Genomic DNA, 57671 nt, shown 5'->3' on the forward strand with positions numbered 1-57671 from the left:
GATCGTTCCCACGCACCGCGTGGTAATGCAGCCCGGGACGCTCCGCGTCCCAATAGCGGACGCAGAGCGTCCATTGAGGCATTCCCACGCGGACGGTTCGACGCCTCGACGTGGGAACGATCATTGACGGTTGATCAGCTTTCGGCGATCAACCAGTCCATCTGCCACCCACCCTGGGTCTGCCCAAGTTTCCTGGACAGCCACGGCAGCAGCTCACGCAATTCTTCCTCCAGCCCCCACGGCGGATTGGCAATCGCCAGTCCGGAGCCGTTCAGGCTGTTCGGCGTATCCAGTGGATGCACCAGCAACTCGACCCGCAGCAGCTTCGGCGCACCGGTGCCGGCCAGATCCTGATAGAAACGACGCAGTGCGCGCTGATCCTTCACCGGATACCAGATCGCCGCGACGGTCTGGCGCATCCGGCCGATGGCCTCTTTCATCGACGCCGCACAACGCTGCATTTCATCGAGCTGTTCGAACGGCGGATCAATCAGCATCACCGCGCGTTTCTCCTGCACCGGCAACATCGCCCGGGCGACATGCCAGCCCTCGCCCAGATGCACTTTGACCCGACGATCACCGGCCATGTTGTCCTTGAGCAGGACGCCGTCTTCGGGGTGCTTCTCGTTGAGCATCACCCGATCCTGGGAACGAGTCAGACGCCGCGCCAGCTCCGGCGAGCCCGGGTAATAACGCAACTGGCCATCCGGGTTCATCTCGTGCAGCACCTTCATATAGTCGGCGGTCAGCGCCGGCAGATCCGGCTGATCCCACAACCGCGCGATGCCTTCCAGGTACTCGCCGGTACGGTTGGCCTGATCGCCCTGCAGGTCATACAGACCGATGCCGGCGTGGCTGTCGAGATAGGCAAACGGCTGCTCCTTGCGCGACATCAGGGCGATGAGGCGGGTCAAGGTCAGGTGTTTGAACACATCGGCGTGATTGCCGGCATGGAAGGCGTGACGATAATTCATGGCTGCTCCTGCGAGGGCCGTGAAGTTTACCTTTTACCGGGCGGCAAGTCAGGGGCTCGCAGCTGAGTGGCGTGCCGCTGCACTAATGATCGTTCCCACGCTCTGCGTGGGAATGCAGCCCGTGACGCTCCGCGTCCATGGGGTATCAGCCCCAATTGCGGTGGACGCCTGGAACGCGGTGCATCCCTGGAGGCATTCCCACGTAGACGGTTTGACGCCTCGACGTGGGAACGATCGAGTCAGGACGGTATGGCGTGTAGGCGTTTGCCAATCACATCCAAGACATCACAGCCGTCACGCAGCGGAATTACGCAGAGTTGGGCGAAGTCGCTGAGGATGACCGAGTCGCACTCGACCGAGCCGCGCATGCACATGTTTTCCAGGACCTGAATCACGGCGCGGATGCGGTAGTTGGCGGCGTCCATCAGGATGTCGAGCGGGGCGTGGGTGTCGATGAACAGGGTGGGCATGTCGTTGCAGTTGCTGGTCAGCGCCATGAGGCGGTTGTCGGGGTGGGGGATGAAGGGTTCGTAGGGTGGATCTGGATGAAGCGTGCTCATTGTTTAATCCTCTGGTAGTGAAAGAGGCGCACACCGTTTCCCTCCTACAGGATTGGGTGGCAGCCATGCGCGGGGTAGGAGGACTGAGACCAGAGCACTCAGCCACGCCGAAGCGTGCCCGCGCATAACCGCCGCAAAAGATCTTACGGTCGAGCGAAGACTGCCGCAAATCGGGCAACGACGCTTATGCACTGCTCTGAAATCAGGGCTCCTACGCCCTGTCTCCACACTTGCGGAGACAACCAAAGACTATCCCCGCACCACCTCGCCCACCAGTTCACGCAAACCGCCGCAACTCGCAGGAAACGTCCGAAGCCTTTGCCCGGAAATTTCACTCTGACTCGTCCCGCAAGTAGTCCAGCAATGCCGAAGCCGACGATTCGTCCGACGCTGAAACCGCAAAAAACCTGACAACCTTGCAGCGCAAGACATCGGCGGGAAGCGCCTCGAACAACGCCGGTTGTTCCTCGCTCAACCACTGCAAGGCATTGTTGATTCGGGCATCACTACCGAATTGCGCCAGCAGCTTTTCCGGCACCGACCACCAGGGAAACTCCCGACCCGAGACCCGCGCCCTGCCCCCGATCTCGACGGCCTGACCGTTGATCAAGCCTCGCGTGAGAACCGGCAGCAATTGCCCGGCATCCACCTCGGACGACTCAAGGATCGGCAACAAAAACCGCCCATCCCAAAAGCGGAAGAACACCGCTTTCCCGTCCGGCATCAGCACCTGGGTCAAACTGCGAAAGTGCTCGACCACCGCCTCAAGCCCCGCCGAAGAAACCGCCAGCCAACTCCAGTCGCGAGACTCCGTGGTCGCCACCCAATCCAGAAACTCACTGCCCGCGTCGACGATTCCCACGTAGGGCATCACCGCATCCCACTCGGTATAGATCGTATCCGCCCAAACAGGGCTAGGTGCCGACGCAAACTTCGAGCGTTGCCAAACTTTGAACGGCTCGGCGATGCTCGCATTGCAGAAGATGGCGAAGAGTTGTTCAGCACTGTCAAGGGGGTGGGTTTGAAGCCAATTTCTAACAGAATCGTCTCTCATAAACCTATAACTGCCAGTCATTCAATTTCATTCAATCCACCCCATAAAGTTCGTAACCAATAAAAAAACAACCATCACTACGAAACTTCCAAATGCCGATAAATACACAAAGCGAATCAAACGCAACAAACCCTTCGGAAAATTCAGTAAGTCACTCCCATCCAAAGCCCCCCCCTTGATTGCCCGGGATGGCAGGAGCAGGTACGAGCCTATGCACGCCAACATGAAATAAGCACCCAAAACCCCACCACTCAGAGGCTTACGCACTGACACGCCTTGCGAATTACTGAGAAAACGAAAAATCGCCTCCTTTCTGAATAGAGCCAGATAGACCTGACCGACAACAGATATGAAAGCAAGACCAAAGAACACTCCGCCAAAAGTCAAAACGAACCAGATTTCATCAGCCTTCGTCATGTGCCGACTCCCTCATAAATGACCTCACCAACCTTTTCACCCAAAATCTCGCCACCCACTCCCCCTCCAAAAGTTCCAGCCCCGACCAGAACCAATGAGCAAAGCACCCCACCTGTTCCTGCAGTACCCAGGCCAATGCCAACGCATACAAGAGAGCCCGCGATACCACCACCGAGGCTTCCCCCAAATGCACCGGCAAATTTCGCCGTCTCGGTGAACTTCACTTTCCTGCAAGCTTCCTCCGTACCTAGCCGGCAAGTCTCCCTGACCTTTAACCCCGAAGCCGTCGCCCCCAGACCAACCCCAACCCAACCACCTAACTTGATCACCTTGCTGGCCTTACTTACGCCTTGAATATGCGTTGCGTATCCGGGAATCTCACCCGCAATACCAGCCTTGCTCCAATGGTGAACGAGACTCCGGCTGGAAATACCCAACGTTTTTTTCAGGTTTGGATGATCGGGCAAACCAGCCGTTTTACGCACTAGCGGGCTAAGACTGCCATCCAGCTGCGCCATCAACTTTTTGCGCTTGGAAAAGAAATCAGCGCCCTGAAGCTTTCCGTGTTTATCAAAGGTTTGCTTATGCAGTATCTCCAGCTCTGCCAGCGTCTTGCCAAGATTGTCCAGATGATTACTGAACATCGCCGAGCCGATCCCCACGGCCGTCGAACCCTGAGATAAAAACGACTGAATCTCACCGTGATGTCGAACCATAAACTCAGCCTCCGCATCACTCATTGGCGTCAGCGCCGCATCAACCTTCTGCGCCGCCTCCATCAACAACGCTTCTTCGCGCGTGCACTGCGTATTACGTGGATCACTCAGGACAATAAGTTGACCGGGTTTTGCGTATTGCGTGAGTTGTGGATTAAGACTGCGGAATTTATCCAGCACGGCAGGATCCGGCTGCGGGAACAACGTTGATTCAAGCGCTGCCCGAGACATTCCCTGTTCAACAATATGAAAGCCCGGCTCAACGCCGGAAGGCGTCGGCCGGGCCGAGGGCTTTGGGGAGTCGGTCAAGCTACTCGGGGGCAGAGTCGGAGTTGGGCACACACCGTCCTTGCAGCGCTCGCATTCTTCACAGAAGGGCGCATCACCTTTCAGGCTCATGATTTGCGCAGCAGTCAGAATCGCAGCCGGGGCCGCCACCAGTTTCTCCGGCAACCCCGGCACTGTCGGCGCCGCACTCATCGCCGCCATCGGCGCACCACCGACAACGATCGGTACGCTGCTGAAGATCCCGCCGGGGCCGATGTTGATCCACTGCCCGCCCGCCTGAATCGTCGCGCTCGCGCCGCCGTCGATCACCACTTGCTGACCGGCGCTGACGTGGAATTGAGCACTGGCGTTGATCGCCTGATTGCTCACGCGGATGTGCCGGTCGCCGGCCACCGTAAGGTGGTCGTCCTGCCTCACCTCGGTCTGGCGCTGGCCGTGGGTGATGCGCTGCTCATCGGCTTTCAGCTCGTGTTTGGCGAGGCCGGTGACGACAACGCTGCGCTGGTTATCCACCTGCACCTGTTGATCATTCAACACATGCTGCGTCCAGTTTCGCTGGGCCCGCAGGTAGATTTCCTCGGCGCCTTTGCGATCCTCGATGCGTAATTCGTTGTAGCCCCCGCCGCCGGGACTGCTCTGACTGCGGAAAATACTGCGGGTCTTGTCGGCCGGCAGATCCAGCGGCACCGGCGTCGCTGCGTTCGGCAGGCAACCCATGACCAGCGGTTTGTCGGCATCGGAATCGATGAACCCCACCAGCACTTCCATGCCGACCCGCGGTATCAGCACGCTGCCATAACGGTCGTGGGCCCAGCCGCTGGCGACCCGCAGCCAGCAGCTGGAATGCTCATTGAGCTCACCGTCGCGATCCCAGGCCAGTTGCACCTTGACCCGGCCATACTCGTCGCAATGGATTTCACTGTCTTTCGGGCCGGTGACCACGGCCGGTTGATAGCCGAGCATCCGTGGTTTTTCCGGGCCCATCGGCGGGCGGAAGAACACGTCCCACGGCGTGGCGAGAAAGGTATTACGGTAACCCTGGAATTCATCACCGTCGCTGGTGACCGATTCCTCCAGCACTTGCGGCTGTCGGCCATGGTGTTCGAGAGAGGTCAGCAGCCAGAGGTCGTTCAAATCCTGGCGCGGATGCTCGGTCAGTTGCAGGAAATGTCCACTGACCAAGGCAGATTGATCGCTGCGGCCCTCGGCCTGACGATAGTCGGCGACATGCCGCTCAAGGGTGCGCTGGGCCAGTTGCTTGCCGGTTTCGCGCTCGGTGAACTGGCCGGGAAAGTGGTAATCCTCCAGCACCGGGCGCTGCTCGCTTTCGGCGCGACTTTGCAGCGCCAGCCGGGGTTTGGTGAAGTCGTAATCACGCCGGGTGACCACGCTGGTGCGGGTTTCCACTCGAACGGTGAAGCGCTTGATCGCCGGCGCCGCCGCAGCCATGCCACTGCCCGGCAGGTACAGCGTCGGCTCGGCCAGACGCGGGAACACCGTTTGGTCATCGCCGAACACCAGCAGATGCCCGTCCGGGCTGTGCTGAAAATGGAAATGAATGCCGACTTCGGCACACAGCCGCTGGATGAACGCCAGATCGCTCTCGGCGTACTGCACGCAATACTCACGCGACGGGTAATCGCTGCCGAGGCGAAATTCGAAGGCATCGCGCAGGATCGCGTGATCCTTGAGGATCTGCGTAACGATCTGCGGCACGCTTTGGTGCTGGAAGATTCGCTGATTGATCCGGTGACCCAGATAGGCCAGACGCGGAACAAGACTGACGTGATAGCGGGTCAGACGCTTGCCGGAATCCCCCTGCCCGACCCGATAGATCTGACCGTGGATACCGGAACCGTCTTCATCAAAACTCAGAAAAGCCTGACAGTGCAGCAGGCTTTCCAGATCCAGGTCCGGCCGCTCACTGACCAGTTCCAGGTCAAAGCGGAAAGGTTGGCTGATGGCTTCCTTGCCCGTGAACTCAAGGACTTTGAGGTCAAACTGGGCGCCTTCGACGGTCAACGTGAAACGCGGTTGATTGGCAGGCGCGAACATCCGATGTCTCTCTGCAGATTGAGGGCGGGCGATTCTGCATGAGGGGCAAGGGGTGCAGGTTGGGTGACTGAAAAATCAGATTTTCCCTACTTGAAACTTCGATCTCCCCTTCAAGAATCAGCGCATTCGACTACAGACTCTGCCTTCAGAAAAATCGCAGGCAATAAAAAACGGCCCGCTTCCTGGCAGGAAGCGGGCCGTTTTCTTGTGAGCCTCAGCTCATTCCCATCACTTGTTCAGATGGAAATCCTTCTCGGCCGCTTCAAAGCGCTGAACCATGCCGGCGCTCGGCTGGCCCATCAGGCTGACCAGGTAGATCGCCAGGCTGGCGAAGATGAAGCCCGGGATGATTTCGTACAGACCCAGCAGCTCGAAATGCTTCCACACGATCACGGTGATCGCGCCGACCAGGATGCCGGCCAGAGCGCCGTCACGGGTCATCTTCTTCCAGATCACCGAGATCAGCACCACAGGACCGAACGCTGCACCGAAACCGGCCCAGGCGTAGGACACCAGACCCAGCACACGGTTGTCCGGGTTGGCGGCCATCGCGATGGCGATCAGTGCAACCAGCAACACCATGGCACGACCGACCCAGACCAGCTCAACCTGCGAAGCGTTCTTGCGCAGGAAAGCCTTGTAGAAGTCTTCGGTCAGGGCGCTCGAGCACACCAGCAACTGGCAGCTCAGGGTGCTCATCACGGCAGCCAGAATGGCCGACAGCAGTACACCGGCGATCCACGGGTTGAACAGCAGCTTCGCCAGTTCGATGAACACACGCTCGTGGTTCTCGGTCACTGGACCCGCGACTTCCGGGTGCGCCGAGAAGTAGGCGATACCGAAGAAGCCCACGGCCACGGTGCCGCCCAGGCACAGGATCATCCAGGTCATGGAGATGCGACGGGCGTTGGCGATCGATTTCACCGAATCAGCAGCCATGAAGCGCGCCAGGATGTGCGGCTGGCCGAAGTAGCCCAGACCCCAACCCATCAGCGAGATGATGCCGATGAAAGTGGTGCCTTTGAGCATGTCGAAGTTGCTCGGGTCCTGTGCTTCGATGGCCAGGAACGTGGTGTCGACGCCGCCGGTAGCCAGCAGCACGATGATCGGCGTCAGCAGCAGGGCGAAGATCATCAGGGTGGCTTGTACGGTATCGGTCCAGCTCACCGCGAGGAAACCGCCGACGAAGGTGTAGGCAATCGTCGCCGCAGCACCGGCCCACAACGCGGTCTCGTAGGACATACCGAAGGTGCTTTCGAACAGGCGGGCACCGGCCACGATGCCGGAAGCGCAATAAATGGTGAAGAACACCAGAATCACCACCGCCGAAATGACGCGCAGCAGACCGCTTTTGTCTTCGAAACGGCTGGAGAAGTAGTCCGGCAGGGTCAGCGCATCGCCGTTGTGCTCGGTTTGAACACGCAGACGGCCGGCGACGAACAGCCAGTTCAGGTAGGCACCGACGATCAAGCCGATGGCGATCCAGCTTTCGGACAGGCCGGACATGTAGATGGCGCCCGGCAGGCCCATCAGCAACCAGCCGCTCATGTCGGAAGCGCCGGCGGACAATGCCGTTACCACGCTGCCCAGGCTGCGGCCACCCAGAATGTAGTCAGAAAGGTTGTTGGTGGAGCGATAGGCCATGAAGCCGATCAGCACCATTGCTGCGATGTAGATCACGAACGTGATCAGGGTTGGATTGCTTGCGCTCATTACGTACGTGCCCTGGCTTTGTTTTTATGTAGCGGCGGCGGTTGCACCGTTTGCAGACTGATGCCTGACAGACGATTCGCACGGCCGCGCATTTATGACCAATGTTTCCCCAGGAAAGCCATTGGCCGGTGCGTCGGGTTTCCCCGGTTGCACCTTGGGCGCGAATCCTATGCAACAAAGCAAAACAGGTGCAACCAGTTTCTTGAGAATTAGTTGCACCCAGTCGGATTTATCCTACGGAAGTGGCTTTTTGCTCCCTTTTAACGCAGTGACAACGCTTTTCTATAAGCAAAAGCACCAAGCAAGAGCAGCACTTTCGTACCAGAAATTATTTCCTGACGAGCTGCAGAATATTCCGACAAAAAAGGGTTGCACCCGGTTGCACCTGTTTCGGCTCGCGGCTAATCTTGCCGCCAGCTGTTGTCGCGCAACTGCGGCACCTATGAGGATAAAAATATGGCTACCACCACCCTTGGGGTCAAACTTGACGACCCGACCCGCGAGCGCCTGAAGGCCGCCGCAACCTCGATTGATCGCACACCGCACTGGTTGATCAAGCAGGCAATTTTCAATTACCTGGAAAAACTCGAGGGTGGTGCAACCCTGACCGAGCTGAACGGTTTGTCCGCCAAGGACACCGACGACGCAGGTGAAGTCCACACCGATCACGCTCACCAATGCTTCCTCGAATTTGCTGAAAGCATCCTGCCGCAATCGGTGCTGCGCGCCTCGATCACCGCCGCTTACCGTCGCCCCGAGCCGGAAGTGGTGCCGATGCTGATCGAGCAGGCGCGCCTGCCGGCGCCGATGGCCGAAGCCACCAACAAACTCGCCGCGACCATCGCGGAAAAACTGCGTAACCAGAAGAGTGCCGGCGGTCGTGCAGGCATTGTTCAAGGCCTGCTGCAGGAATTTTCCCTGTCGTCCCAGGAAGGCGTGGCGCTGATGTGCCTGGCCGAAGCGCTGCTGCGGATCCCGGACAAAGGCACTCGCGATGCGCTGATCCGCGACAAGATCAGCACCGGCAACTGGCAGCCGCACTTGGGCAACAGCCCGTCGCTGTTCGTCAACGCTGCGACCTGGGGCCTGCTGCTGACCGGCAAACTGGTATCCACCCACAACGAAGCCGGCCTGACTTCGTCCCTGAGCCGCATCATCGGCAAGAGCGGCGAGCCGATGATCCGCAAGGGCGTCGACATGGCCATGCGCCTGATGGGCGAGCAGTTCGTCACCGGCGAAACCATCGCCGAGGCCCTGGCCAATGCGAGCAAGTTCGAAGCCAAGGGCTTCCGTTATTCCTACGACATGCTTGGTGAAGCGGCGCTGACCGAACACGACGCCCAGAAGTACCTGGCCTCGTACGAACAAGCCATTCACTCGATCGGCAAAGCGTCCCACGGCCGTGGGATTTATGAAGGCCCGGGCATCTCGATCAAACTGTCGGCCCTGCACCCGCGTTATAGCCGTGCCCAGTACGAGCGCGTGATGGACGAGCTGTACCCGCGCCTGCTGTCGCTGACACTGCTGGCCAAGCAATACGACATCGGCCTGAACATCGACGCCGAAGAAGCTGACCGCCTGGAGCTGTCGCTGGATCTGCTCGAGCGCCTGTGCTTCGAGCCGCAACTGACCGGCTGGAACGGCATCGGTTTCGTGATCCAGGCTTACCAGAAGCGCTGCCCGTACGTGATCGACTACGTGATCGACCTCGCTCGCCGCAGCCGTCATCGCCTGATGATCCGCCTGGTGAAAGGCGCGTACTGGGACAGCGAAATCAAGCGTGCCCAGGTCGAAGGCCTGGAAGGCTATCCGGTCTACACCCGCAAGGTGTACACCGACGTTTCCTACATCGCCTGCGCCCGTAAACTGCTGTCGGTGCCGGAAGTCATCTACCCGCAGTTCGCTACGCACAACGCCCACACCCTGTCGGCGATTTATCACATTGCCGGTCAGAACTATTACCCGGGCCAGTACGAATTCCAATGCCTGCACGGCATGGGCGAACCGTTGTACGAGCAGGTTGTAGGCAAAGTTTCCGAAGGCAAGCTGAACCGTCCGTGCCGCGTGTACGCTCCGGTCGGCACCCACGAAACCCTGCTGGCGTACCTCGTACGTCGTCTGCTGGAAAACGGCGCCAACACCTCGTTCGTCAACCGCATCGCCGACCAGTCGATTTCGATTCAGGAACTGGTGGCCGATCCAGTTGCGCAGATCGAGCAGATGGCAACCGTGGAAGGTGGTTTCGGCCTGCCGCACCCGCGCATTCCGCTGCCGCGTGACCTGTATGGTTCCGAGCGCGCCAACTCCGCCGGCATCGACATGGCCAACGAACATCGTCTGGCCTCACTGTCCTGCGCCCTGCTGGCCACTGCGCACAACAACTGGAAAGCCGCGCCGATGCTCGGTTGCGCCTCCAGCAACGAAGCGCCGGCACCGGTGCTGAACCCGTCCGATCTGCGTGACGTGGTCGGTCACGTGCAGGAAGCCACCGTCGAAGACGTCGACAACGCCATTCAATGCGCCCTCAACGCCGCACCGATCTGGCAGGCCACCCCGCCGGCCGAACGTGCCGCGATTCTGGAACGTGCCGCTGACCTGATGGAAGGCGAGATCCAGCCGCTGATGGGCCTGCTGGCCCGCGAAGCCGGCAAGACCTTCGCCAACGCCATCGCCGAAGTCCGCGAAGCGGTCGACTTCCTGCGTTATTACGCGGTGCAGGCACGCAACGATTTCAGCAACGACGCCCACCGCCCACTGGGCCCGGTGGTGTGCATCAGCCCGTGGAACTTCCCGCTGGCGATCTTCAGCGGTCAGGTTGCCGCCGCACTGGCCGCCGGTAACCCGGTGCTGGCCAAACCGGCCGAACAGACTCCGCTGGTCGCCGCACAAGCCGTGCGCCTGCTGCTCGAAGCCGGGATTCCGGAAGGCGTGCTGCAACTGCTGCCGGGTCGCGGTGAAACCGTCGGCGCCGGTCTGGTGGGCGATGAGCGCGTCAAAGGCGTGATGTTCACCGGCTCCACTGAAGTCGCCCGTCTGCTGCAACGCAACATCGCCGGTCGCCTCGACAACCAGGGCCGTCCAATCCCGCTGATCGCCGAAACCGGTGGCCAGAACGCGATGATCGTCGACTCTTCGGCACTGACCGAACAGGTGGTGATTGACGTGGTGTCGTCGGCCTTCGACAGCGCCGGTCAGCGTTGCTCGGCCCTGCGCGTCCTGTGCTTGCAGGAAGATTCCGCCGATCGCGTCATCGAAATGCTCAAAGGCGCGATGGCTGAAAGCCGTCTCGGCAACCCGGAGCGTCTGTCCGTGGACATCGGCCCGGTGATCGACGCCGAAGCCAAGGCCGGTATCGAGAAGCACATCCAGGGCATGCGCGACAAAGGTCGCAACGTGTACCAGGTGGCCATCGCCGACACCGAGGAAGTCAAACGCGGCACCTTCGTCATGCCGACCCTGATCGAGCTGGAAAGCTTCGACGAGCTGCAACGCGAGATCTTCGGCCCGGTGCTGCACGTGGTGCGCTACAAGCGTAAAGAGATCGACCAGTTGATCGCCCAGATCAACGCCTCCGGTTACGGCCTGACCCTCGGCGTGCACACCCGCATCGACGAGACCATCGCCAAGGTGATCGACAACGTCAACGCCGGTAACGTCTACGTCAACCGCAACATTGTGGGTGCGGTGGTCGGCGTCCAGCCGTTCGGTGGTGAAGGCTTGTCGGGTACGGGCCCGAAAGCCGGTGGCCCGCTGTACCTGTACCGTCTGCTGTCGACGCGTCCTACCGATGCCATCGAACAGTCCTTCGCTCGCGGTGATGCTGCCGTGGCGCCGGACGTTCGTCTGCGCGACGCCATGAGCAAACCGCTGACCGCCCTGAAAGGCTGGGCCGACAGCAACAAGTTCGCCGATCTGAGCACTCTGTGCGTGCAGTACGCAGCGCAGTCGCAAAGCGGTATCACTCGCGTACTGGCCGGCCCGACCGGCGAGAAGAACAGCTACGCGATCCTGCCGCGCGAGCACGTGCTGTGCCTGGCGGACATCGAAGGTGATCTGCTGACCCAACTCGCGGCGGTACTGGCTGTAGGCGGTTCGGCAGTCTGGCCGGAATTCGACACCAGCAAGGCATTGTTCGCACGCCTGCCGAAGGAAATTCAGGCGCGGATCAAACTGGTTTCCGACTGGAACAAGGACGACGTGGTGTTCGATGCGGTTCTGCATCACGGCCATTCCGACCAGTTGCGTGCGGTCTGCCAGCAGATTGCCAAGCGTCCCGGCGCCATCGTCGGGGTTCAGGGCCTGTCCCAGGGCGAGACCAACATTGCGCTGGAGCGTCTGGTGATCGAGCGCGCGTTGAGCGTCAACACCGCGGCAGCAGGCGGTAACGCCAGCCTGATGACCATCGGCTGACTCTCGCGAGATCGTTCCCACGCTCCGCGTGGGAATGCAGCCCGGGACGCTCCGCGTCCCATCGGTGTCAGACTTGAAGTTGGCAGCGCGGCTGGAACGCGGAGCGTCCCTTGAGGCATTCCCACGCAGAGCGTGGGAACGATCAGCACAGGAACATAGAAATGGGCGCCCTCACCGGCGCCCATTTTTTTGGCCTCTCCATCACCGTTATCAATCTTCCTGTTCAGCCTTTATTCGCACGCCTAGACTCGGCCCATTCCAAAAAAAGGTAGGCCGCCATGTCCGAGACGCTGCTCAGTTCCCGCAATCTGGCTTTCGAGCTGTACGAAGTCCTCGATGCCGAGGGCCTGACCCGGCGCGAGCGGTTTGCCGAGCACAATCGCGAAACCTTCGATGCCGCCATCGGCACGGCACGCAACATTGCCGAGAAGTACTTCGCGCCGCACAACCGCAAGGGCGACGAGAACGAACCGCGCTACGAGAACGGTCAGGCGATTCTTATTCCCGAGGTGAAACCGGCGGTGGATGCCTTCCTCGAGGCCGGATTCCTCAACGCGGCGCGCAGTTTCGACGCTGGCGGCATGCAACTTCCTACACTGTTGTCCCAGGCCTGCTTTGCCCACTTTCAATCGGCCAACGCGGCGTCGACTTCCTATCCGTTCCTGACCATGGGCGCGGCCAACCTGATCGAAAGCTTCGGCACCGAAGAGCAGAAACAGCGCTTCCTGCAACCGATGATCGACGGCCGCTTCTTCGGCACCATGGCCCTGACCGAGCCCCACGCCGGCTCGTCGCTGTCGGATATTCGTACCCGCGCCGAGCCTGCGTCCGACGGCACTTATCGCCTCAAGGGCAACAAGATCTTCATTTCCGGCGGCGATCACCCGCTCTCGGAAAACATCGTGCACATGGTGCTGGCCAAACTGCCGGACGCACCGGCCGGGGTGAAAGGCATTTCGCTGTTTATCGTGCCGAAGTTTCTGGTCAACGATGACGGCAGTCTGGGCAAACGTAATGACGTGTTGCTGGCCGGGCTGTTCCACAAGATGGGCTGGCGCGGCACCACGTCAACGGCGCTGAACTTCGGCGATAACGGCGAGTGCGTCGGCTATCTGGTGGGCAAGCCGCATCACGGTTTGAGCTACATGTTCCAGATGATGAACGAGGCGCGGATTGGCGTCGGCATGGGCGCGGTGATGCTTGGTTATGCCGGTTATCTGTACTCGCTGGAATACGCTCGCGAACGGCCACAAGGCCGTGTGCCTGACAGCAAGGATCCGACGACGGCGCCGGTGGCGATCATTCAGCACGCCGATGTCAGACGCATGCTGCTGACGCAGAAATCCTACGTCGAAGGTGCGTTCGATCTAGGCCTGTATGCGGCGCGACTGTTCGATGACACCACCACGCTTGAGACCGAAGCCGAGCGCAAACAGGCTCACGAGCTACTGGATTTGCTGACACCGATCGTCAAATCCTGGCCGTCCGAGTTCTGCCTGAAGGCTAACGAACTGGCGATCCAGATTCTCGGCGGCCACGGTTACACCCGCGAATACCCGGTGGAGCAGTACTACCGCGACAACCGTTTGAACCCGATCCACGAAGGCACCCACGGCATTCAGTCGCTGGACTTGCTGGGACGCAAACTGGCGCAGAACGGTGGCGCCGGGCTCAAGCAGTTGATTCGCCTGATTGCCGACACCGCCGAGCGCGCGGTGGCGTACGAATCGTTGACCGCACTGCGTGAGCCGCTGGAGAAACTGGTGGCGCGCCTACAGACGGTGACCATCGGTCTGCTGACCGATCTGGCACAGGGCAAGGTCAACAGCAGTCTGGCGAACTCGGCGTTGTACCTGAAGGTGTTCGGGCATGCAGTGATTGGCTGGCGCTGGCTGGAGCAGGCGATTCGCGCCGAGGAAGGGTTGGCCAAAGGGAATGCGGCGGATGCCGACTTCTATAAGGGCAAGTTGCAGGCGGCGCGTTATTTCCTGACGTGGGAAGTGCCGGGGTGCCAGCATGAACTGGCGTTGCTGGAGGCGCGGGATGATACGTGTCTGGCAATGCAGGATGCGTGGTTCTGACCTCTTAATGATCGTTCCCACGCTCTGCGTGGGAATGCAGCCCGGGACGCTCCGCGTCCCTTTGAGATCGTGACGCAGAGCGTCACAGGAGGCATTCCCACGCGGAGCATGGGAACGATCGGTGCCTCGACAGGGAACGATCAGTCAGCTCAACTTGAACCCACCCATCTGCCGCGCCAGATCATCCGCCAGCCGCTGCAACATCTGACAATCCTCACGACAGGCGCGGACCTCCCCCGCCGTCGCCCGGGCCAGATCGGAAATGCCCTGCACGTTGCGGTTGATCTCCTCGGTCACCGCCGACTGTTCCTCAGTCGCCGTCGCCACCTGATGGTTCATGTCGCTGATGCGCTCGACCTGCCCGGTAATCGCAGTCAAAGACGCCCCGGTACGCTGGCTCGATTCGACTCCGGTGCCCGTCGCGGCCTGCCCGGTGCGCATCGACGACACCGCATTCTCCGCCCCCTGCTTGAGGCTGCCGATCATCTGCTGAATTTCGTCGGTAGACGCCTGAGTCCGGCGCGCCAATGTCCGCACCTCGTCGGCCACCACTGCAAAACCACGCCCCATGTCCCCGGCCCGCGCCGCTTCAATCGCCGCGTTCAGCGCCAGCAGATTGGTCTGCTCGGACACCCCGCGAATCACCGCCAGCACCTGATCGATCGACGCCACCTGATGCGCCAACTCACCCACCGCGCCGGCCGCGACGCCAATTTCATCGGACATGCTTTCGATATGGCGAATCGAACCGCCGACCACTTCCCGCGCCTGCAGCGCTTCATCGCGGGCGGTTTGCGAGGCGAGCGCGGCGTTGCCGGCGTTCTGGGCGATCTCCTGCACGGTCAGGCCCATTTCGTGGACGGCAGTGGCGACCATGTCGGTCATTTCCTGCTGGCGACCGGAGCGTTCGGCGGTGTTATCCACAACCCTGGCCACCTGGCCGACCGCGACACGCAGGCGTTCACTGGTGGTCAGCACTTCGCCGATCATCCCGCGCTGGCTGTCGAGGAAACGGTTGAAGCCCCGCGCAAGGTCGCCCAGTTCATCGGCGCGGCTGGAATCTAACCGATGGGTCAAATCTCCACCACCGCTACCGATTGCTACCAGCGCCGCTGTTACCTGACGAATCGGTCGCACCAATCCCTGAGCCAGCCAGATCACCAGCGCCAGGCAAACCAGCGCCACCACCAGGCCGATGCCGCTGCTCATCCACATCGCCCGGCGGGCTTCGGCGTAGATCTGCGACTGCGGCACTTCGGCCACCAGGGTCCAGCCGAGGTCGCGCAGGGGCAGGCTGAAGGCGAGGAAATCTTCGCCGTCGCGCTGGAAACTGCTGTTGCTAGCCGCTTTATGGCCCATGACCGCTTGTGCTGCCGAGGTGCCGATCTGCTCGCTCAAGGTGCGCTTGCCGCTGAACTGCGCCTCGGGATGGACCTGGATCAAGCCGTCGGAACGCACGAGATAGACCTTGCCGCGCTCACCGAAGCTGAAGTTGTGGATCAGCTCCGACAGCTCTTTCATGCTCAGCCCGAGCCCCGCGACGCCGACCACTTTGCCGGCCTGCTCCACCTTCAAATCGATGAACAGCGCCAGCTCTCCGGTGGCCCCGTCGTTGTCGATGTTCAGGGTTCGCGGCTGATTGCTGTCGAGGAAAGAGTAAAACCACGCATCGGCCGGTTTGTCGCGACTCAGGGTGCGATCCAGGCCTTTTTCGGTGATGTAGTGATTGGATTCAGTACCGATGATCAGCGCAGTGAACGCCTTGTGTTCGGCGCGGATGCCTTCCAGATACTGCGCAAAGCCTGCCGTTTTGCCGGAGTCTTCACCGTTGGCCAGCCAGTCGCGGACCATGGTGTTACTGGCGATGTCTTTAGCAGCGGTGAGGGGTTGAACGAGGATTCGTTCGATGTCGTTGCGCGTCGCTTCGATGCTCGACGGCAGCGCCTGTTCGACCAGATAGCTCTGGGCGAGGCGGTTGACCACCAGGGTATAAATGCCAACCACGATCAGAATGCTGACCAGCAGGGCGGTGCCCATACCGAGGATCAGTTGCCATTGAATACTGCGACGCCAGAACTGCATGGAGCACCCCCAAAGAATAAGAGGCTGAAACACTGCAACAGCCGTGCCTATTGTATACAGCGCAATCGACAATCTTATTCTTTGGTTGTGCGCAACCCATCAACCCTGATTGATGGTCTTGGCGATGGTCTCGACCGTGGCGCTGACTTGCTCTTGGTAACGCTCGAGTTCCTGCTGGTGCTGCTTCTTCATTTCAATCTGCTGCGAGCACAGATTCATCGCCGCCAGCACCAGCAGGCGGTCGCCGATCAGGGTCGGGTATTTCTTCTTGGTGTCGGCCAGTGCGGCCTTGAGCATCAACGCAGCGTCCAGCAGGGTCTGTTCTTCCCCGGCCGGTGCCTTGATCGAATAGTCCTCCCCCATGATGGAGATGACTTTTACCCCTGCTGTGCCGTGGTTCATGCGCTGACAGGACCTGCGTTGACGCGATCAACCAGGGCCTGGATGCGCGCGGCGGTGGCGCCGTGCTTTTCTTCCTGTTCCATCAGGCTCAGTTGCAGGCTTTCGTTTTCATCCTTGGCCTGGGCCAGTTCCGTGGACAGGGTCTGGTTGGTTTCCGACAGGGTCTGGTTCTGTTGCACCAGGTCGCTGACGAGCTGTTCCAATTGGCTGAGGGATGCTTCCAACATTTTGATCTTCCAGGGCTTTTTCAAAGGGCGCGTACGATAAAGAAAAGTCATCGTTGACGCCAGGGTTAAACCGGCGCAAGGCCTTGATTTTCCTGGCGGCCGACCGTTCTTGCGAGTGTTAGAGACTGTGATCTGCCGATCTGGTTCCTGCACTTCGTCGCCCGACGCCCCGTGCGACAAATACGCACACCGCCTCAAGACTTTAGTCGTATGACCGATAAGTCACCCAACAGCAGTCTCAGCCCGCACGGATGCGGCCCTTCCCTGGTATCCGCCTCCATGTCCCTTCGCAATATGAACATCGCCCCCCGGGCGTTCACCGGTTTCGCCCTGATCGGCGGCCTGATGCTGATTCTCGGCGTGTTCGCCCTGAATCAGATGAGCAAGATCCGCGCAGCAGGCGAAGACATCGCCACCGCCAGCGTGCCTTCGATCAAGGCCCTCGACGAATTCACCCAGTTGACCCTGCGCCTGCGCGTGCTGTCGTATCGGTTGCTGATCAACCGAGAGCCAGACGTCCAGCAAAAAACCATCGAACTGTTCGATTTGCGCAACCGGCAGATCGCCGACGCGCAACGCGCCTACGAGCCGCTGATCGATGGCCCGCAAGAACGCGCCGCTTACGATCAGTACGTGCAGTTGCTGGCGCAGTACCGTCAACTCGAAGACCGGATGAAGACTCTGTCGCGCAACAATCAGGTCGACGAATTGCGGCAGATGCTCAACACCGATTTGCTCGCCAACTCCGAAGCGGTGAATACCGCCCTCGCACGTTTGCTGGAGATCAACACCCAACAGATCGCCGAGACCAATCAGGGCGCCACTGATCAGTATTCGATGTCGTTCAATCTGGTGGTGACCCTGCTGGTGATCGCCACCGGCCTGACCTTGCTGTTCGCCTGGTTGCTGACCAGCAGCATCACCAAGCCAATCGCCAAGGCACTGGATGCAGCGGAAACCATCGCCGAGGGCAACCTGACCCAGCCGATCCACGTGGATGGTACCGACGAAGCCGGACGCCTGCTGGCGGCCATGGCCAAGATGCAGTCGAAGCTGCGCGACACCCTACAGCGGATTTCCGGCTCGGCCACCCAACTGGCCTCCGCCGCCGAAGAGCTGAACAGCGTCACCGACGAAAGCGCCCGTGGGCTGACCCAGCAGAACAACGAAATCGAACAGGCTGCCACCGCGGTCAACGAGATGACCAGCGCCGTGGAAGAAGTCGCGCGCAACGCGGTCAGCACCTCGGAAGCCTCGAAGAACGCCACCACCTCCGCCGGAGACGGCCGCGACCTGGTGCAGGAAACCGTCAGCGCCATCGAACGCATGAGCGCCGACGTGCAGAGCACTGCGACCCTGATCGGCGATCTGGCCAACGAATCCCGCGACATCGGCAAGGTGCTGGACGTGATCCGTGGCCTGGCTGACCAGACCAACCTGCTCGCGCTCAACGCCGCCATCGAAGCCGCCCGTGCCGGTGAAGCCGGTCGTGGTTTTGCCGTGGTGGCTGACGAAGTCCGTGCACTGGCGCACCGCACTCAGCAATCGACCAGCGAAATCGAGCGCATGATCGGCAGCATCCAGAGCGGCACCGAACACGCCGTGGATTCGATGCGCAACAGCACCGAGCGTGCAGAGTCGACCCTGAACATCGCCCGTGGCGCCGGTCTGTCGCTGGACACCATCAACACGGCCATCGTCGAAATCAACGAGCGCAACCTGGTGATCGCCAGCGCCGCTGAAGAGCAGGCGCAAGTGGCGCGGGAAGTGGATCGCAATCTGGTGAACATCCGCGATCTGTCGGTGCAATCGGCGACCGGAGCGAATCAGACCAGTGCGGCGAGTAACGAGCTGTCGCGCCTGGCGCTGGATCTGAACAATATGGTTGGGCGGTTTAGCCTCTGAGATAGAAGCCCCCTTTTGATCATTCTCACATCGAGAGGTTGATCGTTCCCACGCTCCGCGTGGGAATGCAGCCCGGGACGCTCCGCGTCCCAAAAGCGGACGCAGAGCGTCCATTGAGGCATTCCCACGCGGAGCGTGGGAACGATCGCCTCCTCTGGTGCAAAAGCTTTTTGACAGCATCACATTTCAACAGGTTAGAATCGCTGGCACGCAGACTGCATGGTCAGTTTGTGCCCGTCTTTCCGCTTCTGGAGTACTGCCTTTGAATGCGACGACCATCAACAGCCTGTTCTTGATCGGCGCGTTGCTGGTAGGCGCAAGCATTCTTGTCAGCTCCCTGTCTTCCCGTCTCGGCATCCCGATTCTGGTGATCATTCTCGCGGTCGGCATGAGTGCCGGGGTCGATGGCGGCGGCATCATTTTCGATAACTACCCGACGGCCTATCTGGTCGGCAACCTCGCACTGGCAGTGATCCTGCTCGACGGTGGCTTGCGCACCCGGGTGTCCAGTTTCCGCGTGGCCCTGTGGCCGGCCTTGTCGCTGGCCACGGTCGGCGTCCTTATCACCACCGGCCTCACCGGCATGGCCGCCGCCTGGCTGTTCGACCTCAATCTGATTCAAGGCCTGCTGATCGGCGCCATCGTCGGTTCCACGGACGCCGCGGCGGTGTTCTCGCTGCTCGGTGGCAAGGGCCTGAACGAACGGGTGACCGCCAGCCTGGAAATCGAATCCGGCAGCAACGACCCGATGGCGGTGTTCCTCACCGTGACCCTGATCGACATGCTCGCCAGCGGCCAGACCGGCCTGCACTGGAGCCTGTTGACCCACCTGATCCGCGAGTTCGGCATTGGCGGTGTGATCGGTCTGGGCGGTGGCTGGCTGATGCTGCAACTGGTCAACCGGATCAATCTCGCCGCCGGCCTGTATCCGATTCTGGTGATCGCCGGCGGTCTGGTGGTGTTCGCCCTGACCAACGCCCTGCACGGCAGCGGCTTCCTCGCCGTGTACCTGTGCGGTCTGGTGATCGGCAACCGCCCGGTGCGCAGCCGTCACGGCATCCTGCACATGCTCGACGGCATGGCGTGGCTGGCGCAGATCGGCATGTTCCTGGTGCTGGGTTTGCTGGTCACTCCGCATGATTTGCTGCCGATCGCCGTGCCGGCGCTGGGTCTGGCGCTGTGGATGATCCTGTTCGCACGGCCGCTGTCGGTGCTGGTCGGGCTGCTGCCATTCAAGGCCTTCCACGGCCGCGAGAAAGCCTTCATTTCCTGGGTCGGCCTGCGTGGCGCGGTACCGATCATTCTGGCGGTGTTCCCGCTGATGGCCGGGCTGCCGAATGCGCAGCTGTATTTCAACCTCGCCTTCTTTATCGTGCTGGTGTCGCTGCTGGTGCAGGGCACGAGCCTGCCGTGGGTGGCCAAGCTGCTCAAGGTGACGGTCCCGCCGGAGCCGGCGCCGATCTCCCGCGCGGCCCTCGAAGTCCACGTCACCAGCGAGTGGGAGCTGTTCGTCTACAAGCTCGGCGCGGAAAAATGGTGCATCGGTTCGCCCCTGCGCGAACTGAAAATGCCCGAAGGCACCCGTATCGCTGCGCTGTTTCGCGGTCAGCAACTGCTCCATCCGTCGGGTAGTACGGTGCTGGAAGTCGATGATTTGCTGTGTGTTATCGGCCATGAACACAACCTTCCGGCCCTCGGAAAACTGTTCAGCCAGGCGCCGCAACGCGGCCTCGATCTGCGCTTCTTCGGCGACTTCGTACTCGAAGGAGACGCCCAGCTCAAAGCGGTTGCCGCCCTGTACGGCCTGCCCGCCGAAGGCATCGATCCGGACATGACCCTGGGCCACTTCATTGCCCAGAAAGTCGGCGGTGCGCCAATCGTTGGCGACCAGGTGGAATGGAACAACACCCACTGGACGGTTGCGGTCATGGACGGGAACAAGATCGCCAAAGTGGGCGTCAGATTCCCCGAAGGAAGTCGCCCGGGCCCCGGACTCTTCCTCTAAACTGCGTCCACTCTCACTTGCTTGACCGGTCTCTATGCCTACCCTGCGCTCCTTTTTCCTCGCGGCCCTGCTGGGCCTGAGTCTTTCCGTCGGCCCGCTGCAAGCCGCCGAACCACCGTCCAGCGACGCCGTGCAGGCCAGCCTGGACAAGCTCACCGACAGCAAACTGCCCGAAGCCGACAAGAAGGCCCTGCAGACAGTCCTGCAAAACACGCTGAACCAGCTCAACAACCGGCGTGACTACGAGCAGAAGCTGATCGACCTCAAGCAGCAGTTGGCCACTGCGCCGAAGCAGACCATCGAGAATTCGCGCGAACTGACCCGCCTCAAGGCCAGCGCCGTGGTGCCGGTGGCGCAGCGCTTCCCCAAGGAAAACATCCAGCAGCTGGAGCAGATGCTCACCGAGCGCTCGACCCAGCAAAGCGATCTGCAAAAAGCCCTGGCCGACGCCAATAGCCTGATCATCACCGCCCAGACCCGTCCCGAGCGTGCCCAGGCCGAGATTTCCAGCAGCCAGACGCGCATCCAGCAGATCAATAACATCCTCAAGACCGGCAAGGACGCCGGCAAAACCGTCAGCGCCGAGCAGCGCGACCTGCTCAACGCCGAACTGGCCGCCTTGAACGCGCTGATCCCGCTGCGCCGTCAGGAACTGGCCGGCAACAACCAGTTGCAGGATCTGGGCAACAGTCAGCATGACCTGCTTTCGGAAAAATCCGACCGTCTGGACCGCGAGATCCAGGAACTGCAAACCCTGATCAACCAGAAGCGCTTGACCCTGTCGCAGGAAACCGTGACGCAGCAGTCGATCGAGGCCCAAAAGTCCGGCAGCAGCGCCCTGCTCGCCACGGAAAGCGCGGCCAACCTCAAGCTCTCCGACTACCTGCTCAAAAGCACCGACCGTCTCAACGAACTGACCCAGCAGAACCTGCAGACCAAGCAGCAACTGGACAGCGTGACCCAGAGCGATTCGGCCCTCGACGAGCAGATCAACGTGCTCAAGGGCAGCCTGCTGCTGTCGAAGATTCTCTATAAACAGAAACAGGCGCTGCCGCGCCTCAAGGTCGACCGCGACCTCGCGGACCAGATCGCCGACATTCGCCTGTACCAGTTCGAAATCAACCAGCAGCGCGAACAGCTGAGCAATCCGGCGACCTACGTCGACAACCTGCTGTCCACCCAGCCGCCGGAACAAGTCACGCCGCAACTGCGCAAGAGTCTGCTGGAGCTGGCCAACACTCGCGTTGATCTGCTGGAGCGGCTGAGTCGCGAACTGAGCGCGATGCTCAACGAGTCGATCACCCTGCAACTGAATCAGAAACAACTGCTGAGCACCGCGCAAAGCCTGCGCGCGACCCTCGACGAGCAGATGTTCTGGATTCCGAGCAACAAGCCGCTGGACACCGAATGGATGCGCGGCGTGCCGGAGCGCCTCAAGCGTCAGATCGACACTTTGCCGCTGGCCTCAAGCTTTAGCGAACTGACCGACGGCCTGACCCAGCGACCGCTGTTGTTCCTGCCGCTGGCGCTGCTGATCGGCGCGCTGCTGTGGCGCCGCAAACAGCTGTACTCGCGCCTGAACAAGGTTCATCAGGACATCGGTCACTTCAAGCGTGACAGCCAGTGGCATACGCCACAGGCGATCCTGATCAATATTCTGCTGGCGATGCCAGTCGCGCTGGGCCTGGCTCTGTGCGGGCTGGCGTTGCAGATCGATGCTCGCGGGCAGAACGCCAACATGGGCGCGGCGCTGCTGCAAATGGCCCAGGCGTGGCTGGTGTTCTACACCGCTTACCGGATCCTCGCGCCGGGTGGTGTGGCCGAGTTGCACTTCCGCTGGGAGAAGCCGCAGGTCGAATTCCTGCAAGGCTGGGTGCGTCGCCTCGGACTGGTGGTCATGGCGTTGGTGGCGGTGGTGGCGGTTGCCGAACTGCAACCGGCGGCACTGGCCGACGATGTGCTGGGCATGCCGGTGGTGCTGACCTGCTATGCGCTGATGGCGTGGCTGCTCAGCCGCTTGCTGATCAGCAGCCCGACCCACGAAAACGCCTCGCTGTTCCGCAAGGCCGTGGGCGTGATGTTCACCCTGCTGCCCATCGCGCTGTTCGTCGCCGTGTGCTTCGGCTACTACTACACCGCGCTGAAGCTCAGCGACCGCCTGATCAACACGTTGTACCTGCTGATGTTCTGGCTGGTGATCGAAGCCACCTTCGTCCGTGGCCTTGCGGTCGCGGCACGTCGTCTGGCTTACCAGCGCGCCCTGGCCAAACGTCAGGCAGCCAAGGAAGCCGGCGACGGCGAAGCGGTGATCGAAGAACCGACCCTGGACATCGAAAAGGTCAACGAACAGTCCCTGCGCCTGATCCGCCTCGCACTGCTTGGCGGCTTCATCGCCGCGCTGTACTGGGTCTGGGCCGACCTGATCACGGTGTTTTCGTACCTCGACAACATCACCCTCTACGAATACACCAGCGGCACCGGCGCCAATATGAGCATGGTGCCGATCAGCATCGGCGACATGCTCGGCGCGCTGATCATCATCGGCATCACCTTTGCCCTCGCCCGCAACTTGCCGGGCCTGCTTGAAGTGTTCGTACTGTCGAAACTCAATCTGGCCCAGGGCAGTGCCTACGCGACGACCACGCTGCTGTCGTACGTGATCGCCGGGGTCGGTTTCGTCTCGACCCTGTCGACCCTCGGCGTCAGCTGGGACAAGTTGCAGTGGCTGGTGGCGGCGCTGTCGGTGGGTCTCGGTTTCGGCATGCAGGAGATCTTCGCGAACTTCATCTCCGGCATCATGATCCTGTTCGAGCGCCCGGTGCGGATCGGCGACACCATCACCATCGGCAACCTGTCGGGCACGGTGAGCAAGATCCGCATCCGCGCCACGACCATCACCGACTTCGACCGCAAGGACATCATTGTCCCGAACAAGACGTTCATCACCGGGCAACTGATCAACTGGTCGCTGACCGACACCATCACTCGGGTGACCCTGAAACTGGGCGTCGATTACGGTTCGGATCTGGATCTGGTCAAGGAACTGCTGCTCAAGGCCGCCCGGGAAAACCCGCGCGTGCTCAAGGAACCCGAGCCGCACGTGTACTTCCTCAACTTCGGCGAAAGCACCCTCGACCACGAATTGCGCATGCATGTGCGTGATCTCGGCGACCGCAACCCGGTACTCGATGAGGTCAACCGCTTCATCAACCGTGAGTTCAAGAAGCAGCACATCAACATCTCGTTCCGCCAGATGGAGGTTTACCTGAAGAATCTTCACGGCCAGGAATACAAGATGGTGCCGATCGAGCCGGAAACCAAAACCATCGTGCCGGTCAGCGACGACCAGAAACCGTTGCAGGAACCGCCGCCGGCCAAACTCGACTAACCCGGCTAATCCCAGCAGAATGCTCGGACATTCTGCTGGAGCCGGTCCTTGAAAGCCCTCGACGAACTGACCTTCGACAACCGCTTCGCCCGCCTGGGCGATGCGTTCTCGGCCCACGTGCTGCCCGAACCGATCGACAATCCGCGGCTGGTGGTGGCCAGCCCTGCGGCCCTGGCGCTGCTGGATCTCGACCCGGCGGTGGCCGACACCCAGGAATTTGCCGAGCTGTTTGGCGGCCACAAGCTGTGGGCCGATGCCGAGCCACGGGCGATGGTCTATTCCGGACATCAGTTCGGCGGCTACACCCCGCAACTGGGCGATGGGCGCGGACTGTTGCTGGGCGAGGTCTACAACGCAGCCGGCGAGCACTGGGACTTGCATCTGAAGGGCGCCGGGCAGACACCGTTTTCGCGCATGGGCGACGGTCGCGCGGTGCTGCGTTCGTCGATCCGCGAGTTTCTCGCCTCCGAAGCGCTGCATGCGCTGAACATCCCGTCTTCACGCGCCGCCTGCGTGATCGGCTCCGACACTCCAGTCTGGCGTGAGAAACAGGAGCGCGCCGCGATGGTGCTGCGCCTGGCGCCGAGCCACATCCGTTTCGGCCACTTCGAATACTTCTATTACACCAAGCGCCCCGAACAGCAGAAGCAACTCGGCGAACACGTGTTGGCGATGCACTACCCCGAGTGTCTGGAACAGCCGGAACCTTATCTGGCGATGTTCCGTGAAATCGTCGAGCGCAACGCCGAACTGATCGCCAAGTGGCAGGCCTACGGTTTCTGCCACGGGGTGATGAACACCGACAACATGTCGATACTCGGCATCACCTTCGACTTCGGCCCGTTCGCCTTCCTCGACGATTTCGACGCGAACTTCATCTGCAACCACTCCGACGATCAGGGCCGCTACTCCTTCAGCAATCAGGTGCCGGTCGGCCAATGGAACCTCAGCGCCCTGGCCCAGGCCCTGACGCCGTTCATCAGCGTTGAAGCCCTGCGCGAAACCCTCGGCCTGTACCTGCCACTGTTCCAGGCCCATTACCTCGACCTGATGCGCCGCCGCTTCGGCTTCACCACCGCCGAGGACGACGACCAGCAACTGTTGGAACAACTGCTGCAACTGATGCAGAACAGCGGAGTCGATTACACGCTGTTCTTCCGCCGCCTGGGCGAAGAGTCAGCCGAACAGGCCATCGCCCGCCTGCGCGATGACTTCGTCGATATCAAGGGTTTCGATGCCTGGGGCGAGCGCTATGTCGCCCGCGTCGCACGCGATGGCGCGGCCGATCAGGAACAGCGCCGTGCGCGCATGCATGCGGTGAATCCGCTGTACATCCTGCGCAACTATCTGGCGCAGAAGGCGATTGATGCTGCCGAGCAGGGTGACTATTCAGAAGTGTGCCGATTGCACGCGGTGCTGAGCAATCCATTCGAGGAACAACCTGGAATGGAGAGTTACGCGGAACGGCCGCCGGAGTGGGGCAAGCATTTGGAGATCAGTTGTTCCTCATGAAGCGCACGGTCTCCTGTCTTGGAGCCGTGCACCCTCCCGTCAGGCAACCTGCTAGATGACAGCGCCGCCTGAAAAAGCCGCGCGACATGCTCAGAGTGCAAATGCCACGACTCTGAACACACTGGTTTCCTTTCAGATAAACACGTCCACAGGTAGCTTGAAGTGCTCGGCCAGCCAGCGGACCTGCCGCAGATTCAACTGGCGCTTTCCACTGAGGATTTCCGAAACAACAGACTGAGTGCCCACACCCGGCAAATCGCTCTGGGTCAAACCATGCTCACGCATCAAATACCCCAGTACTTCAAAACCGGGCGGTTTAGGCGTCGGGTGATGCACGCGATCCCATTCTTCAATCCAGTCACCGATGATATCCACCAGACTCATTAAAGGATGAGACTCATCATCGCCCGTCATTTCGAGCAGCTCGTCAAGGGCTTGAACGAGCCTGTCGTAGTCGTCTTCGCTTTTCGGCTTGCGCAGCAAAGGCGAAACGAACTCCCAGTGCTCAGCGGCTTTTTTGATCAGAACACTCATGCCTTAGCCTCCTTCCATTTACCGCGGTCATATTCGCGATGATCCAACACATGTCTGATGTACAACTTTTGAGGTCGATATCTGACATAGGCGATCAACCTGAGCTTGTTACCGCCAATATCGAAAACATGAAAGTCACCCACTTTGTCGACAGCTGGAAACAAGGCCTTCAGCGCCGCAAAATCTGGCGATTTGCTTCCTTTCGCCACTTCAAACCAGTGGTCCAGTGCTGTAGCTGCGCTGGGCCATTTGGCCTTCGCTTCTCGTATTCGTTTTCCAGTGATGACATGCATGCAACATCCTTATCGCATTCTGCTATGGGGAGTTAATCACAGATCAAAATTATCGCAAGTTGCGATATCACCGAGCAGACCAACGGGTCTCGACCGGTCCATCTCAGCCTAGGCTCACAGCCAAACACTGCACGATTGAAAATATGAGCAAACGTCTCCAACTAGGAGATATCAGCTTTCCACTGGATCCCGATCATGACCGACCCACTCCTCATCCCCTGCCCCTCCTGCAACGGCCTCAACCGCATCCCCGCCGAGCGCCTCAACGACCACCCGAAGTGCGGGCGCTGCAAGTCCGAGGTGCTGTTGGACAAGCCGTTCGAACTCAAGCAAGGCGATTACGCCAGTCAGATCAAGGGTGATCTGCCGTTGCTGGTGGACGTTTGGGCGGACTGGTGTGGGCCGTGCAAGTCATTTGCGCCGGTGTTCGAGCAGGCGGCTGCGCAGTTGGCGGGCAAGTGCCGGCTGGCCAAGCTGGACAGCGAGGCCAATCAGCAGTTGTCGGCACAGTTGGGGATTCGTTCGATTCCGAGCCTGATTCTGTTCCGCAACGGCCGGGAAGTGGCCCGTCAGAGTGGGGCCTTCCCGTTGCCGCAGTTGATGGCCTGGCTGCGCAGCCAGGGCATCTGACAAGGTTTCAGGCGTCTTCGAGCAGGTTGTGCAGTTCAACGAACTGCTGCGTCAGCTTGTGCCGTGGATCGAGGTGGATCAGCGGCGTGTTGGCTTGATGCGATTCGCGCATGCGCACTGAACTGGCGAGGTAGACCGGCAGTACCGGCAGGCCCTCGGCGATCAGTTCGTCGAGGATTTGCTGCGGCAGGCTGGCCCGGGCCTGGAACTGGTTGACCACAATGCCTTCGACTTCCAGGCCTTCGTTGTGGTCTTCCTTCAACTCGTCGATCTCGGCGATCAGACCGTAGAGGGCCTGACGCGAGAAGCTGTCGCAGTCAAAGGGAATCAGTACCCGATCGGCGGCAATCAGTGCCGAGACCGCATAGAAATTCAGCGCCGGCGGCGTATCCAGATAGATCCGGTCGTAATCCTCCGACAACTCGTCGAGCAGCTTTCGCAGCTTGTTGATCTTGTGTTTGGCCTCGAGCTTGGGCTGCAGGTCGGCCAGTTCGGCAGTGGCGGTAATGATGTGGAGGTTGTCGAAAGGCGTTTCGTAGATATCCGCCTGGTTCTTTTTCGAGAACGGTCCGGAAGACAGGGTCTGCTTGAAGAAATCGGCAATGCCCATCGGAATGTCATCACCCGTGAGCCCGGTCAGATACTGAGTGGAATTGGCCTGGGCATCGAGGTCGACCAACAGCGTGCGATAACCCTCGCTGGCGCTTACCGCCGCCAGATTGCAGGCAATGCTGGATTTGCCCACGCCACCTTTCTGATTGAACACCACGCGCCGCATGACAAAACCTCCGTGTATCAAAGAATGACCGAGTGTAGTGGTGCCCGGTGCCGGTTCGCTACCTCGATGGACGCGGACTACAAAGTCAGGCGCCAATCTCCCAATGAATACGGCGGAAAGAGACCCGTTGATCGCGGATTCGCCTGACAGACAGCCACCCGACAATCTGGATAATGGCCAAGTGACAGCTCTTGCTGCGTACCATTCGGTTCATTTCGTCGTTCAAAACGTAACCAGCATTTGCTACACACTCGTCGCACCGGGATAATGCGCGCCACCCGGCGCCACGCGCCATGCCATTTCAGGCTAAATCAGCTCAGCGGCGACGTTGGCGAAACCGCGTCAACTCAGCCCGCAGGGGCGGGATAAATGTCCGTGATCAACTTCAACATCGCCCAATGGCGCGCCTGGGCTCCCGGGCTCGACAGTGTGGAAGCCTGGCAAGCCTGGAGCCGACAGCCGGTCGTGCTCGAAGGCAGCGATGCCGCACCCGATGTTTCGTTTCTGCCGGCCATGCAGCGCCGTCGTCTCAGCCGTCTGGCGCGGATGGCGTTCAGTGTCGGCTGGCCGCTGGCCGACGGTCGGGAAAATCTGCCGCTGGTATTCGTCTCCCGGCACGGCGAAACCCCGCGCACCTTTGAAATCCTCAGCGATCTGGCCAACGAACAGCCGCTGTCGCCCACCCAGTTCAGCCTGTCGGTGCACAACGCGATCATCGGCCTGTGGTCGATCATGCGTGGCGAAACCAGCGAAATGACCGCGCTCGCCGCAGCCGGCGACGGCCTCGAACACGGCATGCTCGAAGCGGCGACGTTGTTGAACGAAGGGGCCCCCGCCGTGCTGCTGGTGATCACCGAGGAACAACCGCCCGAAGCCTATTCGACGTGGATCGACGACGTACCGTTTCCCTACGCGGTCGGGTTGTTGCTCACCCCCGGTACCGACTGGCGGCTGACCCTGAACAGCGCCCCGCAAGCACGGTCAAAACCGCAGTGGCCCCACGCACTGAATCTGCTGCGAACCCTGCTCGGTCAGCAACCCCATTGCCAACATGCCTGGAAGACTCGTCTATGGACCTGGCAACGCAACCCGTGATCGGAAAAAACCGCGACGCCTATTACTGGCGTCTGCTGGCCACTGCCACCAGCTTCGCCCTGTTCGGGCTCGGTGGTCTGTGCCTGCGCCTGCTGGTATTTCCATTGCTCGGTTGCCTGCCGGGCGACGCCATTGCGCATCGCGAGCGGGCACGCCAGACCGTCAGTCGGCTGTTCTGGTTTTTCGTCCGGTTCATGGCCCGTACCGGCGTGCTGACCTACGACATCCAGGGCGCCGAACGGCTCGGCCGTCCGGGGCAGATGATCATCGCCAACCACCCGTCGCTGATCGACGTGGTATTCCTGATCGGTCTGGTGCGCGGGGCCAATTGCGTGGTGAAGAAAAGCCTGTGGGAAAACCCCTTCACTCGCGGCCCGCTGCGCAGCACCGAATACATCAGCAACGACGGCAGCATGGACATGCTCGACGCCGCCGCCGGCGCATTGCAGAGCGGGCAGACCCTGATCATTTTTCCCGAAGGCACCCGCACCCAGCCAGGTCAGGCGCCGGCCTTTCATCGGGGCGCGGCGGCCATCGCGCTGCGCGGTGCGAAAATCCTCACCCCGGTGGTGATCAAGGTCAATCCGACCACCCTGACCAAAGCCGAGCCCTGGTATCGCATTCCCAGTCGCCGCGTGCACTTCAGTTTTCACGTCGGGGCCGATATAGACCCACAGACTTTCGCCGCGCAGGGGCCAGCGCCACAGGCTTCGCGCAAGCTCAACGACTATTTGCACCAATTCTTTATCAAGGAGCTCGCCGAAGATGAGCGATCTAAACCGTGACATCAAAGAGCTGATCATCGACGCCCTGGGCCTCGAAGACATCAGCGCAGAGGACATCGGCGACGACCAGACGCTGTTCGGCGAAGGCCTGGGCCTGGATTCCGTCGACGCCCTGGAGCTCGGCCTGGCGATCCAGAAAAAGTACGGCATCAAGATCGACGCCGACGCCAAGGACACCCGCAACCATTTCACCAACGTGGCGAGCCTTGCGGCGTTCGTCACGGCAAAACAAGCAGCTTGAGACCGGACCATGCAAACTCGTGACGACATTTTCAACACCCTGCGCGATGCCCTGGTCGAGCTGTTCGAACTGGACCCGGCCCGCGTGAGCCTGGAATCCAACCTGTATCAGGATCTGGAAATCGACAGCATCGACGCCGTCGACCTGATCGATCACATCAAGCGCCAGACCGGCAAGAAAATCGCTGCCGAGGAGTTCAAGTCGGTGCGCACCGTCAGCGACGTGGTCGAGGCGGTCTACCGTCTGGTTCAACCGGCCGCATGAGCCGACTGATCGGCCTCGGCCTGCTGCTGGCAGGCCTGCTTTACCCCTTTGCGGTGTATTTCGGCATGGAGCATTTCGCACCATGGCAGTTCGGCCTGCTGCTGGGCGGCCTGTGGCTGGCCCGGGCGCTGACCGGCGAACGCAAGCCCGGCAGCCTGTGGATGGCCTTCGTGGCGATCGTGTTCTGCCTGCTGCTGGCAGTGTTCGACAGCCCTTTGCTGTTGCGCTGGTACCCGGTGCTGATCAGCGGCTTCATGCTGGTGCTGTTCAGCCTGAGCCTGAAATACGGCCCGCCGATGGTCGAGCGTCTGGCGCGCCTGCGTGAACCGCAACTGCCGCCCAAGGCGATTCGTTACACCCGCCAGGTCACCGTGGCCTGGAGCGTGTTTTTCTTTTGCAACGGTTTGTGCGCCGCCCTGCTGACACTGTGGGCGCCGCTGAACTGGTGGATGTTGTACACCGGCCTGATCTCCTACGGATTGATCGGCCTGATGTTTGCCATTGAATGGCTGATACGACAACGGGTAAGAGGTCGCCCATGAATTGGATAAAACTTGAGCAGCTGTTGCTCAAGGCCCTGCCGGCGCGTGCTGTAACAAGCGCACCGGCACTCGATCACGCACAACTGCGCGAACAGGCCCTGGGCTTGGCCGCCGGTCTGCAAGTGCGCGGCGTGCAACGTCTGGCGGTGCATCTGGAAGATGCCGCCGACCTGGCCGTCGCCCTGCTCGGTGCCTGGCGCGCCGGCGTCAGCGTGTTGCTGCCTTCGGATCTGCAAGCGCAGACCCGCCAGCGCTGGTCGAACGACGTCGATCTGTGGCTGACCGATCAGGCCGATGACGCTCGCCTGAGCGATCTGCTGCAACCGGCCCTGCCCGCCGCCGAACTGGATCTCGACCAGTGCCGCCTGAGCCTGTGCACCTCCGGCTCCAGCGGCGAACCAAAGCGCATCGACAAATCCCTGCGGCAACTGGCCAACGAAGTCGAAGCCCTTGAGCAACTCTGGGGCGCCGATCTCGGTGAGGCCTGCATTCTTGGCAGCGTCACCACCCAGCACATTTACGGTTTGCTGTTCCGCGTGCTGTGGCCGCTGTGCGCCGGGCGTCCGTTCCTGCGCAAGCAACTGGCTTTCCCGGAAGACCTGCAACGCGCCAGCCGCGAGCACCCGGCCTTCGCCTGGGTCGCCAGCCCGGCGCTGCTCAAACGTATGGGCGACAACCTCGACTGGCCGGCCCTGAGCGCCGTGCGCCGGGTGTTTTCCTCCGGCGGCGCACTGCCGGCAGGCGCCGCACAAAGCCTGCATCAACGCCTGGGACAATGGCCGACGGAAATCCTCGGCAGCTCGGAAACCGGCGGCATCGCCTGGCGTCAGGGCGAATCGTTGTGGCAGCCGTTTGCCGGCGTCGAGTTGAGCCAGGACAGCGACGGTGCCTTGCTGATCGCATCGCCCTATCTGCCCGCCGGGCATGTCGAACACACCGCCGATGCGGCGCGCATTCAGGCCGATGGCCGCTTTGAATTGCTCGGTCGGCTCGACCGGATCGTCAAACTCGAAGAAAAACGTATTTCCCTGCCGATGCTTGAACAGGCGCTGGTGGCTCACGACTGGGTTGCCGAAGCGCGTCTGGGCGTGGTGCAGGAAAACCGCGCATCCCTCGGCGCTCTGCTGGTGCTCAGCGAATCGGGCCTGTTTGCCCTGCGCGAACACGGTCGCCGCAGCCTGACCGAAACCCTGCGCCGTCATCTCGGCGACCACTGCGAAGCCCTGGCCCTGCCCCGCCGCTGGCGCCTGCTGCGACAGTTGCCGCTGAACTCGCAGGGCAAGTTGCCTCAGGCCGACGTCGAAGCCTTGCTGCTGGCACCACGGCCGAAAGCGCCGGAGATTCTGGAACAGGCCGAAACCGAGGGCGAATGGAACCTGCAATTGAGCGTTCCGCCGGACCTGGCCTACTTCAGCGGCCACTTCCCCAAGGCCCCGGTGCTGCCCGGCGTGGTGCAGGTCGAATGGGCGCTGAACCTGGGTCGGCAACTGCTGAACCTGTCCGGCGCGTTCGCCGGCATGGAAGTGCTGAAATTCCAGCAACTGGTGCGCCCCGGCGATGAAATCCAGTTGCACCTGCGCTTCGACCCGGAGCGCGGCAAATTGTATTTCGCCTATCGCAACGACACCGCCACCTGCTCCAGCGGGCGGATTCTGCTGGGGGCTGGCGATGCATAACCCTTGCGCCGTGATCCCGGTCTACAACCACGAAACCGCCATCGGCACGGTGGTCGACGCCCTGCTCGCCGAGGATCTGCCGTGCATTCTGGTGGACGATGCCAGCAGCAAATCCTGCGCGGCGGTGCTGGACGCGCTGGCCGAGCGCGAGCGGGTTTATCTGGTGCGCCTCACTGCCAATCAGGGCAAGGGCGGCGCGGTGATGACCGGTCTGCGTGAAGCGGCGCGGCTGGGCTTCAGCCATGCCTTGCAGGTCGATGCCGACGGTCAGCACGACTTGCAGGATGTCGCGCGGTTCATCGAAGAATCCCGCGCCCACCCCGAGTCACTGGTCTGTGGTTATCCGCTGTACGACGCCAGCGTGCCCAAGGGCCGTTTGTATGCGCGTTATCTGACCCACGTGATGGTGTGGATCAACACCCTGTCGCTGCAGATCCGCGACTCGATGTGCGGCTTCCGGGTGTATCCGCTGGAACCGACGCTGGGCGTGATCGACTCGGCGCGGATCGGCAAGCGCATGGATTTCGACTCGGACATTCTGGTGCGCCTGGCCTGGCGCAATCAGCCGATGCGCTGGTTGCAGACCAGCGTGCATTACCCGCTGGACGGCGTGTCGCACTTTCGCCTGTTCCACGACAACGTGCTGATCTCGAGCATGCACACGCGCCTGTTCTTCGGCATGTTGCTGCGCTTGCCCGTGATCCTCTGGCGACGGTGGCGCGCATGACCGTCGAGACCGACAAGAAGCACTGGGCCGACCGCGAAGAGCGCGGCAGTTTCCTGCTGATGAAATTCACCGCGTTCGCCGCCAAGGTCCTTGGCCGACGCCTGCTGAGCCCGTTGCTGTACGGCATCGTCCTGTACTTTTTCCTGTTCGGCCGCACCGCCCGGCGCAGTGCCTGGCAGTATCAGCAGCGCCTCGCCGACTGGAGCGGTCGCCACGAATTGCGTCCGACCCGCTGGCGGGTATTCCGCCAGTTCATGGCATTCGCCGATTCGCTGCTCGACAAGCTCGACGTGTGGAACGGCAAGCTGAAGATCGAGCAGATCGAAATCATCGACCCGGCGCTGTTGCGCAATCAGTTGCGCGGCAGTCGCGGGCAAATGCTGGTGGGCGCGCATCTGGGCAACCTCGAAGTGTGCCGGGCGCTGGCGGAGCTGGGCGAAAAGGTCACCATGAACGTGCTGGTGCACACCAAGCACGCCGAGCAATTCAATCGCCTGCTGGGCGAGGCCGGGGCGACCAACCTGCGACTGATTCAGGTCAGCGAGCTGGACCCGGTGATCATGCTGCAACTGCACGAACGGCTGGAGCGCGGCGAGTGGCTGGCGATTGCCGGCGACCGCGTGCCACTGCATGGCGGGCGCAGCGTGACCGTGGACTTTCTCGGTCACCCGGCGCCGTTCCCGCAAGGGCCGTGGCTGCTGGCCGGCCTGCTGAAATGCCCGGTCAACCTGCTGATGTGCCTGAAACAGCCCGACGGCCACTATCGCCTGACTCTCGAGCCGTTCGCCGATGCCGTGGTGTGGTCACGCCGCGAGCGCGAACAGGTCATTCATCAGTGGGCGACCCGCTATGCGCAACGCCTGAGTCACTATTGCCTCGAAGCACCGTGCCAATGGTTCAACTTTTACCCATTCTGGAAAACCGATGACAACGCCAACTCCTGAGCCGGTCACCTTCGGCGAACGCCCTTTGCGCATCGAAGACGTGCTGGCCCTGGCCAACCGTCAGGCGCCCGTGCAGTTGCAGAGCGACGCGCCTTATCGCGAACGCATCGCCAAGGGCGCGCAGTTTCTCGATTCGCTGCTGGACAAAGAAGGCGTGATCTATGGCGTGACCACCGGTTACGGCGATTCCTGCGTGGTCGCGGTGCCGCTGCATCACGTCGAGGCGCTGCCGCGTCATCTCTACACGTTCCACGGTTGCGGACTGGGCAAATTGCTCGACGCCCAGGCCACCCGCGCGGTGCTGGCGGCGCGTTTGCAGTCGCTGTGCCACGGGGTGTCCGGGGTGCGCATCGAACTGCTGGAACGCCTGCATGCGTTTCTTGAACACGACATTCTGCCGCTGATCCCCGAAGAGGGTTCGGTGGGCGCCAGCGGCGATCTGACGCCGCTGTCCTACGTCGCCGCAACCCTGTCCGGCGAGCGTGAAGTGATGTTCCGTGGCGAACGCCGCCAGGCTGCCGATGTGCATCGCGAACTGGGCTGGACACCATTGGTGCTGCGTCCGAAAGAAGCGCTGGCGCTGATGAACGGCACCGCCGTGATGACCGGTCTGGCGTGCCTGGCTTACGCCCGCGCCGATTACCTGCTGCAACTGGCCACCCGCATCACCGCGCTGAACGTGGTGGCGCTGCAAGGCAATCCGGAACACTTCGACGAGCGCCTGTTCGCCGCCAAGCCGCATCCGGGTCAGATGCAGGTGGCCGCATGGCTGCGCAAGGATCTGGCAATCGACGCGCCGACCGCGCCGCTGCACCGCTTGCAGGATCGCTACTCACTGCGCTGCGCACCGCATGTGCTGGGCGTGCTGGCCGACAGCCTGAACTGGCTGCGCTCGTTCATCGAGACCGAACTCAACAGCGCCAACGACAACCCGATCATCGACGCCGAAGCCGAGCGCGTGCTGCACGGCGGGCACTTCTACGGCGGACACATCGCGTTCGCCATGGACAGCCTGAAAAACCTCGTGGCCAACGTCGCCGACCTGCTCGACCGACAACTCGCGCTGCTGGTGGACGAACGTTACAACCACGGCTTGCCGAGCAACCTGTCCGGCGCCAGCGCCGACCGCGCGATGCTCAACCACGGCTTCAAGGCCGTGCAGATCGGCGCCAGTGCCTGGACTGCCGAAGCGTTGAAAAACACCATGCCGGCCAGCGTGTTCTCGCGCTCCACCGAGTGCCACAACCAGGACAAGGTGAGCATGGGCACCATCGCCGCCCGCGACGCCATTCGCGTACTGGAGCTGACCGAACAGGTCGCCGCCGCCACATTGCTGGCGGCCAATCAAGGCGTGTGGCTGCGTGGTCGCGATGCAGACGCGCGTCCGCTGCCGCCATCGCTGGCCACCATGCACGAGCAACTGGCCCAGGACTTCCCGCCGGTGATCGAAGACCGCGCCCTGGAAGGCGAATTGCGCCTGTGTCTGCAACGCATCGCCGAGCAACACTGGAGGCTGCATGCGTAGTGCCGGAGTGCTTCACGCCGATACGGAAATCCTCGTGCCGTTCTTTGACGTCGACACCATGCACGTCGTCTGGCACGGCCATTACGTGAAATACCTGGAAGTGGCGCGTTGTGCACTGCTCGACAAGATCGGCCACAACTACAACCAGATGGTCGACTCGGGCTATGCCTGGCCGGTGATCGACCTGCAACTGCGCTATGTGCGCGGCGCGGTGTTCGGCCAACGGTTGAACGTGCGCGCCAGTCTGGTGGAGTGGGAAAACCGCCTGAAGATCCACTACCTGATCACCGACGCCCAGACAGGCGAACGCCTGACCCGCGCCAGCTCGGTGCAGGTCGCCGTCGAAGTGAGCAGCCGCGAGATGCAACTGGCTTCGCCAAAAGTCTTCACCGATGCCGTGGAAAGGATGCTGCGATGAATGTGTGGTTGAAATCCCTTGGGGCCCTGGCGCTACTGACGCTGTCGTCGCTGGCCAACGCCTTCGATCTGCAACAGTTGAGCGAGCAACTGGCGAAGCCGGACGTGATCCACGGCCGGTTCATCCAGGAAAAACACCTGCGCGCCCTGCCCCAGCCGCTGATCAGCAAGGGCAGCTTTGTCCTCGCCAAAAACCACGGCCTGCTGTGGCTGCTGAAAACCCCGCTGCAACAGGATTACCGGATCAGCGCCAAAGGCATCGCCCGGCGTGATGCCACCGGCTGGCAACTGCTGCCGAACAAGAGCGCCGGGGCCGAGCAGAACCGTTTGTTCCTCGCCGTGCTGCAAGGCGACAGCAGCGGTCTGCAACGGGATTTCGAACTGGCCCTGAGCGGCGATGCGCAGAAATGGCAACTGACCCTTACCCCGCGCTCGGTGCTGCTCAAGCAGGTCTTCAACCAGATCAACATCAGCGGCGGCACCTTGGTGAACACCATCGAACTGCTGGAAACCCAAGGCGACAGCACCGTACTGCGCATGCAGGACAGCACTGCCGGCCAACCTCTGAGCGACGCGGAGCAACATGACTTTGCCGAGTGAACGCAGGCTGCCCTGGCTGTTCCTGATCCTGCTGCTGGCGGTTGTCGCACTGGGCGCCTGGCAGTGGCGCGACGGTGCGCCGCTGTCGGCCAACCTGATGGAACTGGTGCCCGGCACCCACCCGGACGCCCTCGAACTGCGCGCCGAACAACGCATGCAGGAACCGCTCAACCGCGACATGCTGGTGCTGGTCGGCCACGCCGATCGCCAGCAAGCCGTCGCCATGGCCCAGACCCTGGGCGAGCAATGGCAGGCCAGCGGGCTGTTCGAAAAGGTCCAGTGGAACCTGCAGGCCGATCTGCCGGCCCTGCGCACGCAACTGCTGCAAGGGCGGCTGGCGATGCTCTCGGCGGATGACCGACAACTGCTGATCGAACATCCCGACGCCTTTATCCAGCAACGGGTACAGGCGCTGTTCGACCCGTTCACCGGGTTCAGTCTGGTGCCGAGCCAGGACGACTGGCTGGGCCTGACCGGACGCATCCAGAACAGCCAGCCGCAACATGGCGCGGTGCAACTGGACATCGGCAGCGGCGCGTTGATCGCCGACGCCGATGGCAAGAGCTGGGTGCTGCTGCGCGCACGCACCACCGGCAGCGCCTTCGACATGAATCAACCGCTGCAAGTCGCCGCCCTGTTGCAACACAGCCGAGAGCAAGCGGCTCGCGCGGACGTGCAATTGCTGGCCGCCAGCGGCCTGCTGTACGCCGCCAACGGTCAGCAGCAGGCGACCCGGGAAATGACCTGGGTCGGCGGCGGCGCCACCATCGGCATCCTGTTGCTGTTGCTGCTCGCCTTCCGCCGCTGGCGGGTGCTGCTGGCGTTCATTCCGGTGCTGGTCGGCATGCTGTTCGGCGCAGTGGCCTGTGTCGCGCTGTTCGGGCACATGCATGTGATGACCCTGGTGCTCGGCTCCAGCCTGATCGGCGTGGCAGTGGATTACCCGCTGCACTACCTGTCCAAGAGCTGGAGCCTCAAGCCCTGGCACAGCTGGCCGGCGTTGCGCCTGACCCTGTCCGGCCTGACATTGAGCCTGATCACCAGCGCCATCGGTTACCTGGCACTGGCCTGGACACCTTTCCCGGCCCTGACCCAGATCGCCGTGTTCTCCGCCGCCGGTTTGCTCGGCGCCTACCTGTCGGCGGTGTGCCTGTTGCCGGCGCTGCTGAAAAACGTCGAACTGCGCCCGGCGCAATGGCCGCTGCAACTGGCCGAGCGCTTGGTGCGGTTGCGAGAAAACCTGCTCGAACACGTCAGAACGCCGGTATTGCTGGCCCTGCTGATCGCCTTCTGCGTCGGCGGCCTGCTGCAACTGGAGAGCAAGAACGACATCCGCCAGTGGGTCGGTGCGCCGCAACGCCTGACCGATGAGGCGCAGACCATCGCGCGGATTACCGGCTATCAGCCGACCAGCCAGTTCTTCCTGGTGCGCGCCGCCGATCAGCAGCAATTGCTGGAACGGCAAGCGGCCCTGAGCGAGCGGCTGGATCAACTGGTCAACCTCGACAAGTTGCAGGGTTATCTGGCGCTCAATCAACTGGTCAGCCCGCCGGCTCAGCAGCAACAGGTGCGGGAAGCGCTGAGCAAGTTGCCGCAATTCTGGCAGCCGTTGCTGGAGGTCGGCGTACCGCTGGCGGCGCTGCAAACCGAACTGCAACAGTTGCAGGCCCTGCCCGCCGAGGACATCGATGCGGCGCTGGCCGGCCCGCTCGGCGAGCCCTACCGAACGCTGTGGCTCGGCCCGACCGAGGATGGCGTGGCGGCGATGGTCAGCCTGCAAGGCCTGAACAATCCGTCGCTGCTGCGGGTGCAGGCGCTGGATCTGCCCGGCGTGATGCTGGTGGACCGGCTCGGCGATCTGAACAAGGTGTTCGCCCAGACCCAGATCAGCGCTGCTGAGCTGAAACTCGCGTCCTGCGTATTGATCGTGCTGGTGCTGATGCTGCCGTTCGGTCTCGGCGGCGCGCTGCGGATCGTCGCCCTGCCGCTGCTCGCTGCGCTGTGCAGCCTCGCCAGCCTGGGCTGGCTCGGTCAGCCGCTGACCCTGTTCAGCCTGTTCGGCCTGTTGCTGGTGACGGCGATCAGCGTCGACTACGCGATCCTCATGCGCGAACAGGTCGGCGGCGCGGCCGTCAGCCTGCTCGGCACCTTGCTCGCGGCCGCCACCACCTGGCTGTCGTTCGGCCTGCTGGCGGTGTCGAGCACCCCGGCGGTGAGCAACTTCGGTCTGTCGGTGAGCCTCGGTCTGGCCTTCAGCTTCATGCTCGCGCCGTGGGCCGGGCGTCAGGCCCATGCGGTTGCCGTCACGGAGCCTGCAGCATGATGGTGATGATTTTCTGGCTGATGGCCCTGGCGCTGTTCTTCGTCGCCACCCGGGTCGGCCGGCATTTCGGGCTGATCCCGATCGTCAGTCAATTGCTGCTGGCCAGCTTCGGCCTGCCGCTGCTGATGTACTTCTGGATCGAACCGGGCTGGCAACTCAACGGCGCCGAACTGATCGCGCCGGGCTGGCTGAAAAACCTCTACAGCCTGAGCTTCGCCCTGTTGCTGGGGCACATCCTCAGTGACGTGATCGACCTGCGCCTGGACCGTCAGAGCGTGAAGATCGCCCTGCCGAGTTTCGCCGTGCCGTTCGCCTGCGGTCTGGCGACGGCGTACTGGCTGTTGCCGACGCAGCCGTGGATCAACTCGCTGGCGATCGGTCTGGTGTTCGCCATCACCGCGATCCCGGTGTTGTACCTGTACCTGCGCCACATCGACTACCCGCCCGCCGCCACCCGGCGTCTGGTGCAGACCGCGATCCTGATCGACCTGACCTGCTGGACCCTGTTCGGTCTCGCTCAGGGCAGCCTGCACCTGAGCAGTCTGTTGCTGCCGCTGGGGCTGGCCTGCGTACCCGTGCTGCTGCGGGTGTTCGGCATACGCCGACCATTGACCTACAGCCTCGGCTTTTTTGCGCTGTTGGTGCTGGCCGAACACTACAAACTCAACGCGCTGATTTTTGGCATCGGTTATCTGCTGTGCATGGCCGCGCTCAAGGTGCCACTGGTGTTGCCGCTGCCGGCGCACTGGATGAACCGCTTGCAGACCTGGGTCGCAATTCCGCTGATCCTGACTTTCGGCATCGTCCAGATCGACGTGCACAGCGCCCTTGCCAGCCTCGGTACCGTGCAATGGGCGGCGCTGCTGCTGTTGCCGGTCGCCAGCAAAATCCTGGGCAACTGGCTCGGCCTCGGCTGGGCCGGCGCGTCATTCGCAGGCGCCAGCCGCTGGCGCGAAAGCGTGCTGCTGAATATTCGCGGCTTGAGCGAAATCGTTTTTCTCAACCTGCTGTTGCAACAACAACTCATCAGCCCGGCGCTGTACTTTGCGCTGATGCTGATGGGTCTGATCGCGACGCTGTTGCCGGCCTTCATCGGCCTGCACCGGGCGTCACTGAACCCTATTGCCGTACCCAGGAGCTCACGTGCCAATCGTTGAAATGGAATCCCGTCAGGTCGTGATCATCGGCGCCGGCCCCTCCGGCGCCATCGCCGCCGCATTGCTCAAGCGCAAGGGGCACGACGTGCTGGTGATCGAGCGTCAGCATTTCCCGAGGTTCTCCATCGGTGAAAGCCTGCTCTGCCATTGCCTGGATTTCGTCGAAGAGGCCGGCATGCTCGAGGCGGTGAATGCCGCCGGTTTCCAACGCAAGAACGGTGCGGCGTTCGCCTGGGGCGAGCGCTACAGCGCCTTCGATTTTGGCGACACCTTCACCGCCGGCAAGCCCACGACTCTGCAGGTGCAACGCGCCGACTTCGACAAGTTGCTGGCCGATCAGGCGGCGTTGCAGGGCGCGGAAATCCGCTACGGCGACGCGATTGTCAGCGTCGATTTCGAACGTCCGCGACCGCAGTTGAATGTGCGCCGCGAAGACGCCAGCGAGTACCGCGTCGAAGCCGATTTTGTCCTCGATGCCAGCGGCTACGGCCGCGTGCTGTCACGCCTGCTCGACCTCGAAGCGCCGTCGAATTTCCCGGTTCGCCAGGCCATCTTCACCCACGTCGAGGACCACATCGATCACCCCGGTTTCGATCGGGAAAAAATCCTCATCACCACCCACCCGCAGCACCGCGATATCTGGTTCTGGTCGATCCCGTTCAGCAACGGTCGCTGCTCCGTCGGCGTGGTGGCTGCCGCTGAACATTTCGCAGGTCGCGATGCCGACCTCGACGCCTGTTTGCGCGGGTTCATCGCCGAAACCCCGAGCCTGGCCAAGGTTCTGAGCAACGCCGTGTGGGACACCCCGGCGCGCACGCTCGGCGGCTATGCGGCCAACGTCAAAACCCTGCACGGCCCGGGCTTTGCGCTGCTGGGTAACGCGGCGGAATTTCTCGACCCGGTTTTCTCTTCGGGCGTGACCATCGCCATGCGTTCGGCGAGCATGGCCGCCGCTGTGCTGCATCGACAGTTGCAGGGCGAAACGGTGGACTGGCAACGGGAATTCGCCGAGCCGCTGAAGCGCGGGGTCGACACGTTCCGCTGCTACGTCGAAGGCTGGTACGCCGGCACCTTTCAGGACGTGATTTTCCACGAGCAAGGCTCACCGGAAATCCGCCGCATGATCTGCTCGATCCTCGCCGGCTACGCCTGGGACGAACGCAACCCGTTCGTCAGTGAAGCGCGCCGTCGGTTGAAGACGATCTCCGAACTCTGTGCAAGGGACGACACATGAATTACCTGAGCGACAACTACGTCGAGGAAACCCGCTTCGGCTTCTGGTTCCTGCGCAGCCACACTTGGCAGCACCATGTGCTGCGCGTGGCAATCAACGATCTGCGCGGACTGTTCAGCGAATCGTTGCCGGCCAATCCGGTGCTGCTGGATGCCGGCTGTGGTCAGGGCAAGTCGTTCGGCCACCTGCGCCAGACCTTCGCGCCACAGCGCCTGATCGGCGTCGATGCCGACCCGCACAGCCTTGAACTGAGCGCCGCCGAGGCGGCGCGTCTGGGCTTCGACGTCGAGCTGATCGGCAGCGATTGCGCGACCCTCAATGTACCGGACGCCAGCGTCGACCTGCTGTTCTGTCACCAGACCTTCCATCATCTGGTGGAGCAAGAAAAGGCCCTCGCCGAGTTCTATCGGGTGCTCAAACCCGGTGGTTATCTGCTGTTCGCCGAGTCCACCGAGGCTTACATTGATACGTGGGTGATTCGCTGGCTGTTCCGGCATCCGATGCACGTGCAAAAGAGCGCGGCGCAGTACCTGGAGATGATTCGCCAGCAGGGTTTCGAGTTCGGCGAACAGAACGTTTCGTACCCGTATCTGTGGTGGAGCCGGTCGAAGGATTTCGGTCTGCTCGAACGTTTTGGATTGCACAAACCAAAACCATTCGGCCAGCGGGAAGAAACCCTGGTCAACGTGGTGGCCCGCAAACCCTTGAACGAGGCTGTCTGATGTTGCGTGTTCTGCTGCTCGCCTGCGTCTTGCTGCTCGGTGCCTGCGCCAGTCAGGCGCCGCTGCCGGCCGGCAACCCGAGCCTGCCGCTGCCGATGCAATTGCATATCGAACGTCACCTGGCCGGGCAACAGCAAGACTGGTTGCTGGTGATCCAGCGCGAAGGGCCCGGCATCCGCTGGTCGATGATGGATCCGCTGGGCATTCCCCAGGCCCGTCAGCAATTGATCGACGGACACTGGCAGGCCGACGGCCTGCTGCCGCCCAACCCGGAAGCCCGGGAGCTGTTCGCCGCGCTGCTGTTCGCCCTGACCCCGGCGGGCGAACTGTCGCGCAACTACCCCGAGGCGCAGCAACAGGGCGGCCAACGTTCCCTGCCGGCGCGCTGGGACATCCGTTACACCCAACCCTTGAGCTTCGAATTGAACCTGCCACAAGGCCCGCACTATCGCGTAACGCCACTCGGTGAACCGACGTCATGACCGCCTACCTCAATGCCCTCGGCGTGATCTGCGCCCTGGGGCGCGACAAGCCAGCCGTGGCACGCAACCTGTTTGCCGGCGACTGTTCAGGCATGCGCCGCGAGTCCGGCTGGGTGCCGGAGCGCGAGCTGCCGGTGGCCGCCGTGCACGGCGATCTGGCGCCGATTCCCGATGCATTGGCCGACCAGCGCAGCCGCAACAACCAACTGCTGCTGGAAGCCGCGTTGCAGATTCGCGACGACATCGAGCACTCCATCCAGACTTACGGCCGCGAGCGCATCGGCGTGGTGCTCGGCACCAGCACTTCGGGCATCGACGAAGCCAGCCGAGGCCTTGCGCACTACATTCGCGACCAACAGTTCCCGGCCGATTACGACTACCGGCAACAGGAACTCGGCGCCCCGGCGAATTTCCTCGCCGACTGGCTGCAACTGAGCGGCCCGACCTATGTGATTTCCACTGCCTGCACCTCCAGCGCACGCGCGCTGATGAGCGCCCGACGCCTGCTCGATCTGGGCCTGTGCGACGCGGTGCTGTGCGGCGGTGTCGACAGCCTGTGCAAACTGACCCTCAACGGTTTCAGTGCGCTGGAAGCGGTGTCGGACGAGCGCTGCAATCCGTTTTCCGCCAACCGCAACGGCATCAACATCGGCGAAGCGGCGGTGCTGTTCGTGATGAGCAAACAGCGCGGTGCTGGGCCGGGCATCGCCCTGCTCGGCGCCGGCGCCAGCTCCGACGCGCACCACATTTCCGCACCGGAACCGACCGGCCGTGGCGCCCTGCAATCGATGCAGAAGGCGCTCGACCAAGCCCATCTGCAAGCCGGCGACATCAGTTACCTGAACCTGCACGGCACCGCGACCCAGCACAACGACGCGATGGAAAGTCTGGCCGTCGCCGCGCTGTTTCCCGAAGGCGTACCGTGTTCCTCGACCAAACCGATGACCGGCCACACCCTCGGCGCCGCCGGCGCACTGGAAGCGGCGTTCTGCTGGTTGAGCCTGAGTGCCGACAACCCCGACCACGCCTTGCCGCCGCACGTCTGGGATGGCCAGCCAGATCCCGACCTGCCAGCGCTGAAGTGGGTGACCGCAAGCGAACGCCTGGCGTCCATTGCTCCCCGCTACCTGATGAGCAACTCGTTTGCCTTCGGTGGCAATAACGTCAGCCTGATTATCGGAGATGCCCCATGAGCCACTGGCCGCTCGCCGAACTGCTGCCCCACGCTGGCGACATGATCCTGATCGACCGGATCCTGAGCTTTGACGACGAACAGATCCACACCACCCTCACCGTCCGCCCCGGCGGCCTGTTCAGCCTGCCCGACGGCAGCCTGCCGGCGTGGGTCGGCATCGAGCTGATGGCGCAAAGCGTCGCCGCGTTCGCCGGCTGCCATGCGCGGCAGAAAGGCAACCCGGTGGAGCTGGGCTTTCTGCTCGGCACACGCAAGTTCGAATGCAATGTCGCGGCCTTTCCGGTTGGCAGCGAACTGACCATCCATGGCCTGCGCTCGCTGGAAGACGACAACGGCATGGGCGTATTCGAATGCCATATCAACGCGCCCGGCATCGAGGCCAGCGCCCGGCTGAACGTGTTCCGCCCGCCCCATGCGGCGGACTATCTGGAACAAACCCGCGACGAAACCAACAAGGAGTCGAACGATGACTGAATCAATACTGGTCACCGGCTCCAGCCGTGGCATCGGCCGCGCCATCGCCCTGCGTCTGGCTCAGGCCGGGCATGACATCGTCGTGCATTGCCGCAGTGGTCTGAGCGACGCGCAGGCGGTGCAGGCTGAAATCCAGGCCCTGGGCCGCCAAGCGCGCATCCTGCAATTCGACGTGGCTGACCGCGAAACCTGTAAAGCCATCCTCGAAGCCGATGTCGAAGCCCACGGCGCCTACTACGGCGTGGTGCTCAATGCCGGCCTGACCCGCGACGGCGCCTTTCCGGCTCTGAGCGACGACGACTGGGACGTGGTGCTGCGTACCAACCTCGACGGTTTCTACAACGTCCTGCACCCGGTGATGATGCCGATGATCCGCCGCCGCGCCGCGGGTCGCATCGTTTGCATTACCTCGGTTTCGGGGCTGATCGGCAACCGTGGCCAGGTCAATTACAGCGCCTCGAAGGCCGGTGTGATCGGCGCCGCGAAAGCCTTGGCGATCGAACTGGCCAAGCGCAAGATCACGGTCAATTGCGTCGCGCCGGGCCTGATCGACACGGCGATGCTGGATGAAAACGTGCCGGTGGAAGAACTGATGAAAATGATCCCCGCACAACGCATGGGCACGCCTGAAGAGGTGGCCGGTGCGGTGAATTTCCTGATGTCGGCGGAAGCGTCGTACATCACCCGCCAGGTGCTGGCGGTCAACGGAGGCTTGTGCTGATGAAGCGCGTCGTCGTCACCGGCATGGCCGGCATTACCTCGCTGGGCAGCGACTGGGACACCATCGCCGGCAATTTCGCCGCCAACCGCAGCGGCATTCGCCGGATGGACGAGTGGGATCGCTTCAGCGAACTCAACACCCGCCTGGCCGGGCCCATCGATGATTTCCAGGTGCCGGCGCACTGGACTCGCAAACAATTGCGCAGCATGGGCCGGGTCTCGCGCCTGGCTGTCGGCGCGGCGGAAAAAGCGCTGGCCGATGCCGGCCTGCTCGGCGACGAGTCGATCAAGGACGGGCGCATGGGCGTGGCCTGTGGTTCGTCCACCGGCAGCACCGACGAGATCAAGGCGTTCGGCAACATGCTGCTCAACTCGGTGGCCGAAGGCCTCAACGCCAACTCCTACGTGCGGATGATGCCGCACACCACGGCGGCGAACATCAGCATCTTCTTCGGCCTCACCGGCCGCTTGATCCCGACCTCCAGCGCCTGCACCAGCGGCAGCCAGGGCATCGGTTACGCCTACGAGGCGATCAAGTTCGGACGCCTGCCGCTGATGCTCGCCGGCGGCGCCGAAGAGCTGTGCCCGACCGAAGCCATGGTGTTCGACGCGCTGTACGCCACCAGCCTGAAAAATGATGCACCGCACACCTCGCCACGCCCGTACGACAAGGGCCGCGACGGTCTGGTGATCGGTGAAGGCGGCGGCATGCTGGTGCTTGAAGAACTGGAACATGCCCTGGCGCGCGGTGCGCACATTCACGCCGAGATCGTCGGTTTCGGCAGCAACGCCGACGGCCAGCACACCACCCGCCCCGAACAGATCACCATGCGCCGGGCAATGGAACTGGCGCTGGAAGATGCAGGCCTTGCGCCGGACGTCATCGGCTACGTCAACGGCCACGGCACCGCCACCGAACAGGGCGATGTCGCCGAAACCCTGGCCACCAGTGCCCTGTTCGGCGAACGCATGCCGATCAGTTCGCAAAAGAGCTTCCTGGGCCACACCCTCGGCGCCTGCGGGGCGCTGGAATCGTGGTTCAGCATCGAGATGCTCAACCGCGACCTGTATGTGCACACGCTCAACCTCGACGAGGTCGATCCGCACTGCGGCAAGCTCGACTACCTGCGCGGCGAGTTCCGCCAGATGAGCCACGAATACGTGATGAACAACAACTTCGCTTTCGGCGGGGTCAACACCTCGCTGATTTTCCGTCGCTGGTCACAACCGAATTAATCCAGGTCAAGGAGACCTCCATGCACTTCAAGAAACTCGCTGCCACCCTGCTCATCTGCGCCATGCCGGCCGTCAGCCAGGCCCGTGACACGGCGGTCTACCTGCCGTTCGACAAGGCCGTCGCCGAAGCGACCCGCACCGGCAAGATCGACGGCAGCGTGAAGTTCTATCTGGCGGGCAATGCCCCGGCCGGCAAAGTCACCGTCGTCAGCCCCGGCGCCGTGACCAACAAGAAGACCAACGCCTTCAACAAGACCGACCAGGAAGCCTGCGAGTGGGTCGTGCAATCGGCGATCATCAGCCTGCACCAGGCCGCAAAAAACGCCGGCGCCAACGCCGTGACCAACATCGTCAGCTTCTACAAGAGCAACGAGCGCAAGGATGCGAAAACCTACGAATGCCACGCGGGCGCCATCATGGCCGGCGTAGCGTTGAAGGGCGATCTGGCGACGGTTCAGTAACGGCCGGAAACGACATAAGGGCGCCTTTCGGCGCCCTTTTCAATTCAGATCATGTGCTGGCATGCAACTTCAGCCCCAGCGCTTTCATGACTTTGAGGATCGTTCCAAACTCGGGATTTACCTCGCCTGACAGTGCGCGATAAAGACTTTCCCTTGATAGCCCCGCATCCCGTGCGACCTGGGTCATGCCACGCGCCCGAGCGATAGTGCCAAGTGCCTTGGCAATAAAAGCCGGGTCATCCCCCGCCTCTTCCATGCAGGCATCCAGATAGTTGGCCATGTCCTCTTCTGTCTTGAGGTACTCGGCTGAGTCCCAACGAGTGAATTGTTCGGTCATGGGTTTTGCTCCTGCCAGGATTCCGCGATGAGCCTGGCTTGCTTGATGTCTCGAGATTGACTGCTCTTGTCTCCACCACAAAGGAGGATGACCAGCTGACGACCTTGCTGCATGAAATAGACCCGATATCCCGGGCCATAGTCAATTCGGGCTTCGCTGATCCCTTCGCCAATGGCTTTGACATCACCGAAGTTTCCCTCAGCCATACGATCAATTCGCACCTGAATACGCATCCTGGCGCGACTATCAGCCAGCTTCACAAGCCAGCTCGAGAATGTGGAGCTTCGAAGTATCTCAGTCATGGTTGCAAGTGTAGCCGTTGAGCTACACGCACTCTACATGGACTTCTCTCTGTCCGATATACGGCGTCTACACTCGTCATACCCATGATTTGCTGCGCGTTACGTCAAGGAGACGACCATGCAAGCGAAAGCCCTGATCGCTGCCGCCCTTTTCAGCCTGCTCCCCAGTGCCAGCCACGCCACCAATCTGATGTACATGCCGTTCGAAACAGTCGTGTCGGATGCGATGCGCGCCGGGCGGCTGGATGGCAGTGTGACGTTTTATCTGGTCGGCAACGGTCCTCAGGGCACTCAGCGGTTGTTGCGGCGCGGGGTGGTCAGCGATCTGAAGACCAACGGCTTCAACAAGAGCGATCACGACTCCTGCGAGTGGGTGTTGCAGTCGAATCTGATTGCGCTGCAGGCCGAGGCCAAGCGTGTCGGGGCGAATGCGGTGACCAACATCGTCAGCTACTACGACCAGCATGTGCGCAAGGATCTGAACACTTACGAATGTCGGGCCGGCATCTTTGTCACACGAGTGGCGTTGAAGGGTGATCTGGTGCGGCTGCCCTGATCAACCGGCTTCGACCTTGCGCGTGAGCAGTTCGACAAACGCCTTGGCCATCGGCGATTTCTGGTCCTTGCGCTGCACCAGCCACACCGCCGTCACGGCCTCGGGATCGAGCAGCGGTCGATAGACCACGCCGTCGATGCGCATCCGCTGATACGACGCCGGCATCACTGACACGCCCAGACCCGCTGCCACCAGACCGATGATGGTCATGGCTTCGCCGGCCTCTTGGGCGAAGTGCGGGCTGAACCCGGCATCGCGGGCCAGGCTGATCAGTTGCGAATACAGACCGCTGCCGTAGCTGCGCGGGAAGAACACGAACGGCTCAAGTGCCAGCGCCGAGAGGAATAGTCCCTCTTCAGAGCCCTGCGCCAGCGGATGTTTGGAGCTGAGCACGGCCACCAGCGGCTCGCGCATCAGTTCGACCACGCTGAGCGAATCCGGCAAACCCAGCGGGCGCATGATGCCGACCTCGATCGATTCGTCCACCAACGCGTCGGCCACCATGGTGCTGCTCATCTCGCGCAGGTTCAGGTGCACGGCCGGGAAGCGCTGTCGGAAGGAAAAAATCGCCTGGGGAATGGTCGAGTTGAAAGGCGCCGAGGAGGTGAAGCCGATCTTCAATTCCCCTAGTTCACCGAGTTGCGCCCGGCGGGCCACGTCCGCCGCTTTATCGACTTGGGCGAGCACAAGCCGCGCTTCCTCCAGAAACAGTCGCCCGGCCTCGCTGAGTTCGACCCGACGATTGGTACGCTCGAAAAGCCGTGCACCGACTTCCTGTTCCAGCGCCTGAATCTGCTGGCTCAGCGGTGGCTGGGAGATGCCCAGCACCTGTGCGGCCCGGCCGAAGTGCAGTTCTTCGGCGACGGCGATGAAGTAGCGCAGATGACGTAATTCCATGGGCACCCCATTAGGTCGTGAAAGCTATCAAACAGGTCGAACAATATATTGGATAGAAACATTAGCCAGCTATATGATTTTTTCATTGCCTGCCTGCCCGCGCCCTCCGAGGTCTGATGTGAAAACCGCCGTCGCTCCACTGGCCCATGAAGTCCCGCCCGCTGCGGCGGACGATGTGCTGACCGAACTGCAAGAGATCTACATCGAGAAAGGCACGCCCGCGTTCATGCGCACGGTACTCGCGCTGTTCAGCGGCGGCTTCGCCACCTTCGCCCTGCTGTATTGCGTGCAGCCGATGATGCCGCTGCTGTCCAACGAATATTCGATCAACGCCGCGCAGAGCAGCCTGATCCTGTCGGTGGCCACCGGCATGCTGGCGTTCGGTCTGCTGATCACTGGCCCGATTTCAGATCGGGTCGGGCGTAAACCGGTGATGGTCGCCGCGCTGTTTGCCGCGGCGCTGTGCACCATCGCCAGTTCGATGATGCCGAGCTGGCACGGCGTATTGATCATGCGCGCGCTGATCGGATTGTCATTGAGCGGTCTGGCAGCGGTGGCAATGACTTATCTCAGCGAGGAAATCCATCCGCAGCACATCGGCCTGGCGATGGGTCTGTACATCGGCGGCAACGCGATTGGCGGCATGAGCGGGCGGTTGATCACCGGTGTGCTGATCGACTTCGTCAGCTGGCACACGGCGATGATGGTGATTGGCGGCCTGGCGCTGATCGCAGCGGCGGTGTTCTGGAAAATCCTGCCGGAGTCGCGCAACTTCCGCTCCCGCTCGCTGCACCCGCGCAGCCTGCTCGACGGCTTCACCATGCACTTTCGCGATGCCGGCCTGCCATTGCTGTTCCTTGAGGCGTTTGTGCTGATGGGCGCGTTCGTCACCCTGTTCAACTACATCGGTTACCGCCTGCTGGCCGAGCCGTACCACATGGATCAGGTGTTTGTGGGGCTGCTATCGGTGGTGTATCTGTCGGGCATCTACAGCTCGGCAAAAATCGGTTCGCTGGCCGACAAACTGGGCCGCCGCAAAGTGCTCTGGGCGACCATCGCCCTGATGTTCGCCGGCCTCGCCCTGACGATGTTCACACCGCTGCCGCTGGTGATCATCGGCATGCTGATCTTCACCTTCGGCTTCTTCGCCGCCCACTCGGTCGCCAGCAGCTGGATCGGCCGCCGGGCGCTCAAGGCCAAGGGCCAGGCGTCGTCGTTGTACCTGTTCAGCTATTACGCCGGGTCGAGCATCGCGGGGACGGCGGGCGGGGTGTTCTGGCACCTGGCGGGATGGAACGGGATCGGGTTGTTCATCGGCGCGCTGTTGCTGGTGGCGCTGTTGGTGGCGTTGAAGCTGGCGAAGTTGCCGCCGCTGGGTGGCGTCAAAGCCTGATTCGCGCCCACAAAAAACGCCCGGCATAAGCCGGGCGTTTTTGTTTTCTACCCTTAGAGCTGAGCGCCGATTACTCGTGATACTGCGCCGACAACTCGTGCACCGCACGCAGGAACGCGCCAGCGTGCTCCGGATCGACTTCCGGCGTGATGCCATGGCCGAGGTTGAACACGTGGCCGCTGCCCTTGCCGTAGCTGGCGAGGATGCGCCCGACTTCGGTGCGGATCGCTTCCGGCTTGGCGTAGAGCACGGTCGGGTCCATGTTGCCTTGCAGCGCGACCTTGTCACCCACGCGGGCGCGGGCGTTGCCGATGTCACAGGTCCAGTCCAGGCCCAATGCGTCGGCGCCAGCGTCGGCGATGCTTTCCAGCCACAGGCCGCCGTTCTTGGTGAACAGGATCACCGGCACTTTGCGACCGTCGTGCTCGCGGATCAGGCCGCTGACGATTTTCTTCATGTAGGCCAGGGAGAACTCTTGGTACGCCGCCGCGGACAGGTTGCCGCCCCAGGTATCGAAGATCTGCACCGCTTGCGCACCGGCCTGGATCTGGCCGTTGAGGTACGAAGTCACCGACTGCGCCAGCTTGTCCAGCAGCAGGTGCATGGCTTGCGGGTTGTCGTAGAGCATCGCCTTGGTCTTGCGGAAGTCTTTCGACGAGCCGCCTTCGACCATGTACGTGGCGAGGGTCCACGGGCTGCCTGAGAAACCGATCAGCGGCACGCGGCCGTTCAGTTCGCGGCGGATGGTACTGACCGCGTCCATCACGTAACCGAGGTCTTTGTGCGGATCGGGGATCGGCAGGGCTTCGATGTCGGCCAGGGTGCTGACGACTTTCTTGAAGCGTGGACCTTCACCGGTCTCGAAGTACAGGCCCTGGCCCATGGCATCGGGAATGGTGAGGATGTCGGAGAACAGGATCGCCGCATCCAGTTGCGGATAGCGGTCCAGCGGTTGCAGCGTGACTTCGCAGGCGAATTCCGGATTCATGCACAGGCTCATGAAATCACCGGCCTGGGCGCGACTGGCGCGGTATTCCGGCAGGTAGCGGCCGGCCTGGCGCATCATCCACACAGGGGTGACGTCTACGGGTTGCTTGAGCAGGGCGCGGAGGAAACGGTCGTTCTTCAGGGCAGTCATGTCGGCATCCGGAAAAAAAGTGCGGGCATTTTCTCAGAGCGCGACGCAAAAGGCACGGATGCAGGTCAGCCTTTTGTCTATCGGGTCAATTTGTCGCGTTTTTTTCACAGAAGATCGTTCCCACGCTCCGCGTGGTAACGCCGCCAGTGACGCTCCGCGTCACGCCTTTTGGGACGCAGAGCGTCCCGGGAGGCATTCCCACGCAGACGGTTCGACGCCTCGACGTGGGAACGATCAGAGGAAGGTTTAGACGCCCAGGTAGTCGAGGATCCCTTCCGCTGCATTGCGGCCTTCGAAGATCGCCGTCACCACCAGGTCGGAACCGCGCACCATGTCGCCACCGGCGAAGATTTTCGGGTTGCTGGTCTGGTGCTTGTACTGACCTTGCTCGGGCGCAACGACGCGGCCCTGGCTGTCGGTCTGAATCTCGAACTGCTCGAACCATGGCGCCGGGCTCGGGCGGAAACCGAAAGCGATGACCACGGCGTCGGCCGGGATGATCTCTTCGGAGCCCGGGATCGGCTCTGGGCTGCGACGGCCACGGGCGTCCGGCTCGCCGAGACGGGTCTCGACCACTTTCACGCCTTCGACCTTGTCCTCGCCAACGATAGCGATCGGCTGACGGTTGTAGAGGAATTTCACGCCTTCTTCCTTGGCGTTCTTCACCTCTTTGCGCGAGCCGGGCATGTTTGCTTCGTCACGACGATAGGCGCAGGTCACCGATTTGGCGCCCTGGCGGATCGACGTGCGGTTGCAGTCCATCGCCGTGTCGCCGCCACCCAGCACCACGACCTTCTTGCCCTTCATGTCGACGAAATCTTCCGGCGACTTTTCAAAGCCCAGGTTGCGGTTGACGTTGGCGATCAGGAAATCCAGCGCGTCATAAACGCCCGGCAGATCCTCACCGGCAAAACCGCCCTTCATGTAGGTGTAGGTGCCCATGCCCATGAACACGGCATCGTATTCGGCGAGCAGTTGTTCCATGGTCACGTCCTTGCCGACCTCGGTGTTGAGGCGGAATTCGATGCCCATGCCGGTGAAGACTTCACGGCGATTGCTCAGCACGGTCTTCTCAAGCTTGAACTCGGGGATGCCGAAGGTCAGCAGACCGCCGATTTCCGGGTTCTTGTCGAACACCACCGGGGTCACGCCGCCACGCACCAGCACGTCGGCGCAACCCAGACCCGCCGGGCCTGCGCCGATGATCGCTACACGCTTGCCGGTCGGTTTGACCTTGGACATGTCCGGGCGCCAGCCCATGGCGAACGCGGTGTCGGTGATGTACTTCTCGACCGAACCGATGGTCACCGCGCCGAAGCCGTCGTTAAGGGTGCAGGCACCCTCACACAGACGATCCTGCGGGCACACCCGGCCGCAGACTTCCGGCAGGGTGTTGGTCTGGTGCGACAGCTCGGCGGCCTGGAGGATGTTGCCCTCGGCCACCAGCTTCAGCCAGTTCGGAATGAAGTTGTGCACCGGGCACTTCCATTCGCAGTACGGGTTGCCGCAACCCAGGCAGCGGTGGGCCTGGTCGGCCGACTGCTGGGGTTTGAACGGTTCGTAGATTTCCACGAACTCTTTCTTGCGTTGACGCAACAGTTTCTTCTTCGGATCCTTGCGCCCGACATCGATGAACTGGAAGTCGTTATTCAGACGTTCAGCCATTGTTAAAACCTCATCAAACTCTTCAGGCGCATATCACTGCGGGTTGGCACGGGTGCTGGAAAGCAACGACTTCAGGTTGGCAGCCTTCGGCTTGACCAGCCAGAAACGGCGCAAGTAGTCATCGAGGTTCTCGGCGAGTTCACGACCCCACTCGCTGTCGGTTTCCGCGACATACTCGTTCAGCACGTTCTGCAGGTGGCTGCGATAGGCTTCCATCGCCTCGCCGCTGATCCGCTGGATTTCCACCAGTTCGTGGTTGACCCGGTCAACGAAGGTGTTGTCCTGGTCGAGCACGTAGGCGAAACCGCCGGTCATGCCAGAGCCGAAGTTGTAACCGGTCTTGCCCAGAACGCAGACAAAACCACCGGTCATGTACTCACAGCAGTGATCGCCAGTGCCTTCCACGACCGTGTGGGCACCGGAGTTGCGCACGGCGAAACGCTCGCCTGCGGTGCCGGCGGCGAACAGCTTGCCACCCGTGGCGCCGTACAGGCAGGTGTTGCCGATGATGGCGCTTTCCTGAGTCTTATAAACGCTGCCCTTCGGCGGCACGATGACCAGTTTGCCGCCGGTCATGCCTTTGCCGACGTAGTCGTTGGCATCGCCTTCCAGGTACATGTTCAGACCACCGGCGTTCCACACGCCGAAGCTCTGGCCCGCCGTGCCCTTGAAGCGGAAGGTGATCGGCGCGTTGGCCATACCCTGGTTGCCGTGCTTGCGCGCGATTTCGCCGGAGATCCGCGCGCCGATCGAACGGTCGCAGTTGCAGATGTCCAGATCGAACTCGGCGCCACTGAGGTCGTTGATCGCCGACGTCGCCATCTCGACCATTTTCTCGGCCAGCAGGCCCTGGTCGAAGGGCGGGTTGCGCTCGACGCCGCAGAACTGAGGCTTGTCCGCCGGGATGTGATCGCTGCCCAGCAGCGGGGTCAGATCCAGGTGATGCTGCTTGGCGGTCTGGCCTTCGAGGATTTCCAGCAGATCGGTACGGCCGATCAGCTCTTCGAGGGAGCGCACGCCGAGCTTGGCCAGCCACTCACGGGTTTCTTCGGCGACGTAGGTGAAGAAATTCACCACCATGTCGACGGTGCCGATGTAGTGATCCTTGCGCAGCTTCTCGTTCTGGGTCGCGACGCCGGTGGCGCAGTTGTTCAGGTGGCAAATACGCAGGTATTTGCAGCCCAGCGCGATCATCGGCGCGGTGCCGAAACCGAAGCTTTCGGCGCCAAGGATCGCAGCCTTGATCACGTCGAGGCCGGTCTTCAGGCCGCCGTCGGTCTGTACCCGAACCTTGCCGCGCAGGTCGTTGCCGCGCAGGGTCTGGTGGGTTTCGGCCAAGCCAAGTTCCCACGGTGCGCCAGCGTATTTGATCGAGGTCAGCGGCGAAGCACCGGTGCCGCCGTCGTAGCCGGAGATGGTGATCAAGTCTGCATAGGCCTTGGCCACACCGGCGGCGATGGTGCCGACGCCCGCTTCAGCCACCAGTTTCACCGAGACCAGCGCCTTCGGGTTGACCTGTTTCAGGTCAAAGATCAGCTGCGACAAGTCTTCGATCGAATAGATGTCGTGGTGCGGCGGTGGCGAAATCAGGGTCACGCCCGGCACTGCGTAACGCAGCTTGGCGATCAGCCCGTTCACTTTGCCGCCCGGCAGTTGCCCGCCCTCGCCCGGCTTGGCGCCCTGGGCGACCTTGATCTGCAGCACTTCGGCGTTGACCAGATATTCCGGGGTCACCCCGAAACGGCCGGTCGCGACCTGCTTGATTTTCGAGCTCTTGATGGTGCCGTAGCGCGCCGGGTCTTCGCCGCCTTCGCCGGAGTTGGAACGCGCACCGAGGCGGTTCATGGCTTCGGCCAGGGCTTCGTGAGCTTCCGGCGACAGGGCGCCCAGCGAGATACCGGCGGAGTCGAAGCGCTTGAGCACCGACTCCAGCGGCTCGACTTCACTGATGTCCAGCGGGGTGTCGAGGGTCTTGACCTTGAACAGGTCGCGGATCATCGACACCGGACGGTTGTCCACCAGCGAGGTGTATTCCTTGAATTTGGCGTAGTCGCCCTGCTGCACGGCGGCTTGCAGGGTGTTGACCACGTCCGGGTTGTACGCGTGATATTCGCCACCGTGGACGAACTTCAGCAGACCGCCCTGCTGGATCGGCTTGCGCGGACTCCAGGCTTCGGTGGCCAGTGCTTTCTGTTCGGCTTCGATGTCGACGAAACGCGCACCCTTGATGCGGCTCGGCACGCCACGGAAGCTCAGCTCGCAGACTTCTTCGGAAAGACCGATCGCTTCGAACAACTGAGCACCGCGGTACGAGGCGATGGTCGAGATGCCCATCTTCGACAGGATCTTCAACAGACCTTTGGTGATGCCTTTGCGGTAGTTCTTGAACACCTCGTAGAGGTCGCCCAGGACTTCACCGGTCCGGATCAGGTCGCCCAGCACTTCGTAGGCCAGGAACGGATAGACCGCCGAGGCGCCAAAGCCGATCAGCACCGCGAAGTGGTGCGGATCCCGTGCGGTGGCGGTTTCAACCAGGATGTTGGAGTCGCAGCGCAGGCCTTTTTCGGTCAGGCGGTGGTGCACCGCGCCGGTGGCCAGCGAAGCGTGGATCGGCAGTTTGCCCGGAGCGATATGACGGTCGCTCAGAACGATCTGGGTACGACCGGCACGCACGGCTTCTTCAGCCTGATCCGCGACGTTACGGATCGCCGCTTCGAGGCCGACGCTTTCGTCGTAGTTGAGGTCGATGATCTGCCGCTCGAAGCCCGGACGGTCGAGGTTCATCAGCGAACGCCACTTGGCCGGGGAAATGACCGGCGAGCTGAGGATCACGCGCGAGGCGTGTTCCGGCGATTCCTGGAAGATGTTGCGCTCGGCACCGAGGCAGATTTCCAGCGACATCACGATCGCTTCACGCAGCGGGTCGATCGGCGGGTTGGTCACCTGTGCGAACTGCTGACGGAAATAGTCGTACGGCGTGCGCACGCGCTGGGACAGCACGGCCATCGGCGTGTCGTCGCCCATCGAGCCGACGGCTTCGTAGCCTTGCTCGCCAAGCGGACGCAGTACCTGATCGCGCTCTTCGAACGTGACCTGATACATCTTCATGTATTGCTTGAGCTGATCGACGTCGTAGAAAGCCGAACCGTGATCGTTGTCTTCCATGGTCGCCTGGATGCGCAGGGCATTCTTGCGCAGCCATTGCTTGTACGGATGACGGGATTTCAGACGATTGTCGATCGCGTCGGTGTCGAGGATCTGCCCGGTTTCGGTGTCCACGGCGAAGATCTGGCCCGGGCCGACACGGCCCTTGGCGAGCACGTCTTCAGGCTGGTAGTTCCAGACGCCGATTTCCGAAGCCAGGGTGATGAAACCGTTCTTGGTGGTGACCCAGCGCGCCGGGCGCAGACCGTTACGGTCGAGCAGGCACACCGCGTAGCGACCGTCGGTCATGACCACGCCGGCCGGACCGTCCCACGGTTCCATGTGCATCGAGTTGTACTCGTAGAACGCACGCAGATCCGGGTCCATGGTTTCAACGTTCTGCCACGCTGGCGGAATGATCATCCGCACGCCACGGAACAGGTCGATGCCGCCGGTGACCATCAGTTCGAGCATGTTGTCCATGCTCGAGGAGTCGGAACCGACGCGGTTGACCAGTGGGCCGAGTTCTTCCAGATCCATCAGATCGTTGGTGAACTTGGTGCGACGGGCCTGAGCCCAGTTGCGGTTGCCGGTGATGGTGTTGATCTCGCCGTTGTGGGCGAGGAAGCGGAATGGCTGAGCCAGCGGCCATTTCGGCAGGGTGTTGGTGGAGAAGCGCTGGTGGAACACGCAGATCGCGGTTTGCAGGCGCTGGTCACCCAGGTCCGGATAGAACGCGGCCAGGTCGGCCGGCATCATCAGGCCTTTATAGATGATGGTCTTGTGGGAAAAGCTGCAGATGTAGTGGTCGGTGTCGGCGGCGTTGGCCACGGACGAGCGACGACGGGCGCTGAACAGCTTGACCGCCATGTCCTGATCGCTCAGGCCTTCGCCGCCGATGTACACCTGCTCGATCTGCGGCAGGCGCTCAAGGGCCAGGCGGCCGAGGACGCTGGTGTCGATCGGCACTTTGCGCCAGCCGATCAGTTGCAGGCCTTCGGCCAGGATCTCGCGGTTCATGTTCTCGCGAGCGGCTTCGGCCTTGGCCGGATCCTGATTGAAGAAGACCATGCCCACGGCATATTGCTTGGGCAGCTCGACGCTGAAGGCTTCCTGGGCAATGGCACGCAGGAAGGCGTCGGGTTTTTGAATCAGCAGACCGCAACCGTCACCGGTCTTGCCGTCGGCATTAATCCCACCGCGGTGGGTCATGCAGGTCAGGGCCTCGATGGCCGTTTGCAAAAGGGTATGACTGGGTTCGCCCTGCATATGGGCTATCAGGCCGAAACCGCAGTTATCCTTGAATTCATCTGGTTGGTACAGACCTGCTTTCATAGACACTTTCTCACCAGGCTGCCTCTTAACGAGGCAAATTTCTTTTCAATTCAACCACTT

At 62.0% G+C, this 57671-nt stretch carries 47 protein-coding genes and 2 pseudogenes; 30 read left to right on the plus strand and 19 right to left on the minus strand.

The window, feature by feature from the left end; all coding sequences use genetic code 11:
- Positions 1–134: 134 nt before the first annotated feature.
- The 6 genes and pseudogenes from AC07Y2_RS23595 to putP all read right to left on the minus strand — a co-directional run bounded on the left by AC07Y2_RS23595 (position 135) and on the right by putP (position 7777).
- Positions 135–974 carry a 23S rRNA (adenine(2030)-N(6))-methyltransferase RlmJ gene (locus AC07Y2_RS23595; protein ID WP_074689600.1) on the minus strand — a complete coding sequence of 280 codons (840 nt, stop codon included), beginning with the start codon at positions 972–974 and terminating at the stop codon, positions 135–137.
- A gap of 239 nt (positions 975–1213) precedes the next feature.
- Positions 1214–1534 (minus strand): hypothetical protein, encoded by a 321-nt coding sequence (locus AC07Y2_RS23600; protein ID WP_074689599.1) that lies wholly within the window; start codon positions 1532–1534, stop codon positions 1214–1216.
- 331 nt (positions 1535–1865) lie between these two features.
- On the minus strand, positions 1866–2609 hold the full coding sequence (locus AC07Y2_RS23605) for a DUF4123 domain-containing protein (RefSeq protein WP_408980486.1): 744 nt from the start codon (positions 2607–2609) through the stop codon (positions 1866–1868).
- 6 nt (positions 2610–2615) lie between these two features.
- Positions 2616–3005, minus strand: coding sequence for a hypothetical protein (locus AC07Y2_RS23610; RefSeq protein ID WP_074689598.1), 390 nt, complete (start codon positions 3003–3005; stop codon positions 2616–2618).
- 1052 nt (positions 3006–4057) lie between these two features.
- Positions 4058–6064: pseudogene (locus tag AC07Y2_RS23615) on the minus strand (type VI secretion system Vgr family protein); the annotation flags it as partial.
- A 228-nt stretch (positions 6065–6292) separates the two neighbouring features.
- Positions 6293–7777 (minus strand): sodium/proline symporter PutP, encoded by a 1485-nt coding sequence (putP, locus tag AC07Y2_RS23620; protein WP_085667704.1) that lies wholly within the window; start codon positions 7775–7777, stop codon positions 6293–6295.
- Positions 7778–8233: 456 nt separating this feature from the next.
- On the opposite strand from putP, the gene putA reads away from it, so the two are divergent.
- Together putA and AC07Y2_RS23630 are read left to right on the plus strand one after the other, a co-directional pair.
- Entirely contained in the window at positions 8234–12187 is a 3954-nt protein-coding gene (putA, locus tag AC07Y2_RS23625) for a trifunctional transcriptional regulator/proline dehydrogenase/L-glutamate gamma-semialdehyde dehydrogenase (protein ID WP_103386977.1), read from the plus strand.
- A 278-nt stretch (positions 12188–12465) separates the two neighbouring features.
- Positions 12466–14268 (plus strand): acyl-CoA dehydrogenase, encoded by a 1803-nt coding sequence (locus AC07Y2_RS23630; protein ID WP_039766509.1) that lies wholly within the window; start codon positions 12466–12468, stop codon positions 14266–14268.
- Between the two features lie 144 nt (positions 14269–14412).
- Here the strand turns inward: AC07Y2_RS23630 and AC07Y2_RS23635 are convergent, their stop codons facing one another.
- The 4 genes and pseudogenes from AC07Y2_RS23635 to AC07Y2_RS23650 all read right to left on the minus strand — a co-directional run bounded on the left by AC07Y2_RS23635 (position 14413) and on the right by AC07Y2_RS23650 (position 16979).
- Complete coding sequence (locus AC07Y2_RS23635; protein WP_490843120.1) at positions 14413–15258, minus strand: methyl-accepting chemotaxis protein; 846 nt, start codon at positions 15256–15258, stop codon at positions 14413–14415.
- Between the two features lie 21 nt (positions 15259–15279).
- Positions 15280–16350 (minus strand): annotated as a pseudogene (locus tag AC07Y2_RS23640) (cache domain-containing protein); the annotation flags it as partial.
- A gap of 99 nt (positions 16351–16449) precedes the next feature.
- On the minus strand, positions 16450–16752 hold the full coding sequence (locus tag AC07Y2_RS23645) for a cell division protein ZapA (protein ID WP_039766503.1): 303 nt from the start codon (positions 16750–16752) through the stop codon (positions 16450–16452).
- Positions 16749–16979: a hypothetical protein gene (locus AC07Y2_RS23650; RefSeq protein ID WP_007952320.1), complete on the minus strand. Its 231-nt coding sequence runs from the start codon at positions 16977–16979 to the stop codon at positions 16749–16751. The genes AC07Y2_RS23645 and AC07Y2_RS23650 overlap by 4 nt, the downstream gene beginning before the upstream one ends.
- Positions 16980–17258: 279 nt before the next feature.
- Between AC07Y2_RS23650 and AC07Y2_RS23655 the strand changes: the two genes are divergently transcribed.
- The 4 genes from AC07Y2_RS23655 to selO all read left to right on the plus strand — a co-directional run bounded on the left by AC07Y2_RS23655 (position 17259) and on the right by selO (position 25789).
- A complete protein-coding gene (locus AC07Y2_RS23655; RefSeq protein ID WP_039766500.1) occupies positions 17259–18884 on the plus strand; it encodes a methyl-accepting chemotaxis protein in 1626 nt (541 codons plus the stop codon).
- 262 nt (positions 18885–19146) lie between these two features.
- The gene (locus AC07Y2_RS23660) at positions 19147–20889 is read left to right on the plus strand and encodes a potassium/proton antiporter (protein WP_103386974.1); all 1743 of its coding nucleotides are present in this window, start codon (positions 19147–19149) and stop codon (positions 20887–20889) included.
- 34 nt (positions 20890–20923) lie between these two features.
- Positions 20924–24277, plus strand: coding sequence for a mechanosensitive channel MscK (mscK, locus tag AC07Y2_RS23665; protein WP_064592959.1), 3354 nt, complete (start codon positions 20924–20926; stop codon positions 24275–24277).
- A gap of 48 nt (positions 24278–24325) precedes the next feature.
- Positions 24326–25789 carry a protein adenylyltransferase SelO gene (gene selO, locus AC07Y2_RS23670; protein WP_103386973.1) on the plus strand — a complete coding sequence of 488 codons (1464 nt, stop codon included), beginning with the start codon at positions 24326–24328 and terminating at the stop codon, positions 25787–25789.
- 132 nt (positions 25790–25921) lie between these two features.
- Here the strand turns inward: selO and AC07Y2_RS23675 are convergent, their stop codons facing one another.
- On the minus strand, positions 25922–26323 hold the full coding sequence (locus AC07Y2_RS23675; protein WP_039766491.1) for a helix-turn-helix domain-containing protein: 402 nt from the start codon (positions 26321–26323) through the stop codon (positions 25922–25924).
- The gene (locus AC07Y2_RS23680; RefSeq protein WP_074689592.1) at positions 26320–26616 is read right to left on the minus strand and encodes a type II toxin-antitoxin system HigB family toxin; all 297 of its coding nucleotides are present in this window, start codon (positions 26614–26616) and stop codon (positions 26320–26322) included. Before AC07Y2_RS23680 ends, AC07Y2_RS23675 begins: the two co-directional genes overlap by 4 nt.
- Positions 26617–26811: 195 nt before the next feature.
- On the opposite strand from AC07Y2_RS23680, the gene trxC reads away from it, so the two are divergent.
- Entirely contained in the window at positions 26812–27246 is a 435-nt protein-coding gene (trxC, locus tag AC07Y2_RS23685) for a thioredoxin TrxC (protein ID WP_039766488.1), read from the plus strand.
- 7 nt (positions 27247–27253) lie between these two features.
- Here trxC and AC07Y2_RS23690 read toward each other — a convergent pair whose 3' ends face one another.
- Positions 27254–28024: a ParA family protein gene (locus AC07Y2_RS23690; protein ID WP_007952339.1), complete on the minus strand. Its 771-nt coding sequence runs from the start codon at positions 28022–28024 to the stop codon at positions 27254–27256.
- A gap of 369 nt (positions 28025–28393) precedes the next feature.
- Here AC07Y2_RS23690 and AC07Y2_RS23695 point away from each other — a divergent pair, with 369 nt between their 5' ends.
- The 21 genes from AC07Y2_RS23695 to AC07Y2_RS23795 are packed head-to-tail and all read left to right on the plus strand — an operon-like array spanning position 28394 to position 46844.
- Entirely contained in the window at positions 28394–29119 is a 726-nt protein-coding gene (locus AC07Y2_RS23695; RefSeq protein WP_039766485.1) for a beta-ketoacyl synthase chain length factor, read from the plus strand.
- Positions 29095–29904 (plus strand): lysophospholipid acyltransferase family protein, encoded by an 810-nt coding sequence (locus tag AC07Y2_RS23700; protein ID WP_103386972.1) that lies wholly within the window; start codon positions 29095–29097, stop codon positions 29902–29904. Before AC07Y2_RS23695 ends, AC07Y2_RS23700 begins: the two co-directional genes overlap by 25 nt.
- Complete coding sequence (locus tag AC07Y2_RS23705; protein ID WP_085701087.1) at positions 29885–30145, plus strand: phosphopantetheine-binding protein; 261 nt, start codon at positions 29885–29887, stop codon at positions 30143–30145. Before AC07Y2_RS23700 ends, AC07Y2_RS23705 begins: the two co-directional genes overlap by 20 nt.
- Before the next feature lie 9 nt (positions 30146–30154).
- Positions 30155–30409, plus strand: a complete 255-nt coding sequence (locus AC07Y2_RS23710) for an acyl carrier protein (RefSeq protein ID WP_007947135.1) — start codon at positions 30155–30157, stop codon at positions 30407–30409.
- Positions 30406–30951, plus strand: a complete 546-nt coding sequence (locus tag AC07Y2_RS23715; RefSeq protein WP_011332105.1) for a COG4648 family protein — start codon at positions 30406–30408, stop codon at positions 30949–30951. The genes AC07Y2_RS23710 and AC07Y2_RS23715 overlap by 4 nt, the downstream gene beginning before the upstream one ends.
- The gene (locus AC07Y2_RS23720) at positions 30948–32627 is read left to right on the plus strand and encodes an acyl-CoA synthetase family protein (protein WP_103386971.1); all 1680 of its coding nucleotides are present in this window, start codon (positions 30948–30950) and stop codon (positions 32625–32627) included. The genes AC07Y2_RS23715 and AC07Y2_RS23720 overlap by 4 nt, the downstream gene beginning before the upstream one ends.
- Entirely contained in the window at positions 32620–33354 is a 735-nt protein-coding gene (locus tag AC07Y2_RS23725) for a glycosyltransferase family 2 protein (protein ID WP_039766475.1), read from the plus strand. The genes AC07Y2_RS23720 and AC07Y2_RS23725 overlap by 8 nt, the downstream gene beginning before the upstream one ends.
- Positions 33351–34298 carry a lysophospholipid acyltransferase family protein gene (locus tag AC07Y2_RS23730; RefSeq protein ID WP_039766474.1) on the plus strand — a complete coding sequence of 316 codons (948 nt, stop codon included), beginning with the start codon at positions 33351–33353 and terminating at the stop codon, positions 34296–34298. The genes AC07Y2_RS23725 and AC07Y2_RS23730 overlap by 4 nt, the downstream gene beginning before the upstream one ends.
- Complete coding sequence (locus AC07Y2_RS23735; protein ID WP_103386970.1) at positions 34279–35823, plus strand: HAL/PAL/TAL family ammonia-lyase; 1545 nt, start codon at positions 34279–34281, stop codon at positions 35821–35823. The genes AC07Y2_RS23730 and AC07Y2_RS23735 overlap by 20 nt, the downstream gene beginning before the upstream one ends.
- The gene (locus AC07Y2_RS23740; protein WP_011332100.1) at positions 35816–36241 is read left to right on the plus strand and encodes an acyl-CoA thioesterase; all 426 of its coding nucleotides are present in this window, start codon (positions 35816–35818) and stop codon (positions 36239–36241) included. The genes AC07Y2_RS23735 and AC07Y2_RS23740 overlap by 8 nt, the downstream gene beginning before the upstream one ends.
- A complete protein-coding gene (locus tag AC07Y2_RS23745; RefSeq protein ID WP_085611118.1) occupies positions 36238–36840 on the plus strand; it encodes an outer membrane lipoprotein carrier protein LolA in 603 nt (200 codons plus the stop codon). The genes AC07Y2_RS23740 and AC07Y2_RS23745 overlap by 4 nt, the downstream gene beginning before the upstream one ends.
- Positions 36824–39163 carry an MMPL family transporter gene (locus AC07Y2_RS23750; protein ID WP_103386969.1) on the plus strand — a complete coding sequence of 780 codons (2340 nt, stop codon included), beginning with the start codon at positions 36824–36826 and terminating at the stop codon, positions 39161–39163. Before AC07Y2_RS23745 ends, AC07Y2_RS23750 begins: the two co-directional genes overlap by 17 nt.
- Positions 39160–40320: a cation:proton antiporter gene (locus AC07Y2_RS23755; protein WP_103386968.1), complete on the plus strand. Its 1161-nt coding sequence runs from the start codon at positions 39160–39162 to the stop codon at positions 40318–40320. The genes AC07Y2_RS23750 and AC07Y2_RS23755 overlap by 4 nt, the downstream gene beginning before the upstream one ends.
- Positions 40307–41554 carry an NAD(P)/FAD-dependent oxidoreductase gene (locus tag AC07Y2_RS23760; RefSeq protein WP_103386967.1) on the plus strand — a complete coding sequence of 416 codons (1248 nt, stop codon included), beginning with the start codon at positions 40307–40309 and terminating at the stop codon, positions 41552–41554. The genes AC07Y2_RS23755 and AC07Y2_RS23760 overlap by 14 nt, the downstream gene beginning before the upstream one ends.
- A complete protein-coding gene (locus AC07Y2_RS23765) occupies positions 41551–42276 on the plus strand; it encodes a class I SAM-dependent methyltransferase (RefSeq protein WP_074689582.1) in 726 nt (241 codons plus the stop codon). The genes AC07Y2_RS23760 and AC07Y2_RS23765 overlap by 4 nt, the downstream gene beginning before the upstream one ends.
- Entirely contained in the window at positions 42276–42758 is a 483-nt protein-coding gene (locus tag AC07Y2_RS23770) for a hypothetical protein (RefSeq protein ID WP_085648026.1), read from the plus strand. Before AC07Y2_RS23765 ends, AC07Y2_RS23770 begins: the two co-directional genes overlap by 1 nt.
- Entirely contained in the window at positions 42755–43951 is a 1197-nt protein-coding gene (locus tag AC07Y2_RS23775; RefSeq protein WP_085667693.1) for a beta-ketoacyl-[acyl-carrier-protein] synthase family protein, read from the plus strand. The genes AC07Y2_RS23770 and AC07Y2_RS23775 overlap by 4 nt, the downstream gene beginning before the upstream one ends.
- Positions 43948–44427, plus strand: coding sequence for a hotdog family protein (locus AC07Y2_RS23780; protein ID WP_039766461.1), 480 nt, complete (start codon positions 43948–43950; stop codon positions 44425–44427). Before AC07Y2_RS23775 ends, AC07Y2_RS23780 begins: the two co-directional genes overlap by 4 nt.
- Complete coding sequence (fabG, locus tag AC07Y2_RS23785; RefSeq protein ID WP_039766460.1) at positions 44420–45148, plus strand: 3-oxoacyl-ACP reductase FabG; 729 nt, start codon at positions 44420–44422, stop codon at positions 45146–45148. Before AC07Y2_RS23780 ends, fabG begins: the two co-directional genes overlap by 8 nt.
- On the plus strand, positions 45148–46383 hold the full coding sequence (locus AC07Y2_RS23790) for a beta-ketoacyl-ACP synthase (protein ID WP_074689577.1): 1236 nt from the start codon (positions 45148–45150) through the stop codon (positions 46381–46383). The genes fabG and AC07Y2_RS23790 overlap by 1 nt, the downstream gene beginning before the upstream one ends.
- A gap of 20 nt (positions 46384–46403) precedes the next feature.
- Positions 46404–46844: a hypothetical protein gene (locus AC07Y2_RS23795; protein ID WP_011332090.1), complete on the plus strand. Its 441-nt coding sequence runs from the start codon at positions 46404–46406 to the stop codon at positions 46842–46844.
- A gap of 49 nt (positions 46845–46893) precedes the next feature.
- Here AC07Y2_RS23795 and AC07Y2_RS23800 read toward each other — a convergent pair whose 3' ends face one another.
- Positions 46894–47181, minus strand: coding sequence for an addiction module antidote protein (locus AC07Y2_RS23800; RefSeq protein ID WP_011332089.1), 288 nt, complete (start codon positions 47179–47181; stop codon positions 46894–46896).
- Entirely contained in the window at positions 47178–47483 is a 306-nt protein-coding gene (locus AC07Y2_RS23805; RefSeq protein WP_039766452.1) for a type II toxin-antitoxin system RelE/ParE family toxin, read from the minus strand. Before AC07Y2_RS23805 ends, AC07Y2_RS23800 begins: the two co-directional genes overlap by 4 nt.
- Before the next feature lie 118 nt (positions 47484–47601).
- Here AC07Y2_RS23805 and AC07Y2_RS23810 point away from each other — a divergent pair, with 118 nt between their 5' ends.
- Complete coding sequence (locus AC07Y2_RS23810; protein ID WP_103386966.1) at positions 47602–48039, plus strand: excinuclease; 438 nt, start codon at positions 47602–47604, stop codon at positions 48037–48039.
- Here the strand turns inward: AC07Y2_RS23810 and AC07Y2_RS23815 are convergent, their stop codons facing one another.
- Positions 48040–48936 carry a LysR family transcriptional regulator gene (locus AC07Y2_RS23815; protein WP_039766450.1) on the minus strand — a complete coding sequence of 299 codons (897 nt, stop codon included), beginning with the start codon at positions 48934–48936 and terminating at the stop codon, positions 48040–48042.
- A gap of 118 nt (positions 48937–49054) precedes the next feature.
- On the opposite strand from AC07Y2_RS23815, the gene AC07Y2_RS23820 reads away from it, so the two are divergent.
- Positions 49055–50329, plus strand: a complete 1275-nt coding sequence (locus AC07Y2_RS23820; protein WP_103386965.1) for an MFS transporter — start codon at positions 49055–49057, stop codon at positions 50327–50329.
- 70 nt (positions 50330–50399) lie between these two features.
- On the opposite strand, the gene hemE is transcribed toward AC07Y2_RS23820, so the two are convergent.
- The 3 genes from hemE to gltB form a co-directional block, all read right to left on the minus strand.
- Positions 50400–51467 carry a uroporphyrinogen decarboxylase gene (gene hemE / locus AC07Y2_RS23825; protein WP_007952372.1) on the minus strand — a complete coding sequence of 356 codons (1068 nt, stop codon included), beginning with the start codon at positions 51465–51467 and terminating at the stop codon, positions 50400–50402.
- Positions 51468–51713: 246 nt separating this feature from the next.
- Positions 51714–53132 (minus strand): FAD-dependent oxidoreductase, encoded by a 1419-nt coding sequence (locus AC07Y2_RS23830; protein ID WP_007909438.1) that lies wholly within the window; start codon positions 53130–53132, stop codon positions 51714–51716.
- A 33-nt stretch (positions 53133–53165) separates the two neighbouring features.
- The gene (gene gltB / locus AC07Y2_RS23835) at positions 53166–57611 is read right to left on the minus strand and encodes a glutamate synthase large subunit (RefSeq protein ID WP_074689571.1); all 4446 of its coding nucleotides are present in this window, start codon (positions 57609–57611) and stop codon (positions 53166–53168) included.
- Positions 57612–57671 lie beyond the last annotated feature (60 nt).

Source organism: Pseudomonas sp. GW456-12-1-14-TSB6 (assembly GCF_059424205.1).

What these genes read in the sequence shown, in the direction of transcription:
- AC07Y2_RS23595 (WP_074689600.1), bottom strand. Translation starts at nt 974, where the DNA reads ATGAATTATCGTCACGCCTTCCATGCCGGCAATCACGCCGATGTGTTC.
- AC07Y2_RS23600 (WP_074689599.1), bottom strand. Translation starts at nt 1,534, where the DNA reads ATGAGCACGCTTCATCCAGATCCACCCTACGAACCCTTCATCCCCCAC.
- AC07Y2_RS23605 (WP_408980486.1), bottom strand. Translation starts at nt 2,609, where the DNA reads ATGACTGGCAGTTATAGGTTTATGAGAGACGATTCTGTTAGAAATTGG.
- AC07Y2_RS23610 (WP_074689598.1), bottom strand. Translation starts at nt 3,005, where the DNA reads ATGACGAAGGCTGATGAAATCTGGTTCGTTTTGACTTTTGGCGGAGTG.
- putP (WP_085667704.1), bottom strand. Translation starts at nt 7,777, where the DNA reads ATGAGCGCAAGCAATCCAACCCTGATCACGTTCGTGATCTACATCGCA.
- putA (WP_103386977.1), top strand. Translation starts at nt 8,234, where the DNA reads ATGGCTACCACCACCCTTGGGGTCAAACTTGACGACCCGACCCGCGAG.
- AC07Y2_RS23630 (WP_039766509.1), top strand. Translation starts at nt 12,466, where the DNA reads ATGTCCGAGACGCTGCTCAGTTCCCGCAATCTGGCTTTCGAGCTGTAC.
- AC07Y2_RS23635 (WP_490843120.1), bottom strand. Translation starts at nt 15,258, where the DNA reads ATGATCGGCGAAGTGCTGACCACCAGTGAACGCCTGCGTGTCGCGGTC.
- AC07Y2_RS23645 (WP_039766503.1), bottom strand. Translation starts at nt 16,752, where the DNA reads ATGAACCACGGCACAGCAGGGGTAAAAGTCATCTCCATCATGGGGGAG.
- AC07Y2_RS23650 (WP_007952320.1), bottom strand. Translation starts at nt 16,979, where the DNA reads ATGTTGGAAGCATCCCTCAGCCAATTGGAACAGCTCGTCAGCGACCTG.
- AC07Y2_RS23655 (WP_039766500.1), top strand. Translation starts at nt 17,259, where the DNA reads ATGTCCCTTCGCAATATGAACATCGCCCCCCGGGCGTTCACCGGTTTC.
- mscK (WP_064592959.1), top strand. Translation starts at nt 20,924, where the DNA reads ATGCCTACCCTGCGCTCCTTTTTCCTCGCGGCCCTGCTGGGCCTGAGT.
- AC07Y2_RS23675 (WP_039766491.1), bottom strand. Translation starts at nt 26,323, where the DNA reads ATGAGTGTTCTGATCAAAAAAGCCGCTGAGCACTGGGAGTTCGTTTCG.
- AC07Y2_RS23680 (WP_074689592.1), bottom strand. Translation starts at nt 26,616, where the DNA reads ATGCATGTCATCACTGGAAAACGAATACGAGAAGCGAAGGCCAAATGG.
- trxC (WP_039766488.1), top strand. Translation starts at nt 26,812, where the DNA reads ATGACCGACCCACTCCTCATCCCCTGCCCCTCCTGCAACGGCCTCAAC.
- AC07Y2_RS23690 (WP_007952339.1), bottom strand. Translation starts at nt 28,024, where the DNA reads ATGCGGCGCGTGGTGTTCAATCAGAAAGGTGGCGTGGGCAAATCCAGC.
- AC07Y2_RS23695 (WP_039766485.1), top strand. Translation starts at nt 28,394, where the DNA reads ATGTCCGTGATCAACTTCAACATCGCCCAATGGCGCGCCTGGGCTCCC.
- AC07Y2_RS23700 (WP_103386972.1), top strand. Translation starts at nt 29,095, where the DNA reads ATGGACCTGGCAACGCAACCCGTGATCGGAAAAAACCGCGACGCCTAT.
- AC07Y2_RS23705 (WP_085701087.1), top strand. Translation starts at nt 29,885, where the DNA reads ATGAGCGATCTAAACCGTGACATCAAAGAGCTGATCATCGACGCCCTG.
- AC07Y2_RS23710 (WP_007947135.1), top strand. Translation starts at nt 30,155, where the DNA reads ATGCAAACTCGTGACGACATTTTCAACACCCTGCGCGATGCCCTGGTC.
- AC07Y2_RS23715 (WP_011332105.1), top strand. Translation starts at nt 30,406, where the DNA reads ATGAGCCGACTGATCGGCCTCGGCCTGCTGCTGGCAGGCCTGCTTTAC.
- AC07Y2_RS23720 (WP_103386971.1), top strand. Translation starts at nt 30,948, where the DNA reads ATGAATTGGATAAAACTTGAGCAGCTGTTGCTCAAGGCCCTGCCGGCG.
- AC07Y2_RS23725 (WP_039766475.1), top strand. Translation starts at nt 32,620, where the DNA reads ATGCATAACCCTTGCGCCGTGATCCCGGTCTACAACCACGAAACCGCC.
- AC07Y2_RS23730 (WP_039766474.1), top strand. Translation starts at nt 33,351, where the DNA reads ATGACCGTCGAGACCGACAAGAAGCACTGGGCCGACCGCGAAGAGCGC.
- AC07Y2_RS23735 (WP_103386970.1), top strand. Translation starts at nt 34,279, where the DNA reads ATGACAACGCCAACTCCTGAGCCGGTCACCTTCGGCGAACGCCCTTTG.
- AC07Y2_RS23740 (WP_011332100.1), top strand. Translation starts at nt 35,816, where the DNA reads ATGCGTAGTGCCGGAGTGCTTCACGCCGATACGGAAATCCTCGTGCCG.
- AC07Y2_RS23745 (WP_085611118.1), top strand. Translation starts at nt 36,238, where the DNA reads ATGAATGTGTGGTTGAAATCCCTTGGGGCCCTGGCGCTACTGACGCTG.
- AC07Y2_RS23750 (WP_103386969.1), top strand. Translation starts at nt 36,824, where the DNA reads ATGACTTTGCCGAGTGAACGCAGGCTGCCCTGGCTGTTCCTGATCCTG.
- AC07Y2_RS23755 (WP_103386968.1), top strand. Translation starts at nt 39,160, where the DNA reads ATGATGGTGATGATTTTCTGGCTGATGGCCCTGGCGCTGTTCTTCGTC.
- AC07Y2_RS23765 (WP_074689582.1), top strand. Translation starts at nt 41,551, where the DNA reads ATGAATTACCTGAGCGACAACTACGTCGAGGAAACCCGCTTCGGCTTC.
- AC07Y2_RS23770 (WP_085648026.1), top strand. Translation starts at nt 42,276, where the DNA reads ATGTTGCGTGTTCTGCTGCTCGCCTGCGTCTTGCTGCTCGGTGCCTGC.
- AC07Y2_RS23775 (WP_085667693.1), top strand. Translation starts at nt 42,755, where the DNA reads ATGACCGCCTACCTCAATGCCCTCGGCGTGATCTGCGCCCTGGGGCGC.
- AC07Y2_RS23780 (WP_039766461.1), top strand. Translation starts at nt 43,948, where the DNA reads ATGAGCCACTGGCCGCTCGCCGAACTGCTGCCCCACGCTGGCGACATG.
- fabG (WP_039766460.1), top strand. Translation starts at nt 44,420, where the DNA reads ATGACTGAATCAATACTGGTCACCGGCTCCAGCCGTGGCATCGGCCGC.
- AC07Y2_RS23790 (WP_074689577.1), top strand. Translation starts at nt 45,148, where the DNA reads ATGAAGCGCGTCGTCGTCACCGGCATGGCCGGCATTACCTCGCTGGGC.
- AC07Y2_RS23795 (WP_011332090.1), top strand. Translation starts at nt 46,404, where the DNA reads ATGCACTTCAAGAAACTCGCTGCCACCCTGCTCATCTGCGCCATGCCG.
- AC07Y2_RS23800 (WP_011332089.1), bottom strand. Translation starts at nt 47,181, where the DNA reads ATGACCGAACAATTCACTCGTTGGGACTCAGCCGAGTACCTCAAGACA.
- AC07Y2_RS23805 (WP_039766452.1), bottom strand. Translation starts at nt 47,483, where the DNA reads ATGACTGAGATACTTCGAAGCTCCACATTCTCGAGCTGGCTTGTGAAG.
- AC07Y2_RS23810 (WP_103386966.1), top strand. Translation starts at nt 47,602, where the DNA reads ATGCAAGCGAAAGCCCTGATCGCTGCCGCCCTTTTCAGCCTGCTCCCC.
- AC07Y2_RS23815 (WP_039766450.1), bottom strand. Translation starts at nt 48,936, where the DNA reads ATGGAATTACGTCATCTGCGCTACTTCATCGCCGTCGCCGAAGAACTG.
- hemE (WP_007952372.1), bottom strand. Translation starts at nt 51,467, where the DNA reads ATGACTGCCCTGAAGAACGACCGTTTCCTCCGCGCCCTGCTCAAGCAA.
- AC07Y2_RS23830 (WP_007909438.1), bottom strand. Translation starts at nt 53,132, where the DNA reads ATGGCTGAACGTCTGAATAACGACTTCCAGTTCATCGATGTCGGGCGC.
- gltB (WP_074689571.1), bottom strand. Translation starts at nt 57,611, where the DNA reads ATGAAAGCAGGTCTGTACCAACCAGATGAATTCAAGGATAACTGCGGT.